This is a genomic window from Nocardiopsis eucommiae, from assembly GCF_965344335.1.
GTDB lineage: Bacteria > Actinomycetota > Actinomycetes > Streptosporangiales > Streptosporangiaceae > Nocardiopsis > Nocardiopsis eucommiae.
In genome coordinates, this window is sequence record NZ_CBDRIY010000018.1 from 1 (window position 1) to 57,087 (window position 57,087).

Sequence of the window (57,087 nt, forward strand, 5' to 3'; positions counted from 1 at the left end):
GCGCCAAGGGGTCGCGCGCGGCTCACTCGGCCTGCGGGGGCAGCTTGGCGACGATCGGGTGGTCGCGGTCGATCTTGCCGACCTTGGAGGCGCCGCCGGGGGAGCCCAGGTCGTCGAAGAAGTCGACGTTGGCCTTGTAGAACTCCGACCACTGCTCGGGCAGGTCGTCCTCGTAGTAGATGGCCTCCACCGGGCAGACCGGCTCGCACGCGCCGCAGTCCACACACTCGTCCGGGTGGATGTAGAGCATGCGGTCACCCTCGTAGATGCAGTCCACGGGGCACTCGTCAATGCACGCCTTGTCCAGCACATCAACACAGGGCTGCGCGATGACGTAGGTCACGTCGTACTCCTTGTCTCACCCCCGCTAACCCGCGGGGAGGCGGGGACCTTCAGAGGGCACCGGCACCGGTTCCGACGTGCGGGCGTCGTTCGTGGTCCGGGCTCTGTAAAGCGATTGGCACAGATGTCGTTCTCCTAGTATGGCGTCGGAGAACACCCATCGCACACTCGGGGGTTGGAAATCATGCACTTGGGCGGAAGGCTCGTCCACAGGATCACCCCGGAGGACCTCGGAGCCAGGGTCTCCGTGCGAATCACCCGCGCCGAGGGCGGCTTCACCGATATCGTCGGCGTGGTGGAGTCCTGGGCCGACGGCGTGCTCACGCTGCGCAGGAGGGACGACTCGACGGTGGAGGTCGCCGAGGCCGACGTCGTCGCGAGCCGTGTCGTTCCCCCGGTACCCCCGCGTCGACCCCGGTAGGGTCCCAGGCGCCCACAAGCTGGAATTCTTCGGCCTTTCCGGGGTAGGACAGGCACAGCCCGACACGGTGAACCCCCAACCGTGACCTCGGGCCGACAACGAAGCACCGTACCCGGCCGTCCCACCCCCGGACGGGCCGGGCACGAGGTACGCGGGGAGGTGGCGCCCATCATGAGGGAGGCAGTCGCGTCCGCACTCGCCGAACTGGCCCGGCGGGACGAGCGGGCCGCCGACCTGGCACGACTGGCTCTGGACACGCTCGCCCCCGAGCAGGAGATCCAACGGCTCAACCAGCACGCGGTACAGCGGTTCTGCTGGTACGAACTCCCCCTGCGCTTCCAGGACTCGGCCGACGACCGGCTGTTCGCCGTGCGATCCCTCGGCCACCTCTTCCAGCTCCTGAAGCTGAACCGGTACGCGGACGTGTGCCGGGCCTCGGAGACCGCCACCCTGCTGGCCCTGTACGACGCCGACCACACGGCGGGCCTGGCGATGTACGAACGCCTCATGTGGGAGTCGGGGGTAGAACCTCCCGACCTCCCCGAACTCACCTGGGGCACCAGCGTGGGCGACGTGGAGCTGCACGCCCGGGGGGAGACGGCCGCCGCGCTCGAACTCGCCATCACACTCGGGGACATCCGCCCGGGGAAGAGCGGGTGGCGGCCCGCCCAGGAACGGTTCGCGCGCTCCTTCCTCACCCAGCCCGACCAGCGGGGGCTCAGTCACCTCGACCGGGTCCGCGAGGAGCGGGTCCGGGCCTGGATCTCCTCCTCCGCGCACCCGCACCGGCAACGCCTGTGGCCGCTGGTGGGGCAGATCATCGCCGGGGCGGACGTGCCGCGCGGTTCGACCGCCGCGATGGCGCCGCTGCAACGCATGCTGGACCTGGCCGCTGACGGGATCGCGCTCACACAGATCGGGTACATCTCCCCCGGCGTGGTCCGGCAGCTGTGCGAGGACTTCGGCTGGTCCACCACCCCGGAGCCGCCGCGCAGCGAGACCGACGCCACCCAGATCATCGCCCTGCACCAGGTGCTGCGCACGATGCGCGCCGTGCGCCGCTCCGGGCGCCGTCTCGAACTCACCCGACGCGGGCAGCAGCTGCGCGAGGACCCCGAGGCGCTGTGGGAGGCCGCCACCGAGACGCTGTGCCGGACCGGCGGCATCCAGCAGGCCGCCGCCGAGACGCTGCTCGGGATGCTGCTGGGCCGCTCGCCCCAGGGCCTGGGCTCACACGCCAGACCGGCCACCTCCGACGCGGAGGCGGCCGAGCGCACCCTGACCGAGTCCGGGTGGCGCCCGGTCGACCCGCCGGTGGCCGCCGGACGACACGCCGCCGCGCACCGCCGCACCGCCGAGACCGCCTCGGACCGCGTGCGCGCCATGGTGATGGCGGTGGGCTGGCTGCTGGAGGCGCTCGGGCTGGTCACCGGGGACGACCACGACGGCCGCCGGGAGCTCACCACGGCGGGGCGCGCGTTCGCGGTGGCGTGCCTGCACAAGTCCGCGGTCGCGCCCCGCGCGGTGGTCTGAGGCGCAGCCCCCCGACCGCCCCCACCTCGGCGAGCCGTGACCACCCTGGTGGGACGGTGGAGTCCGGCGTCCGCGGTGCGGAACCCCACTGGCATACTTCCCCCACCAGGCTCCCGGAGAGGGGCACCGGCCGGATCGGGAGGCACCTCATGTCGCGTCAGGTCACCGTCGTCACGGGAGGGAGCCGGGGCATCGGTGCGGCGACCTGTGTCCGCCTGGCCCGGGACGGCCACGACGTGGTCCTCGGATACGCCCGTGACGAGGCCGCCGCGCGAGGGGTCGCCGAACGGGTGCGCTCCGTCGGGAGCCGCTGCGTGGCCGTGCGCGCCGACACCTCGGAGGAAGCGGGGGCGGAGCGGATCTTCGACACGGCCCTCGAGGAGTTCGGCCGGGTGAGCGGGCTGGTCAACAACGCCGGGGTGACCGGGCCGCTCGGCGCCTTCGCGGACGTGTCCACCGAGGACCTGCGGCGCGTCGTCGACGTGAACCTGCTGGGTTACCTGCTGTGCTGTCGCCGCGCGGTGCGGGAGATGCGGGGGTCCGGGGGCGCGATCGTGAACGTCTCCTCGGCGGCGGCGACCCTCGGCAGCCCGGGTGAGTACGTGCACTACGCCGCGACCAAGGCCGCCGTCGACACCCTCACCGTGGGCCTGGCCAAGGAGCTGGGGCCGGTCGGCGTACGGGTCAACGCGGTGTCACCCGGCATCACCGAGACCGACATGCACGCCGCGATGGGCGATCCCGACCGTCCCGTCAGGGCCGCCTCACGCATCCCGCTCGGCCGGGCCGGGCGTCCCGAGGAGATCTCCGGGGCGATCAGCTGGCTGCTGTCCGCGGACGCCTCGTACACGACGGGCACCGTTCTGAGGGTCGCCGGAGGGATGTAGGGGGAGGTCGGCGCGGGGGCGCGGCCGGTGCGGCACCCGCTGCGAGGAGGTGCGCGCCAGGGCCTAATCTGGAGCACGAACCACCCGCGACCAGCAGGAGCATCATGCCCACGCCCGAGCCGCCGCAACCGGCGGAGCCCGACGCCATGACCGTTCCCGACAGCGGGACGGACCCGGGCGAGCGGGAGCGCGCCGCCGACCCGTGGGCGCGGATGCCCGACGACGCCCTGAACGCCTCGGGTGTCGGTGCCGACCACGCGGACGGTGGGGACGAGCCGGGGGGCACCGCTCCCGAGCGCGGAGACGGGGCGGACGGCGGCGCCGAGACGGAGGAGGCCGGGACCGAGCGCGCGGAGAGCTGGGCGGACTTCCTGCCGAGCCCGGTGTTCCTGCTGGTGCTCGGCCTGGCCGGGTTCGCGGGCTGGCTCTCCTGGACCCACGTCGAGCTGGACTGGGCCGAGGAGGGGACGTCGGTCACCCCGCTCATCCCGCCGCTGCTGATCCTGTTCGGATGGATCGTCTCCGTGGCGGTGCACGAGTTCGCGCACGCCCTGGCGGCCTACCTCGCGGGGGACCGGTCCCTGCGCGGCAGTGCCTACCTGCGGCTCAACCCGTTCGCCTACCGGGAGACCTTCGGCGGTCTGGTGCTGCCGGTCGTGTACCTGGGTGTGGGCGGATTCGGTCTGAACGGGCCGCCCACCTACGTGGACTGGGACCGCGTGCCGAGCCGGGGCCGTCGGGCCGTGGTGGCCCTGGCCGGGCCGCTGGCCAGCCTCGTGCTGTCGGGTCTGCTGGCCCTCACCGTCTCCCTGCTGGTGCCGGCCGGACAGGACACCACGAACTGGGCGATCTCCTCACTGGCCTTCCTGGCCATGGCCAACGCGACCAGCGCCGTGGTGAACCTGCTGCCGATCCCCGGACTGGACGGGTACCACGTGCTGGCCGCCTTCCGAGGTGCCGGGTGGACGGAGTTCGTCCGGGTCAACGGCCTGTTCTGCTCGATCGCCGTGTTCGCGGTCCTGTGGCTGCCGGTGGTCCGGGACGTGTTCGAGAAGTCGGCGTACGCGCTGTTCGACCTGATCCTGCCCAACCCGACCATCCCCGGGATGATGTTCCACGGGAAGCTGCTGCTCCAGTTCTGGGCCTAGGGGGCACCCCCGAGGTTCCGGGACTAGAGGGCGCCGGTGACCGTGGGGGTGGGGCGCGGCGGCAGGACGAGGCTGCGCATCACCCCGACGGCCAGGGCGATCATCGACCCGAACAGGAAGACGTAGTTCACCAGCTTGGCGGAGAACACGATGTTCCCGCCGGTCAGGTAGCCGAGCATCACCAGCATGACCGCGACGTAGCCGACCGCGAAGCCCACGGCGCCGGACTGGCGGCGGCTCCCCCACCCGGCCAGGCGGCACAGCGTGTACAGCACGACCAGTTGGGCGACCACCGCCGCCAGCCCCACGGCCTGCTGGGTGAGGCCGAGGTCCCAGAAGTGGGAGACCCAGCCCATCGCGAAGCCGGAGAGCACCCCCACGCCCAGGCCCGCGACCGACAGCACCGCGAAGGAGAGCACGGTCAGCGCGGACGACGCGAGCGGGTGGGGGTCGCCGTGCGGGGCCGGGGTCGGCCCGGGGTTCTCGGGAGTCTCAGGAGTGGTCACGGAAGACGAGGGTAGGCGCTCCCGGGCGGGAAGGTGGCACGATCACCGCACCGCCCCTCCTCACAGCCCGGCGAACAGGTCCGTCTCGTAGCCGTCCGCGCCCGGCTTGGGCGGCGCCCCCAACAACAGGGTGAAGTACTCGACGGCGTCGATCTCCTGGGCGATGTCGTTGGACAGCGCGAACCGTCCCCCGTCCACGGTGATCTGGGTGGCGTGCGCCCGCATGGCCAGGGCCTTGGCCGCCCAGTGGTCGGAGGCGTCGATCCGGGTGGTGACGATCGCGTCGGGGGTGCCCCGGGCGATGTCCGACACCTGCTTGGGCGGGGTGAAGGGGCCCGCCTCCTCGTTGAGCCGCGCGATGGACTCCTCGATGCGGGACACCGGCTGGGCGATCGCGTAGAGCTTGCCGACCCGCCACGGTGTGCCGGGCATGGCCCGCTCGTTGGCCTTGGCGCAGGCGCGGCGGGTGATCCGGTGGGCCTGGACGTGGTCCGGGTGGCCGTAGCCCCCGTGTTCGTCGTAGCTGACCAGCACGTGCGGGCGGACCTCGCGGATGATCTCGGCCAGCATGCGGGCCGCCTCCTCGACGTCGGCGCCCCAGAAGGCCCGGGGGTGGTCGTTGGTGGGGCCGCCCATCATCCCGGAGTCCCGGTAGTGGCCCGGCCCGCCGAGGAACCGGTGGTCGCGCACTCCCAACGCCACACAGGCCCTGTCGAGCTCCCCGATCCGGTACTCGCCCAGGGTGTCGTCGCGGTCGGAGGTCAGGTGGGCGAGATCGGCGGGGATGACCTCGCCCTCCTCGCCCAGCGAGCAGGTCACGAGGGTGACCCCGGCCCCCTCAGCCGCGTACTTCGCCAGGGTGGCCCCGGTGACGATGCTCTCGTCGTCCGGGTGCGCGTGCACCATCATCAGTCGCCTGTCCATCACGCAGGGAACAATACCGGGCGGATGCGTGCGTCCCGTCCCAAACTCCACAGTCCGCCCGCGAGGTGGCGGACCTCGTACGACGGGCGAGGGCCGGGGGCGGCCGGGGCGTGCCATGGGACACAATCGGCGTATGAGCTTTCCTCGCCAACAGGCCAGAACCCAGCGCTTCACCATCGGAGTCCCGCGCGCGTTCCAGATCTCCCCGGACGGGGAACGCGTCCTCTTCCTGCGCGGACGCGACGGTACCGACCGGGCGACCTGCCTGTGGTCGTTCTCCGTCGAGACCGGCGCCGAATCGGTGCTGGCGGACCCCAGGGAGCTGGGCGCCGACGACGAGAACCTCCCCCCGGAGGAGCGCGCCCGCCGCGAGCGGATGCGCGAGCACGGCGGCGGCATCGTGTCGTACACGGTGGACGACGCGTTCACGCGCGCCGTCTTCACGCTGTCCGGCCGGGTGTTCTACGTGGACCTCGTCGGGGACGACGGCGCCCCGCGTGAGCTCCCCGTGGCCAGCCCGGCCGTCGACCCCCGGGTCTCCCCCGCGGGCGACCGGGTGGCCTACGTGCACCGGGGCGCGGTCCGCGTGGTCGACGTCGCCGACGACGGCGACCCGGACCGGGACCGCGTCCTCGTGGAACCGGACGGCGAGCACGTCACGTGGGGTCTGGCCGACCTGGTCTCCGCCGAGGAGATGAGCCGGGTGCGCGGCTTCTGGTGGGCCCCGGACGGGGGGTCGCTGGCGGTCAGCCGGGTGGACGAGGCCGAGGTCAACCGCTGGTTCGTCGGCGACCCGAACCAGCCCGGCCAGGAGCCGCGGCCGCTCCGCTACCCGGCCGCCGGAACCGCCAACCCGGACGTGCGGCTGGCGGTGCTCGCGGTGCCGTCCGCGACCGCGTACCGGCGCGACGGACTCCCCGAGCCCACGCCGATCGAGTGGGACCGCGAGGCGCTGCCGTACCTGCCCACCGTGGGGTGGACCACCGGTCCGGACGGCAACCCCGTCCTGGTGTTCACCGCGCAGAGCCGCGACCAGCGCACCCTCACCCTGTTCAGCTCCGACCCCGCCACCGGCCTCGTCTCGGCGGTGCGCACCGAGAGCGACGACGTGTGGGTGGAGATCATGCCGGGCGTGCCCGCGTTCACCGCGTCGGGCGACCTGGTGTGGATCGGCCGCGACGGCGCCCGGGGCGAGCGCCGGGTGTACGTGGGCGAGGACGCGGTCAGCGCCGAGGGCGTGTACGTGCGCGGTGTGGTGGACGTCGACGGCGACCGGGTGCTCTTCACCGGTTCGCCCGAGGGACGACCGGGCGACGTGTCGCTGTGGCTGGCCGACACCCGGCTGGGCACCTGCGCCCCGCTGGAGCTGCCGGGCGGCTCGGACGACGGCCACGGCGGGGTGCGCTCCGGTCGACTGCGCGGGGACACCCTCGTGGCGCAGCACCGTTCGATGGACTTCACCGGGGTCCGGACCCTGGTGGTGCGTGACGCCAGCAGGGAGACCCGGCGCGCCCACGGTGAGGTCCGGAGCCTGGCCGAGACCCCCGAGCTGCCGGAGGTCCGGGTGCACACCTGGGTGGCCGGGGACGGGATTCCCAGCGCGCTGGTCCTGCCGTCCTGGTACCGCGACGGCGAGGACCCGCTGCCGGTGCTGGTCGCCCCCTACGGCGGTCCGCACGCGCAGCGGGTGCTCAACGCGCGCGGCGCGTACCTGGCCTCGCAGTGGTTCGCGGAGCAGGGCTTCGCGGTGCTCATCGCGGACGGTCGCGGGACGCCCGGAGTCGGCCTGGACTACGAGCAGGCGGTCCACCACGACCTCGCGGAGCCGGTCCTGGAGGACCAGGTGACGGCGCTGGAGGACGCGGCGGAGCGGTTCGGCTGCCTGGACCTGACCCGGGTGGGCGTCCATGGGTGGTCGTTCGGCGGGTACCTGGCCGCGCTGGCCGTGCTGCGGCGTCCGGACGTGTTCCACGCGGCCGTGGCGGGCGCCCCGGTGATCGACTGGGCGCTCTACGACACGCACTACACCGAGCGCTACCTGGGCACCCCCCAGGAGCAGCCCGAGGTGTACGAGCGGACGTCGCTGATGGCGGACGCCGCGAAGCTGGAGCGCCCGCTGATGCTCGTCCACGGCCTGATCGACGACAACGTGGTGTTCGCGCACACGCAGCGGATGTCCGAGGCGCTGCTGGCCGCTGGTCGCCCGCACACGGTGCTGCCGCTCGCGGGCGTGACCCACAGCCCGGCGGACCCGGTCACCGCGGAGAACCTGCTGCTGTTGCAGGTGGACTTCCTGAAGCAGAACCTGACGGGCGCGTAGGCCCGGTGCGCCGCCCCGGCCCCGCTCCCTCGTGGGGCCGGGGACCGGGGCCGCGCCGTGTCGGCTCGGGGTCGGACCGGAGAGGGGTCAGGGGCGGGTCGCCTGGATCTCGGTCGGTTCGGGGACCTCGACGTCCACCGGGAGGTCGAACCGCATGAAGTCCAGGTGCTGCGTGTACGACCTCGGTTCACCGTTCTCGGCCAACGCGCCGGGCTCGGGCACCCCCACCGCGACGAAGCGCACCGGGTGGCCCTCCTCGGAGATCCAGAGGTCGAACTCCACCTCCACGGGGCCGTGCGAGAGCCCCACGAACCGGTGGTCGAACGTCCCGGTGTAGTGGTGGCCGCCGCGCTCCAGCGGGTCCACGTCGCCCAGGAGTTCCTCGGGGATCTCCACGTCGCCGATCGTGCTCCGGCCCTCGTAGGTGACCTGTGCCCCCTCGGCGGTGAGCCCCTCCAGGGTGCGGAGCTTCTCCTCCCAGAGGACCCGGGGCGCCTCGGTCTCGGGGCTTCCGGGGCCCGGGTCCCGGAAGTACCGGCGCTCGCCGCCGCCGATCACCCCCGTGTTCTCCGGGGCGAAGTGCACGAGCTCGGCCAGGTCCTCCCCGAACGACAGCTCACCGTTGGTGCTGGGTCCGAAGTGGACCGTCCGGGACATGGCGGGCTGCGGTTCCTCCGTGTACCGGTAGTGGGTCTGCGTCTGGTCCCCGATGTCGTTCGTGTAGAGCCGGTCGTAGGTGGTGAAGCTGGACGCCGCCAGGGCGAGCTCCACCGCGTCGGCCACGACCGCGTCCACGTCCTCGGGCACCTCGGCCACGGCGGGGCCGGTGCGCTCCTCCTCGACGACCTCCCCGGCCGCCTCCGCCGCCGCGTCGTCGGTGTCCGGGCCTCCGGCCCCGACCGGGCTCCCCACGGTACTGACCAGTGCCCCGCCGCCGATCAGGGCCCCGACCAGCACGGCGGCGGTTCCGGCGAGCAGGAAGGGCGCGACGGTGCGGCGCGGGCGGCCCACGTGGCGGAGCCGGGGAGTGCTCACCCCGGTCCACTCGGCGGCCACCAGTCCGGAGACCGCCGTGGCCGGGTCCTCTCCCATCGTGAGCTCCCGAAGGACCTCCAGCACCGTGGGCCGCTCCTCGGGCACCTGCGCCAGGGCCCGGCCGACGAGCGGGGCCAGGTGCGCCGGGACGGAACCCGTGGGTTTCCCGGAGGGCACCGTGCCGGTGGCGGCGAAGTGGACCAGCGCACCCCAGGCGTACACGTCGGCGTACCCGGTGACCCCGGCGGGGTCGCCCGAGCGCTGCTCGGGCGCGGCCCACCGCGCGGGGGAGAGCGGCTGCCCGGTGGCGCGCACGGTGCCGAGGTCCACCACCCGGGGACCCTCAGGCGACATGATCACCCTGCTCGGGTCCAGTGCCAGGTGGAGCGCTCCGGCGGCGTGCCCGGCCGCCAGGGCCTCGGCGACTCCGGCGGCGAGCGCGGAGAGCATGCCTCCGGTCAGCGGGCCGTGTTCGGCCACGTGCGCGGCGAGGGTGAGCCCGGGGGCGTGGGCGGAGGCCAGCCAGGGTTCGGCGGCCCGGACGTCCGCGCCCCGGTACGCGACGGCACAGAGGGAGCGCACCCGGGACAGGCGGTCGACCTCCGCCTCCAGCCGGGCCCGTGCCTCGGGAGCGTCCGCCAGCCGGGCCGGGACCACGCGGATCACGGAGGCCGCACCGGCGGTGTCCGTCCCGAGCAGGACCGTGCCCGCCGCGTCCCGGGAGACGCGGCCGATGACGCGGTGGTCGCCCAGCACCGCCGGGTCGCCCTTGGCCGGACGCTCCACGCCCGGCGGCAGGTGGTCACGGTCGGGGGTCGGTGCGGCGGCGGACGGGCCAGCAGAAGGGTTCATGGGGGAAGCGCTTCCGGTCGAAGGAGGACACCAGGGGAGGGAACCAGTATGGGCCCGGCGGATCTGATGCGGTCGGTGCCGGGGTGGTTCACTCCGTCACCCTCGGTTCGCGGCGGAGCTCCGCGCCCCCCGGCCGAGGGGGTGCCCGGAGCGGGGCCAGCACGTGTTTTTGTGGATGCTTTCGCCGGTGGCGGCGGAGCCGCCATCGATGCGAGCGGCCGTCTCCCCTACTGTGCCCTGCTTCGCAAGCTCCGCAGTGTCGCACAGCGGGGGCCCGGCAATCTCTCGCAAGACGATGAGTGAAGCTGCCCCTACTGTGCGCTGCTACGCAAGCTCCGCAGCTTCGCACAGCGGGGGCCCGCCCGGGTTTGGCTGTCCGAGCTTCATCGGCGTAGTGAGAGGCAGCCTGGTGGTCGCGAGCGCGGAATGATCCAAAAAACACGGGCTAGCCTGGGGGTATGCGCTCGTACACCCCGTTCCTGGCCCTGGTGGCCGACCTGATCTGCGTGCTGGTGTTCGTCGTGGTGGGCAAGACCGACCACGCGACCGGCCTGGGCCCGGCCGAGGTGGCCGCGACCGCGTGGCCGTTCCTGGCCGCCCTGGCCCTGGGATGGGTCGTCACCCTGGCGTGGCGCTCCCCTGGCCGGATCTGGCCGACCGGTGTCCTGGTGTGGGCCGTGACGGTCGCGGGCGCCATGCCGTTGCGCCTGCTCAGCGGCGAGGGAGCGCCCGCGTCCTTCGTCGTGGTGACCGCGCTGTTCCTGGCCGCGACCATGCTCGGCTGGCGCGCCGTGGCCCTGCTGGTCTCCCGGAGGAAGCGACAGACGACGGTCTGAGGGGGAAGACTGGGGGTGGACGTCCGCCCCGCCCCAAGGAGCCCCCATGGCCGATCCCGTCACCACCGCCATCGTCGCCGCCCTCGCCACCGCCTCGGCCACCAAACTGGGTGACGGCCTCGGGGAGGGCGTGGTCACCACCTTCAAGTCCCTGTACAGGGCCGTGACCAAGCGGTTCCGATCCGAGCCCGAGGCGCAGGAGGCGCTGGACGACCTCCGCCTGGAACAGGACGACGCCGGGGCCGTGGAGGCCGTCTCCACGCACCTGGAGCGGGCGGCCCGGGAGGACCCGGAGATCGGACGGCTGCTGGCGGAGCTCCGCTCGGAGGTGCGGGAGATCAACCAGGCGGGCGAGGGCTCCGTGGTCAACCAGATCCACGGCGACGTGAGCGGGTCCGCGCGCGTCATCCAGGGTCGCGACTTCCACGGGGGCATCCACCTGTAGGGGTCCCTGCCCGGTCGGGGCGGGTGCGACCGGCTCGGGCGGCCGCAGGCGGTTCGTAAGCTGGAGACGATGAACGAGCACCCCGCCACCGAGGCCACCACCGTGATCCCCGTCGAGCACCCCTCCGGGGAGGACGAGGCCCGCGAGGTGGGCGTCGGACCGTGGGAGGGCCCTTGGCCCGAGGGCGACCACTACGACCCGGAGCTGCTGGCCGGAGGCGACCGCCGCAACGTGGTGGACCACTACCGCTACTGGCGGCGCGAGGCGATCGTGGCCGACCTCGACACGGTCCGGCACGAGTTCCACGTGGCGGTGGAGAACTGGTCCCACGACTTCAACATCGGTTCGGTCGTGCGCACCGCCAACGCGTTCGGCTGCGCGGCGGTCCACATCGTCGGCAAGCGGCGCTGGAACCGTCGGGGCGCGATGGTGACCGACCGCTACCAGCACGTCCACCACCACCCGGACACGGAGTCGCTGGTGGCCTGGGCGGCCGAGCGCGACCTCGTCCTGGTCGGGGTGGACAACCTGCCCGGGGCGGTCCCCCTGGAGACCCACCCGCTGCCAAGGAACGCCGTGCTGGTGTTCGGCCAGGAGGGGCCGGGCCTGTCCGAGGAGGTCCGCGAGGTCTGCTCGGCGGTGCTGTCGATCGCCCAGTTCGGGTCGACCCGGTCCATCAACGCGGGTGCGGCCGCCGCCGTGGCCATGCACGCCTGGGTGCGGGCGCACGTGTTCGACCAACCGGTGACCGGGGGCGCGACCACCCCTCGTCCGTGATTGTCCCGTGATCTAACATGAGCGAGTCGCCCCCTACCAGGAAGTAGCCAGGATGAGTCCGATCGTCACCTCCACCGCCCGCTCCGCCACCCTCGACGACGTGCCCGGGGCGGCCCGGGTGCTGAGCCGCTCGCTGCACGACGATCCCCTCTTCCGGTGGCTGTTCCCCGACGACGAGCAGCGCATGGCCAGGGTGCGCCGGTTCTTCGCCCTGACCACCGGCTACGGCTACGTGCCCGCGGGCGACACCCGGGTCACCGAGCTGGCGGAGGAGTCCGGGGCCGCGCCGGTCATCCGCGGCGCCGCGCTCTGGGCCCAGCCGACCAGCAACCCGGAGGGCCCGCTGGTGTCCGTGCGCACCTGGCCGCACTGGGGCCCGCTCATCGGGCGCGCCCGCCTGGCCGCGTTCGTCCGGATCTTCGCCGAGTGGAAGATGGCCGCCCCGCAGGAGTCTCACCTGTACCTGGCCGCGTTGGGCGTCGACCCGAGCGCGGCGGGCACCGGGCTGGCCGGCGGGCTGCTGACCGCCGGGCTGGATCAGGCCGACTCCCATCAGCTGCCGGTCTTCACCCAGACCCTCAACGACAAGAGCGTCGGCTTCTACGAGAACTTCGGCTTCCGCTGCGTGCACCAGGTTCCGCACGAGGGAGTCGGCACCAGCTACTTCCTGCTGCGCCCCGCCTCCTGACCGCCCTCCGGCAGACTCGGCGACGCGGAACGGGCCGCACCCCGAGGGGTACGGCCCGTTCTGACAACCGAGGGTCCCGCCTAGCCGATGCCCTTGCTGAGCGAGCCCAGCAGGTCGCGGTTGAGCTGCGAGATGGTGTCCAGCGGGATGCCCTTGGGGCAGACCGCCGCGCACTCACCGATGTTGGTGCAGCCGCCGAAGTCCTCGTGGTCGTGCTGGTTGATCATCTTCACCACGCGCGAGGCCCGCTCCGGCTGCCCCTGCGGGAGCATGCCGAGGTGGGTGACCTTCGCGGCGGTGAACAGCATGCCGGAGGCGTTCGGGCAGGCCGCCACGCAGGCGCCGCAGCCGATGCAGGTCGCGGCGTCGAACGCGCGGTCGGCGTCCGGCTTCGGGATCGGGTTGGCGTGGGCGTCCGGCGCGGTACCCGTGGGGGCGCTGATGAAGCCGCCCGCCTGGATGATGCGGTCGAACGAACCACGGTCCACGACCAGGTCCTTCACGACCGGGAAGGCCTTGGCCCGCCACGGCTCCACCGTGATGGTGTCGCCGTCGTTGAAGCTGCGCATGTGCAGCTGGCAGGTGGTGGTGACCTCCGGGCCGTGGGCCTCGCCGTCGATCACGACGCCACAGGCACCACAGATACCCTCACGGCAGTCGTGGTCGAACGCGACCGGGTCCTCGTTCTCGAGAGTGAGCTTCTCGTTGAGGACGTCGAGCATCTCCAAGAAGGACATGTCCGGCGAGACGTCCGTGAGCTTGTACGTGACCATCCGGCCTTCGTCGTCACGGCCCTTCTGGCGCCACACGCGCAGGGTGATGTTCACTTGTAGCTCCGCTGCTTCATCTCGACGTACTCGTACTCCAGGGCTTCCTTGTGGAGCACGGGCTTGCTGTCAACGCCACCGAACTCCCACGCGGCGACGTAGGCGAACTCGTCGTCGTGGCGCAGGGCCTCGCCGTCCTCGGTCTGGCTCTCGGCGCGGAAGTGGCCGCCGCAGGACTCGCGGCGGTGCAGGGCGTCGATGCACATGAGCTCGCCCAGTTCGAGGAAGTCGGCCACGCGGTTGGCCTTCTCCAGAGCCTGGTTGAGCTCCTCGTTCGTGCCCAGCACCTTGACGTCGCGCCAGAACTCGGCGCGCAGCTCACGGATGAGCTCGATCGCCTTGCGCAGGCCCTCCTCGTTGCGCTCCATGCCGCAGTAGTCCCACATGATGTGGCCGAGCTCCTTGTGGAAGGAGTCGACGGTGCGGGAACCGTTGATGGAGAGCAGCTTGTCGATGCGGGAGGTGACCTCCTCCTTGGCCTTGACGGCCTCGGGGTGGCTCTCGTCCAGCTTCTCGAACGGGCCGCTGGCCAGGTAGTCGTTGATGGTGTTCGGCAGGACGAAGTAGCCGTCCGCCAGACCCTGCATCAGCGCACTGGCGCCCAGGCGGTTGGCGCCGTGGTCGGAGAAGTTGGCCTCACCGGTCACGAACAGGCCCGGGATGGTGCTCTGGAGGTCGTAGTCGACCCACAGGCCACCCATGGTGTAGTGCACCGCGGGGTAGATGCGCATCGGAACCTCGTACGGGTTCTCGCCGGTGATGCGCTGGTACATGTCGAAGAGGTTGCCGTACTTGGCCTCGACGGCGTCGCGGCCCAGGCGGGCGATCGCGTCGGCGAAGTCCAGGTAGACGCCCAGGCCGCCGGGGCCGACGCCGCGACCCTCGTCGCAGACGTTCTTGGCGGCGCGGGAGGCGATGTCACGCGGCACCAGGTTGCCGAAGGCCGGGTAGATGCGCTCCAGGTAGTAGTCGCGCTCGCCCTCGGGGATCTGACGCGGGTCGCGTGTGTCGCCACCCTCCTTGGGCACCCAGATCCGGCCGTCGTTGCGCAGCGACTCGCTCATCAGGGTCAGCTTGGACTGGTAGTCGCCGCTGACCGGGATGCAGGTCGGGTGGATCTGCGTGTAACAGGGGTTCGCGAAGTGCGCGCCCTTGCGGTGGGCGCGCCACGCGGCGGTGACGTTGGAGCCCATGGCGTTGGTCGACAGGAAGAACACGTTGCCGTACCCGCCAGTGGCCAGGACCACGGCGTCGGCGAAGTGCGTCTCGATCTCGCCGGTGACCATGTCGCGCGCGATGATGCCGCGCGCCTTGCCGTCCACGACGATGACCTCGAGCATCTCGTGGCGGGTGTTCATCTGGACGGTGCCCGCCGCGATCTGCCGCTCCTGCGCCTGGTAGGCGCCGATCAGCAGCTGCTGACCCGTCTGGCCGCGCGCGTAGAAGGTACGGGAGACCTGCACGCCGCCGAAGGAACGGTTGTCGAGCAGACCGCCGTACTCGCGGGCGAACGGCACGCCCTGGGCCACGCACTGGTCGATGATCTCGACACTGGTCTGGGCCAGGCGGTAGACGTTCGACTCGCGGGAGCGGAAGTCACCGCCCTTGACCGTGTCGTAGAACAGGCGGTGGATGCTGTCGCCGTCGTTGCGGTAGTTCTTCGCGGCGTTGATGCCGCCCTGCGCGGCGATGGAGTGCGCGCGGCGGGGGCTGTCCTGGTAACAGAACGAGATGACGTTGTAGCCCGCCTCGCCCATCGTGGCCGCGGCGGCCGCACCGGCCAGGCCGGTGCCGACGATGATGACGGAGAGCTTGCGCCGGTTCGCGGGGTTGACCAGCTTGGCCGAGAAACGGCGCTGGTCCCAGCGCTCGTTGATCGGTCCCTCGGGCGCCTTCTCGTCGCGGATCGGGGCGCCCTCGATGTAGAGGTCGTTCTCAGGCATTTACTTCACCAGTCCAAAGGTGACCGCCAGGGGCGGAAGCAGGAAGCCGACCGTCACGACCAGCGCGATCGCCACGGCGACGGCGTTGATCTTGCTCTGGCGGCTGGCCTTGTTGACGCCGAGGGTGGCCAGGCCACTCCAGATGCCGTGCCGCAGGTGGAAGCCCACCGCGATGACGGCCAGGACGTAGAACAGGGTCACGAACCAGAACTCGGGCTGGAACCCGTTCACCAGGCGCTCGAAGGGGCTGTCGGACTTGCCGCCGGGAGCGATGACGTTCACCGTGAGGTGGAGGATGTGGAAGATCACGAAGAGCGCGATCAGCACACCGCCCCAGCGCATCGTGTAGGAGGAGTAGGTCCGCTGGACCCGCTTCTGCACCACGTAGCGCTGCTCACGGGCACCGCGCGCGCGGATCGTCAGAACCGCGGCGGAGTAGATGTGGATCAGGATGCTCGCGAGGAGCACGATCCGGAAGATCCAGAGGAACCCGCTCTCGGGAAGGAGCGGGTACCCGATCTCCCGTAGGGAGTGCGCATAGCCGTCGAAGGCCTCCTGGCCCGCGAAGACCTTCAGGTTGCCGTACATGTGCGCGATCAAATACAGCACGAGGATCGCACCGGAGGCCGCCATTGCTGACTTGAGCGCCACCGTGGACCCGTAGGCCGTAGACCGCTTCTTGGTCAAGGTACTGTTCGCCACAGCCTGCCACTTTAAATTCGAGTTAAGTCTGACGTCCAAGTCATGGGGACCCTGGTGTCCATAGCCATAGGCTATGGAGCATGCAGTTCCAACAGCTGGCCTACTTCGTCGCTGTCGCCCGCACGCGTCATTTCACCCGCGCAGCCGAGCTTTCTCGTGTCGCCCAGCCGAGTTTGAGCAAACAGATCCGCAGCCTTGAGCGCGAGTTGGGTGCGCCGTTATTCAGTCGTGCTCGGGGAAACATCACACTCACACCCGCAGGTGAGGCCCTGCTTCCGCTGGCCCAGCGCATCCTCACCGACCTGGAGACGGCCCGCCGGGAGGTGGCCGAACTGGCCGGGGTGCGGCGGGGCCGCGTCCGGCTGGGAGCGACGCCGTCACTGTGCGCCGGGCTGCTGGCCGACGTGCTCTCGGACTTCCACCGGCGCTTCCCCGGGATCGAGCTGCACGTGGAGGAGAGCGGCTCCCGCGACCTCATCCGGGACCTGGGGCGGGGGGAACTGGACCTGGCCCTCATCATCCTGCCACTCCACAGCAGCGACCCGGACTTCTCGACCACCCCGATCCTGAGGGAGAACCTGGTGGTGGCGAGCCCGACCTCGCGCCCCTCCCCCAACGGGCGGGCGTCGATCCGCATCACGGAGCTGGAGCACCGCCCGCTCGTGATGTTCCGGCGGGGTTACGACGTCCGCGAGGCCACCCTGCGCGCGTGCCGGGCCGCCGGGTTCGAGCCGGACCTGGCCGTGGAGGGCGGCGAGATGGACGCCGTGCTGCGGTTCGTGGAGGCCGGGTTGGGGCTGGCGGTGGTGCCGAGCATGGTGCTGCGCAACCGCCCGGGACTGAGGGGCACGCCGCTGGCCCGGCCGCGGCTGCTGCGCACGGTGGCCCTGGCCAGGCGCAAGGACGTGGAGCCGTCCCACTCGGCGGAGGCCTTCCGCCGCCACCTGAACGAGTACCTGTTGGCGATGTCGCCGGAGGACCTCGGCCCGGACCTGGAGGTGCTGATCTCGGCGGCCGACGCCGGCGATCCCGACCACGACCGCCGGTGGGCGGGAGAGGGCGGCGGCACGGGGGCCGACGCGGGTCCCACGGACTGACGGGAGGCTCGCGTAGGGACGCGGTCGCAGGGAGCACCGCGAACCGACGAACCCCCTGACCTGCTGATCCTGGGTCCGGCCCACTCCGGTATCGACCGCTTCGGGCCGCTCTGTCACCGACCCTCCTCCGAACCGGTGTTCCTTCGTCACGCGGGTCCCCTGGGCGACCCTTGGTGGCACCCGCCGCTCCACCGGCCTCCCCCACCGGATCCGCGCGGGAGACAGACATCCCCTATGCGGAACGTGGTCGTCGTCATGAGTCTCAGTTCGATTTCCCTGAAGCAGGTCGTCTCGGTCGCGGTCGTCGCGGTCACGGCGGCGGTGGCCCTCAGCCCGCCGAGGCTGGCCCTGGCGCTGGTCTTCGCCGGGCTCTCCGTCCTCGCGCTCGCGGTCGCCTTCGCCGTGGACAGAGAACGCAGAACCCTCGCGGAGAAGATGGAGGAGGTGCGCGTCCAGCTCGACGAGATGGCGTACGACCGCCGTGACGAGGTCGGCGCGGCGCGCGACCGTGACGTGCGGGTGCGCCAGGCCATCCAGGAGGCCGCCGACGCCTGCGCGGACCGGGCCGTGGAGGGCTGGGCCCGGTACGAGCGACAGGCCAGGAGGTCCGCGCACGGCACCTCGGAGGCGGGGGCGGACGGACGTCCGGGCGAGCGTTCGAGCCGAGGATCGCACCGGAGCGCGGGCCGGGGATCGGACACGGAGGCCACGCGGACCCCCGCCGAACGGCACCTGTCCGAGGCCCAGGACCTGCTCTGGAACGGGTACAGCTCCCTGGGACTGGAGCGGCTGCGCGGTCTCGGCGCGGACCACGAGGCCACCCCGGCCGTGCGCGCCGAGGCGCACAAGACGCTCTCCAACTGGCACCGCGCGACGGGTCAGCCCGACAGCGCCCGCGACCACGCCCACCTGGCCGACCTCGCCGCCCCACGCGCCGCCCGGGGGGCCTCCGGGGTCCCCTCGCTGCTGACGGCGCGCATCCGGGCGCCGCGCGCGGCCCGGCACTTCGACGTGGTGCTGATGTCGGACTTCCGCCTGCCCGGCGGCAGCACCGGCAGCAACCTCCAGGAGATCACCGCGCAGCGTGACGCGGGGCTGACCACCGGCCTCGTGCACCACCCGGTGCTGCGCGCCGACCAGTCCCGGGGTGTGAACCCCAGGATCCTGGCCACCGTGGACAACGACCGGGTCCGCTTCGTGGCCCCGGACGAACGCGTCACCTGCGACCTGCTGGTGGTGCGGTTCCCGCTGATCGGCCAGCACCCGATGGACGTCCTTCCGTCGGTGGAGGCCGCGCGGCGGATCGTGGTCCTCAATCAGACACCGAACCGCCGGTACGGGGTCGGGGCGGACGGGGCCGGGCGCGGGGTGCGCGAGGACGCCGCCCCGAACGAGGCGTGGAACGTCGCCCGCTGTGTGGAGGGGTTCACCAGCATGCTCGGGGAGCACACCTGGTACCCGATCAGTCCGAGGGTGCGTGAGGCGATGGTGCTGCACCACGCCTCGGAGATGGCGGGGGTCCCGCTGGCGGACGAGGACTGGACCAACATCATCGACCTCGACGCGTGGCGGCGCGGCGGACGACGGAACCCGGACGGCCGGGTGCTGCTCGGCCGCCACTCACGGGACGACCGGGACAAGTGGCCGGAGGACCCGGCGGTGCTGGCCGCCGCGTACCCGGCGCTGCCCGGCTGGGAGACGCACGTGCTGGGTGGGACGACCCACGCCGAGCGGACGCTGGGCGGGTTGCCCGAGCACTGGACCGGGCACCCGTTCGACTCGGTGGGCGTCCGCGAGTTCCTGCACGGGCTGGACGCGTACGTGTACTTCACGGGTCAGGGCTACCTGGAGTCGTTCGGCCGTGCCCCGCTGGAGGCCGTCGCGGTCGGTCTGCCGACCGTCCTCCCGCACTCGTTCGCGCCGGTCTTCGGGGACGCGGCGCTCTACGCGGAGCCTGAGGGCGTCAGCGCCGAGGTCGAGGCGCTGATGGGGGACGAGGAACGGTACGCCCGGCAGGTGCGGACCGGCCACGAGGTGCTGCGTGAACGGTTCAGCCGTCAGACGCACCTGCGGAGGCTGGCCGAGCTCGGGGTGCGGGTACCGGCGGAGCTCGTGGAGTCCCCGAGGGCGCTGCTGGTTCCCTGATCCCGTGCGGGACCGGGCGGGGCGATCCGGGTGGAGGGGGTGGGGGGGAACTTTCACCCCCTCCGCTCCTTTAACACGGGAATCCTGAAAACCGAAAAGGTCATGGAGTACATAAAGGATTTCCGACCACAAGTTACAACAAAAGACAATGTCATAGTGGCGCACATCACACCATTTCCTGGGGGTTGTGCCCGGCCTGGAACGTGACCGTGATCACAGCGACCTAACGTTGAGTGGCAGACCGGTTCGCTACTGCTTCCCCCGCAGCACTGCTCGCCCACAGCGATCCAGCATCCGGGAGCGGTCACGGCCACCTGAGGCACGGGTCCGCGCCCCGTCCCCGGGTCCGACCGCTCTCCACAGGAGGTGGAGACCACGGTGACCCCCACTCACGACGCGCGCCCCGGCGGCGGCCGGGCACGCCTGAGCCAGCGAACACTGCGCACCGACCGATGGTGGCTGGGCCCGACCCTGACGACGTTGGGGCTGGCCACCTTCCTCGTCTACGGGGCGGCCCGGGTGTTCCAACAGGACCACTACTGGGTCCAGGAGCACCACTACCTGACCCCCTTCTACTCCCCCTGCCTCGCCCAGCAGTGCGTCCCCGACGCGTCGCTCCTCGGCCGACTGCCGTGGGAGTTCCCCCCGATCCTCCCCTACGCCCTGCTCAGCCTGCCGATCCTGCTGCTGTTCCGGGTGACCTGCTACTACTACCGCAAGGCCTACTACCGCTCGGTCTGGCAGGCGCCGACCGCCTGCGCCGTGCGTGAGCCGCACCGGACCTACACGGGCGAGACCCGGCCGCTGATGCTCCCCCAGAACGGGCACCGGTACTTCTTCTACTTCGCCGGGGCCATCGTCCTGGTCAACACCTGGGACATGATCGTCCCCTTCTTCCACGGCACGGACGGCGGGTTCGGCGTCGGGGTCGGCAACCTCGTCATGCTCACCAACGTGGTGCTGCTGTGGTGCTACACGTTCGGCTGCCACTCGTGTCGGCACATCATGGGCGGCCGGCTGCGCAGCTTCGGCGGGCGACCGGTCCGCTACTGGCTCTGGTCCCGCGCCTCCGCGCTGAACGACCGGCACATGCTGTTCGGCTGGCTCAGCATCGCCTCGCTGATCGCCACGGACGCCTACGTCGCGTTGGTCGCCAGCGGCACCATCACGGACCCGCGCATCCTCAACTGACCGGTGAAGGAGTACACGCGCCCCATGCCCCCCACGCCCGGCCCTTCCTCCAGGCTCTCCCCGACGTCCGGGAACTCCCCGACCTCACCGGAGCCACCGTCACCGCCCCCGCCCCCGCCCCCGCCGACAGGACACCCGCCGCCCTCCCCGGGGCGTGCCTCAGCCGAGCCCTCGCCGCGGTCGCGCCACCGCGAGGGGAACGGGATCACCCGACACCGCTACGACGTCGTGGTGGTCGGGGCGGGCGGCGCCGGGCTCCGCGCCGCGATCGCCGCCCGGGAACAGGGCAAACGCACCGCGATCGTGTCGAAGTCGCTCTTCGGGAAGGCACACACGGTGATGGCGGAGGGCGGCGCCGCGGCCGCCCTCGGCAACACCAACGCGGCCGACAGCTGGAAGGTGCACTTCCGCGACACCCTGCGCGGCGGGAAGTTCCTGAACGACCCCCGCATGGCGGAACTCCACGCCAGGGAGGCGCCCGAACGCATCCTGGAACTGGAGTACTGGGGCGCGCTGTTCGACCGCACAGAGGACGGGCGGATCAGCCAGCGCAACTTCGGCGGACACGAGTACCCGCGCCTGGCCCACGTGGGCGACCGCACCGGGCTGGAGCTCATCCGCACCCTCCAGCAGCGGATCGTGGCCCTCCAACAGGCGGACGCGGCGGAGTTCGGTGACCCGGACGAGCGGCTGGCGGTGTTCGCCGAGACCGCCGTGACCAGCCTGGTCAGGGAGGGAGGAGACGACGGTCGGATCGTCGGGGCGTTCGGCTACCGCAGGGTGGACGGCGGGTTCGTGCTGTTCGAGGCCCCCACCGTCATCCTCGCCACCGGCGGCATCGGCAAGGCCTTCCGCACCACGTCCAACTCCTGGGAGTACACCGGGGACGGGCACGCCCTGGCCCTGCGCGCGGGTGCCTCGCTGATCAACATGGAGTTCGTCCAGTTCCACCCCACCGGGATGGTCTGGCCCCCGTCGGTCAAGGGCATCCTCGTCACCGAGTCCGTACGGGGTGACGGTGGCGTGCTGCGCAACTCCCGGGGCGAACGGTTCATGTTCGACTACGTGCCCGACGTCTTCCGGTCGCAGTACGCCGAGACCGAGGAGGAGGCGGACGGCTGGTACGACGATCCGACGCGCCATCGCAGACCGCCGGAGCTGCTGCCCCGGGACGAGGTGGCCCGGGCGATCAACAGCGAGGTCAAGGAGGGGCGGGGCTCCCCGCACGGCGGTGTGTTCCTGGACGTGTCCTCGCGGCTTCCCGCCGAGGAGATCAGGCGTCGGCTGCCGTCCATGCACCACCAGTTCAGGGAGCTGGCGGACGTGGACATCACCGCCGAGCCGATGGAGGTGGGTCCCACCTGCCACTACGTGATGGGCGGGGTGCGGGTGGACGCCGACACCGCCGCGTCGGACGTTCCCGGTCTGTTCGCCGCCGGGGAGGTGGCGGGCGGGATGCACGGTTCCAACCGTCTGGGCGGCAACTCGCTGTCCGACCTGCTGGTGTTCGGTCGCCGGGCGGGGCTGGGCGCCGCCGCGTACGTGGACGCGTTGGAGGCGGGCGAGGGGGACTCGACCCCGGCGACCGGCGTGTTGGAGCGGGCGGCGGCGGAGGCCGTCGCCTCGTCGCTGGCGCCGCTCAAACAGGGCGCCGGGGAGAACCCGTACGCCATCCACTCCGAGCTCCAGGACACCATGAACGACCTGGTCGGGATCATCCGCAGGGGACCGGAGGTGGAACGGGCCCTGGAGCGGTTGGCGGCGCTGGCCGAGCGGGTGGACGTGCTCAGCGCCCCGGGAGACCGGGTGTACAACCCCGGATGGCACCTGGCGCTGGCCCTGCCCAACATGCTGCTGGTGTCCGAGGCGGTGGCGCGGGCGGCACTGGAGCGCACGGAGTCGCGGGGCGGCCACACACGGGACGACTGTCCGGAGATGTCGGCCGAGTGGCGTCGGGTGAACCTGTCCGTGCGCGCGGTCGACGGGCGCGTGGAGCTGGAGCGGACCCCCCTCGCGGACATCCCCGGTGAGCTGCTCGCACTCTTCGACCGGGACGAGCTGGCCAAGTACCTGACCAAGGAGGAGCTGCCCGACGACGCCCAGGGCCGGGACGGTCCGGGCGACGCGGCCGGGGCTGGCGGTGCCGACGGTGCGGACGAGACGAACGGTGGGAACGGAGCAGGGGCGAGCGAGGAGGACACGTCATGAGCGAGCGGACGTTCCGCGTGTGGCGCGGCGGTCCGGACGGAGAACTCACCGAGTACCGGGTGGAGGTGAACGAGGGCGAGGTCGTCCTGGACGTGCTGCACCGGCTCCAGGCCACCCAGGCCCCGGACATGGCGGTGCGGTGGAACTGCAAGGCGGGCAAGTGCGGTTCCTGTTCCGTGGAGATCAACGGTCGGCCCCGTCTGTCCTGTATGACCAGGATGAGCGTTTTCGAGGACGACGAGGTCGTCACCGTGACCCCGATGCGCACCTTCCCCGTGGTCCGTGACCTCGTGTGCGACGTCTCCTTCAACTACGCCAAGGCCAGGGAGATCCCGTCGTTCACCCCCGCGCCGGGGACGGAGCCGGGCGACTTCCGGATGCGGCAGGCGGACGTGGAGCGTTCGCAGGAGTTCCGCAAGTGCATCGAGTGCTTCCTGTGCAACGACGTGTGCCACGTGATCCGTGACCACGAGGAGAACAAGGAGCACTTCTCGGGCCCGAGGTTCCTGATGCGGGTCGCGGAGTTGGAGATGCACCCCGAGGACACGGCGGACCGGCGCCGCACGGCGCAGGAGGAGTTCGGGCTCGGGTACTGCAACATCACCAAGTGCTGCACGGAGGTGTGCCCCGAGGGGATCCACATCACGGACAACGCCCTGATCCCGTTGAAGGAACGCGTGGTGGACCGGAAGTACGACCCGTTGGTGTGGCTGGGGTCGAAGATCGGCCGTCGGCCGAAGGACACCCCCATCGCCCCGAACGTCCGCCGCCCGGAGGAGGGCCGGGGAACGGCCTAGAGCGTGCGCCGTGGATGCTTTCGGTTGACTCGGCGCTCGCGCCGATCGATGCGACCGGCCGTCTCCCCTGCTGTGCGCCGCTACGCAGGCTCCGCAGCCTCGCACAGCGGGGGGCCCGCACCGGTTCGGCTGTGCGAGCTTCGGAGGCGTTGCGGGAACGAGGTCCGGGGAGCGGGAGGAGGGCGGGGGGCTGGCGGGGCGGCGGCGGTCCGGTCGCCCGGCCCCTCCCGCCGCGGGGCCGCGGCGCCGGGGGTCAGAAGCCCCGGGCGGACCACTCCTCCAGGTGGTGGGCGGCCTCCGCGATCGTGGTGGACTCGCCGTGGCCCGGGTGGACGATGGTGTCGCCCGGGAGGGTGGTCAGCTGGTCGCGGATGGACGCGATGATCGTGGGGAAGTCCGAGGAGGGCTGGCCGGTGGCGCCGGGGCCGTCGGGGAAGAGGGTGTCGCCGCTGAAGACCACGCCGAGTTCCGGGGAGTGGAAGGAGACCCCGCCGGGCGTGTGACCCGGGGTGTGCAGCACGGTGAGCTCCACGTCGCCCGCGCGCAGGACCTCGCCGTGCAGGAGGGGCGCGTCCGGTTCACGGTAGGGGTGGACCTGGTGCCACAGCTCGGAGTCGTCCGGGTGGAGGAGGATCGGGCAGTCCGTGAGGTCGGCCAGGGCGACGGCCGCGTTGATGTGGTCCGGGTGGCCGTGGGTGCACACGATGGCCATGAGTTCGCGGTCGCCCAGGCCCCGGGCGATGCGCTCGTGGTCGTGGGCGGCGTCGATCACCACCGCGCTCTCGTCGTTGCCGACGATCCACACGTTGTTCTCGATGTCGGACTCGGCGCCCTCGACGCTGAAGACACCCGAGGTACGCAGCTGCTGGATGGGGGTCACACTCTCACCGCCTCACGTTGGGATTTCGAGCCTATCCCTCCGGGGGCGTCGACACGTGCGGTTGCGCGTCGAAGTCCCGGCGTAGCGCGTAGGGCTGAATGAGTCCCAGACCGTGGGCGTGTCGGGCCCGGACCTGCACCACCTGGAGGCCCTCCTCGTCGGTGAGGCTCTCGGCCAGGGCCTCGTCGATGAGGACCGTGCCGGGCCGGGCGAAGGAGGTGAGTCTGCTGGACCGGTTGACGGTGGTGCCGAAGACGTCCCCGTGCAGGGTGAGGACCGGGCCGTAGGCGACACCCACCCGGACGTCGGGGACCTCCACGTGGGTCTTCACACCGGAGGCCAGGCGCAGGGCGATGTCCGCTGCCTGGAGGGGTGAGTCCGCGACGTAGAGCACCTCGTCCCCGAGGGTCTTGACCACGCGCCCGCCACCGGAGGCGACGATGTCGGCGGCGGTGGCCTCGAAGCCCTCCACCACGCCCGCGAGTTCGACCTCGTCGAGCTCCCGGCTCAGGGTGGTGAAGGAGACCAGGTCCGCGAAGCCCACGATCAGCGGGTAGTAGTTCGGGACGATGTCGTTGTTGTTGGACATCACCGCGAGGGTGCGCGCCGTGGAGGCGGCGAGCTGGCGGCGCCAGATGTGCAGGAGGAGGCGCTCCACGTCCGGCAGGAGCTCCTTGACCTGGTTCATCAGGGGGCTGGCGGAGTCCTCGTTCTGGAAGATGAGGGTGCTCAGGATGCTGGTCTGCCAGTCCGCGAGTCTGGCCATGGTCTGACCCATGGCACGGGCGAAGCGGACCACGCCCTCCTCGTCGAGGAGCCCCTCCTTCAGGAGGGAGTTGGTGATGCGGAGCGCCTCGACGTCGCTCTCGGCGAAGATCACCGAGTCGTCGCCCAGCGTGGGGAAGCCCAGGGCACGCCAGACGCGTCCGGCCAGTTCGGGGTCGGCTTCGGCGAGCTCGACCGCCTGTTCCCTGGTGTAGACCGCTTCACCACCGAGCAGGACGGACTCGATCGCTTTCGGGTCAGGACGCGACGGCATACGTTCTCTTTCACGGCCTTACCGCACGGGGGCGGTGTGGGATGCACCTCCAGCTTACGCCGATGGTGCGCCAGGGTCAGGTTCCCGACGGGTACTCGGGCCGCTGGGCCGCGTTGACCTGGCGGTAGATCTCCGACTGGAACCACTGGGGTCTGGGCACGCGCTGGAGGACCATGCCCTCCTGCTCGGACGCCGACTGAATGGACAACGTTCCGTACCGCATGATCCGTTCCCAGAGGGAGATGTTGAAGGAGACATCGTTGACCCTGGTGAGCGGCATGTCCCGGCCCTGTTTGGAGATGATGCCGTCACGCATCATCAGGCGCCGGTTGGTGAGGATGTAGACCGTGGTCGCCCACTTGAGCATGGGGACGAACCAGAAGGCCAGGGCCGCGACGACCCCGACGGCCACCACGACGCCCGCGGCGATCAGGCTCCAGTCCTCGGACCAGGGGATGAAGAAGAGGGCGGTGCCGACGACACCGATGATGAGGAACAGGGCGACGAACTCCCCGGCGAGGAGGGTCCAGTGCTGCCGTGCGACGTGGACGAGTTCCTCGTCGTCGGAGAGATAGCGGTCCGCGATAGCCATGAAAGTGATGATGGCACACGATTCATCGGCCTGGCCGGACGTGTACGACGTCTCCGGCGCTGAGGGCCCGCCCCTCCACGAGCAGGCGCGCCTGGTCGTCCACGCCCGTGGCGGTGCCGTCCAGGTAGGTGTCCCCAGGCAGGTGGACGCGGACCCGGCGGCCGATGGTCACGCAGACGTCCCGGTACTCGTCGGCGGGCTCCCAGGCGGAGTAGCGCCGCTCGAACTCCTCCAGGACCGCAACGAGGAGGGTCTCCCGGAGGGTGTCGGCGCCCTCGGCGCGCAGGGACGTGGCGGTCTCCACCGGGAGTTCGTCGCGCGTCTGGGAGACGTTCAGCCCCATGCCGACCACGATCCCGGGGCGGTCGGGGTCGGAGAAGTCGGCCTCCGCGAGGATCCCGGCGAGCTTCCGCTCACCGAGGAGCAGGTCGTTGGGCCACTTGAGCCGCGTCTCCAGGCCCGTCGTCCGCCGGACGGCGGCGACGGCCGCCAGGCCCATCAGCGGGGACACCCAGCCGAGTTCCTCCGAGGGCACCCCGGGGCGGACGAGGAGCGAGAAGGTGAGCGCGACCCGTGGCGGGGTCGTGAACCCGCGCCCGAGCCTTCCCTTCCCGGCGGTCTGGTGCTCGGTGACCAGCACCGTGCCCTCGGGGGCGCCCTCTTTGGACCTCGCGACCAGTTCGGTGTTGGTGGACCCGGCTTCGGGGACCACGTCGACGCGTCGCCAGAGCCCGCCGGGCCGGATCACCGCCGAGGTGATCGCGGCCCGGTCCAGGGACGGGATCTCGTTCATCCCACCATTACAGCAGTCAGCCGGTGTTCTGGAGACCGGCGGCCACGCCGTTGACGGAGAGCAGGAGCAGTCGCTCCAGGTGCTCGCTGTCCTCCTCGGACAGGGAGTCCGCCTCCTCGCCGCGCAGCGCCTCCAGAGCACGGAGCTGGAGGTGGCTGAGCGCGTCCACGTAGGGGTTGCGCAGGTCCACGGCGCGGGACAGGACCGCGCGGTTCTCCAGCAGGCGGCTGTGGCCGGTCACCCTGAGGACGAGCTCGCGGGTCAGGTCGTACTCCCGCAGGACCGTCTCGCTGAGTTCGGGCCGGTCGCCCAGCGCGAGGTAGCGCTCCGCGATGGTGCGGTCGGTCTTGGCCAGGCTCATCTCGGCGTTGTCCAGCAGCGACGCGAACAGGGGCCACTCGCGGTAGGCCGCCTGGAGGACGGGCAGGTCCGCCACGGCGGCCAGGCCGGTGCCGAGACCGAACCAGCCGGGCAGGTTCACCCGGGTCTGGGTCCACGCGAACACCCACGGGATCGCCCGCAGGTCGCCCAGCCCCCGGGCGGCGCCGCGCCGGGAGGGGCGCGACCCCAGGCGGAGCTCACCGAGCTCCTCCAGCGGGCTGACCTGGGAGAACCACACCGCGAAGTCCTCGGTGCCGATCAGCGACAGGTACGCCTCCTGGGCGGCCTCCGCGATGGTGTCGGCGTGGCGCCGGTAGAGCTCGGCGGCGGTGCGCTCGTGCTCCTGGACGGCGTCGGTGGAGGCCATCAGGACGGCGTGGCCGACCTGTTCGATGTGGCGGCGGCCGATCGCGGCCTGTCCGTAGCGGGCGAAGATGACCTCGCCCTGTTCGGTGACCTTGAACCGCCCGTCGACCGAGCCCGGCGCCTGGGCGAGCAGGGCGCGGCTGGCCGGGCCGCCGCCACGGCCCAGGGAACCGCCCCGGCCGTGGAACAGGGTCAGGCGCACGTCGTGTTCGCGGGCCCAGGCGGACAGCCGGGCCTGGGCGTCGTACAGGCGCAGGGTGGCGCTGACCGGGCCCACGTCCTTGGCGGAGTCGCTGTAGCCGAGCATCACCTCCAGGCGCCGGTCGTTGTCGGCCAGGCGCTGGCGGACCGGCGGGAGGTCGAGCATCCCGGCCAGCACCCCGGGCGAGGCCTCCAGGTCGGCACCGGTCTCGAAGAGCGGGATGACGTCCAGGACCGGCACGCGCTTGGGCGGCAGGGCGTAGGTGGCCAGCTTGTGGACGGCCTCGATGTCCCCGGCCGAGCGGGTGAAGCTGACGATGTAGCGGCGGCAGGCCTCCACTCCGAAGCGCTCCTGGATCCAGGAGACGGTCCGGATGGTGTCGAGGACCTCCTCGGTGCGCTCCGAGAGCGCGCCGCCGGACTCCAGTTCGGCCAGGGCCGCGGCGTGGACCTCGCTGTGCTGGCGGATCTCCAGTTCGGCCAGGTGGAAGCCGAAGGTCTCGGCCTGCCAGACGAGGTGCTGGAGGTCGCCGTAGGCCTGGCGGACCGCTCCTGCTGCGGCGAGGGACTCCTGGACCAGGCGCAGGTCCGCGAGGAACTCCTCGGCGTCGGTGTAGGCGAGGTCGGCGTCGCGTTCGCGGGTGGCGCGCAGGCGGGTGGTGGCCAGGAGCAGGAGCTGGCGGTGGGGTTCGTTGGGTGAGCGCTGGGTGATCTCGCCCATGAGCGTGGGCTGGCCCGCCCTCGCCTCGGAGATCGCGTCCAGGAGCGCGGGACTGGCCGGGGTCAGGTTGGAGTAGACGGTCAGGGCCCGGGCGATCCGGCCGCAGGCGGTTTCGAGGCCGCGCAGGATGTGCTCGGACTGGATGGTCATCGCCTCGCGGGTCACCTCGTGGGTGACGAAGGGGTTGCCGTCCCGGTCGCCGCCGATCCAGCTGCCGTAGCGCACGAAGGGCGTGGCACGGGGCGGGCGGGTGCCGGTGCCCTCGGGGTCGATGGCGGTGTCGAGGGTCCGGTAGACCTCCGGCACGATCGCGAAGATCGTCTCGTCGAAGGCGGCGAGGGCGGTGCGCACCTCGTCGAGGGGGTCCAGCTTCGTGTAGCGCAGCTGGGAGGTGCGCCAGAGGAGGTCGATCTCCTCCAGCAGGCGGCGGTGCGCCTCCGCGGCGGCGGCACTGCCCTCGTGCGCGGTGTGCAGGTCGTCCAGCTGGGCGCTGATGCGCAGGATGGAGGTGGAGACGGCGCGGCGCCGGGCCTCGGTGGGGTGGGCGGTGAGCACCGGGTGGAACTCCATGCCCTCGATCAGCGCGCTCAGGCGCTCCTCGCCGCCCTCTCCCTCGCGGACGGCGCGCACGGCGGCGGCCAGCGACTCGCGGGGCGGGTTGTGGGCGTCGTCGCGTTCGCGCAGGGCGCGCATGCGCTGGTGTTCCTCGGCCAGGTTGGCCAGGTGGAAGTAGACCGTGAAGGCACGGGCGACCTGCTTGGCGCGTTCCAGGGGCCAGGCCGCGACCAGGCGGGTGATCTCCTCGGTGGTGACGGTGCCGTCGCGGGCACCGATCACCGCGTGTCGGAGTTTCTCGACATCCGCGAGCAGGTCCGCGCCGCCGCTTTCGGCGAGGACCGTTCCGAGCATCTCACCGAGCAGCTTGACGTCATTCCTGAGCTGTTCGGGGACTTCCTGGCGGGCACTGTCGCGTTCTGCGCTAACCGCTGTCATAGGGCCGACCCTACAGAGATCACGCCTGGCGGCATGCGCGCGGGGCCGGTTTCTCGCGGTTTTGCCCAGGAGTTAACCGGTGTTCCGTAAACGGTCGCAATTCACAATTACTCACTTTTCTCGGGCATCCTTTACACACCGCGTTTCCCAGCGGTCACCCCTCGACACTCGGACCCCGGGGGGCTGGACCTACTGACGAGTAACCTGGACCGCGTGAAGGGAACCGGACCCTCGCGGCTAACCTGGGCTGTTATGGCCACAGAAGCCCCTGAACCGCTGTCCGCGGCTGAGATCGACATCCACACGACCGCGGGAAAGCTCGCGGACCTGCGACGACGTAGGTACGAAGCCGTCCACGCCGGCTCGGCGCGGGCTGTCGAGAAGCAGCACGCCAAAGGCAAGATGACCGCCCGCGAGCGGATCGACGCACTGGTCGATCCGGGCTCGTTCGTCGAGTTCGACGCACTGGCCCGGCACCGCTCGACCAACTTCGGCCTCGACGCCAACCGCCCCTACGGGGACGGTGTGGTCACCGGCCACGGAACCGTCGACGGCCGCCCCGTCGCGGTCTTCAGCCAGGACGTCACCGTCTTCGGCGGATCACTGGGCGAGGTCTACGGCGAGAAGATCTGCAAGGTCCTCGACCACGCCCTCACCAACGGGTGTCCCGTCGTGGGCATCAACGAGGGCGGCGGCGCGCGCATCCAGGAGGGCGTCGTCGCGCTCGGCCTGTACGCGGAGATCTTCAAGCGCAACACGCACGCCTCCGGCGTCGTCCCGCAGATCTCCCTGATCATGGGCGCCACGGCCGGCGGGCACGTCTACTCCCCCGCCCTCACCGACTTCGTCGTGATGGTCGACGAGACCTCCCAGATGTTCATCACCGGTCCCGACGTCATCAAGACCGTCACCGGCGAGGACGTCTCCATGGAGGACCTGGGCGGCGCCACCGCGCACTCGACCAGGTCGGGGGTCTCCCACTACCAGGGGGCCGACGAGCAGGACGCCATCGACTACGTGAAGTCGCTGTTGTCGCACCTGCCCGACAACAACCTGGAGGAGGCCCCGCGGCTGGCCCCCGAGGACGACCCGGGCGACGAGACCACCGACACCGACCTGGCCCTGGACACCTTCGTCCCGGACTCGGCCAACCAGCCGTACGACATGAAGCGGGTCATCGAGTCGGTCCTGGACGACGGCGAGTTCCTGGAGGCGCACGCCCAGTTCGCCACCAACATCGTGGTGGGCTTCGGGCGGGTCGACGGCCAGTCCGTCGGCATCGTCGCCAACCAGCCCATGAGCCTCGCGGGCTGCCTGGACATCCACGCCTCCGAGAAGGCCGCGCGGTTCGTGCGCACCTGCGACGCGTTCAACGTGCCCGTCCTCACCTTCGTGGACGTGCCCGGCTTCCTGCCCGGCACCGACCAGGAGTGGGACGGCATCATCCGCCGGGGCGCCAAGCTGCTGTACGCCTACGCCGAGGCCACCGTCCCGCTGATCACCGTGATCACCCGCAAGGCGTTCGGCGGTGCCTACGACGTCATGGGCTCCAAGCACCTGGGGGCCGACGTCAACCTGGCCTGGCCGACCGCCCAGATCGCGGTCATGGGCGCGCAGGGCGCGGTCAACATCCTGCACCGGCGCACGCTCGCCGCCGCCGACGACGTCGAGGCCGAGCGGACCCGTCTGGTCGGGGAGTACGAGGACACCCTGCTGAACCCGTACTCCGCCGCCGAACGCGGCTACGTGGACGGCGTCATCCTGCCCTCGGAGACCCGGGTGCAGGTCACCAAGGCGCTGAGGGCGCTGCGCAACAAGCGCAGGCAGCTCCCGCCCAAGAAGCACGGGAACATCCCGCTGTGAGCGCGCCCGAGAAGCCGTCCCCGCACCTGGTGGTGGTCAGGGGCGAGCCCACCGAGGAGGAGCTCGCCGCGCTGACCGCCGTGCTCGCCGCCCGCGCGGCGGCGGCCCGGGCCGCCGCCGAGGCCCCCGAGCCCGAGCGGCCCGTCTCCGGCTGGCGGGACCGCGCGCGGGGCGTGCGCACCCCGCCGCGCCCCGGCCCCGGCGCCTGGCGCCTGAGCACCAGGTGACGCCTGACGTGCTCCCCCGATACCCAGACCCTTCGTCGAGCGGTCGGCGTGTGACCCGCTCCGTGCTCCAGCTGGAGGATTTCCACCGTGCGTAAAGTTCTGATCGCCAACCGGGGCGAGATCGCCGTGCGCATCGCCCGCGCCTGCCGCGACGCCGGGATCGCCAGCGTCGCGGTCTACGCCGAACCCGACCTGGACGCCCTGCACGTCAAGGTCTCCGACGAGGCGCACAGCCTGGGCGGCTCCACCCCCGCCGACTCCTACCTGGACATCGGCAAACTCCTCGCCGTCGCCGCCACCTCCGGCGCGGACGCCGTCCACCCCGGCTACGGGTTCCTGGCCGAGAACGCCGACTTCGCCCAGGCCGTGATCGACGCCGGTCTGACCTGGATCGGCCCGCCCCCGTCCGCGATCACCGCCCTGGGCGACAAGGTCCAGGCCCGCCACATCGCCCAGAAGGTCGGCGCCCCGCTCGTCGCGGGCACCCCCGACCCGGTGGAGTCCGCCGAGGAGGTCGTGGCCTTCGCCGAAGAGCACGGTCTGCCGATCGCGATCAAGGCCGCCTTCGGCGGCGGCGGCCGCGGCCTCAAGGTCGCCTACACCCTGGACGAGGTCGCCGACGCCTACGAGTCGGCGGTGCGCGAGGCGGTGACCGCGTTCGGTCGAGGCGAGTGCTTCGTGGAGCGCTACCTGGACAAGCCGCGCCACGTGGAGACCCAGTGCCTGGCCGACACCCACGGCAACGTCGTGGTGGTCTCCACCCGTGACTGCTCCCTCCAGCGCCGCCACCAGAAGCTCGTGGAGGAGGCGCCCGCCCCGTTCCTGTCCCCCGACCAGATGGAGCGGCTGTACTCCGCCTCCAAGGCCATCCTCGCCGAGGCCGGCTACGTGGGCGCGGGCACCTGCGAGTTCCTCGTCGGGGTGGACGGCACCATCTCCTTCCTGGAGGTCAACACCCGGCTCCAGGTCGAGCACCCGGTCACCGAGGAGGTCACCGGTATCGACCTGGTCCGCGAGATGTTCCGCGTCGCGGACGGCGAGGAGCTCGGCTACGGCGACCCCGAGGTCCGCGGCCACTCCTTCGAGTTCCGGATCAACGCCGAGGACCCGGGCCGCGGCTTCATGCCCGCCCCCGGCACCATCACCGCCCTGAACCTGCCCGGCGGTCCCGGGGTGCGGGTGGACACCGGCTGCGAGGCCGGGTTCACCGTCCCGCAGGCCTTCGACTCGATGGTCGCCAAGCTGATCGTCACCGGGCGCACCCGCTCCGAGGCGCTCCAGCGCTCCCGGCGGGCGCTGGCGGAGTTCGCGGTGGGCGGCATGCCCACGGTGATCCCGTTCCACCAGGCCGTCGTGTCCGACCCGGCGTTCGCCCCGGCCGACCCCGACCAGCCGTTCGGTGTGTACACCCGGTGGATCGAGACCGAGTTCGAGAACACCATCGCCCCCTGGGACGGCGCACCGGGCGAGGCCGAGGAGAACGCCCGCGAGACCGTGACGGTCGAAGTGGGCGGCCGACGGGTCGAGGTCGTCCTGCCCGCGTCACTGGGTGTGGCGGCGGCCCCGGCGGCCGAGAACGGCGCGAAGCGCAGGCGCGCCTCCCGCAAGGGCGGCGCCGCTACGGCGGCGGGTGGTGACTCCCTGGTCTCCCCGATGCAGGGCACCGTGGTCAAGCTCGTGGCCGAGGAGGGCCAGACGGTGGCCGAGGGAGACACCGTGGTGGTCATCGAGGCCATGAAGATGGAGCAGCCGCTCACCGCCCACCGGGCCGGCACCGTGACCGGCCTCAAGGTCACCCCCGGCGAGACCGTGGGCAACGGCGCCGTGGTCTGCGAGATCAAGGACGCGTAGAAGGCGCGGACCAGGGGTCCGCGAAGGGGAGGCACCGCTCCGGTGCCTCCCCTTCGGCGTCCGGCGGGCGTGATCCTCGTCGCGTCGACCGCCGGGAAGACCCAGCCCAGTAAGGGCTCCAGAGGGTGCCTTCGAGAGGAACGCCCGTTTGTGTATGGAAAAGGTAAGTAATCCGGGTTAGTGTTCTCGACTGTGACGAACATCTGGGGACTGACGCGAAGGTGGCACATCGACCTGTGCCGCTTCAGCAGCCACGCGTGTAGCTAGGTCCACGCGCGCCCGCGCCTTCCGCCGGGCAGCGCGCCGCTCACCCTTCCCAGGTCACCCATCCCGGTGATGCCCGACCGATCCCCTGCGCCGAGCTCCCGCGGCCCGCCACGCCGACCCGTGACGTCGCACGTGTGCGCCCGGCCACCCATCCCTGGAGTCATCCTTCCGTGTCTGAGCAGACCACAGTTCCCAGACGTCAACCGCGTTTTCCCTTCGCCGCACAGGTCCTCGCCGGTGTCGTCCTCGGCATCGTGCTCGGTGTCGTGGCCCTCCAGATCGGCCCCGTCGGTGACGGTGAGCCGAACTGGCTGGCCGTCACCCTGGAGACCGTCGGCTCGACCTTCGTGGCGCTGCTGCGCACGATCGTGCCGCCGCTGATCGTCCTCGCCGTCATCTCCTCCATCGCCAACCTGCGCAACGTCGCCAACGCCGCGCGCCTGGCCTGGAAGACCCTGCTCTGGTTCGCCATCACCGCGCTGGTCTCCGTGGCCATCGCGATCGCGATCGGCCTGAGCCTGCGCCCCGGCCTGAACAGCGCCGTGGACGCGGGCACCGCCGCCGAGCCCTCCAACACCGGTTCGTGGCTGGCCTTCATCGAGAGCATCGTCCCGGCCAACTTCCTGGGCCTGGCCGCGAGCACCTCCGCCGCCGACGACGGCTCGCTGAGCACGTCGCTGTCGTTCAACGTGCTCCAGCTGATCGTGATCGCCGTGGTCCTGGGCATCGCGGCCGTGAAGGTCGGCAAGCCCGCCGAGCCCTTCATCGCCTTCACCACCTCCACCCTGGAGGTCGTGCTCAAGGCTCTGTGGTGGGTCATCCGCCTCGCCCCGATCGGCACCGTGGGTCTGCTGGGCAACGCCGTCTACAGCTACGGCTGGACCACCATCGGCGCCCTCGGGCAGTTCACCGTGGCGATCTACCTCGGCCTGGCCCTGGTGCTGTTCGTCGTCTACCCGCTGGTCGCTCGGCTCAACGGCCTCTCCCCGGTCAAGTACTTCACCGGTGTGTGGCCCGCCGTCCAGCTCGGTTTCGTGTCGCGCTCCTCGCTGGGCACCCTGCCCGTCACCCAGCGCGTCGCCGAGCAGAACTTCGGCGTGCCGCGCCACTACTCCGCCTTCGCGGTGCCGTTCGGCGCCACCACGAAGATGGACGGCTGCGCCGCGATCTACCCGGCGATCTCCGCGATCTTCGTCGCCCAGTTCTTCGGCGTCGACCTCGGCGTCACCGACTACCTGCTGATCGTGTTCGTCTCGGTGATCGGCTCCGCCGCCACGGCGGGCACCACCGGCGCGACCGTCATGCTCACCCTGACCCTGTCCACGCTGGGTCTGCCCCTGGAGGGCGTGGGTCTGCTGCTGGCCGTCGACCCGATCCTGGACATGGGCCGCACCGCCACGAACGTGGCCGGTCAGGCGCTGATCCCCGCGATCGTCGCCAAGCGCGAGGGCATCCTCGACGTGGTCCGCTACCACGCCCCGCGCGGCGCCACCGGCTTCGTCCCGGAGGACGAGCCCGGCACCGCCACGGGTGACGCGATCGCCGCCGAGCGCGCGGAGGCGGAACGCACAGCCTCCGAGGCCTCGGAGGACGCTCCGTCCCCGGAGCAGGACTCCGACCTCGCTGAGTCGACCGCACGAAGCTAGCCACACCACGCGACGAGGCCCGCCGGATTCCGCCCGGCGGGCCTCGTCGTCTCTCCGGCTCTCGCGAACAGGGGGGATCCGGAGACGGCGGTCGATCTCGGGAACTGTGGCGGTCTCCTGTTCGTCCCTGTGGTTGAGGGAGGCGAGAGGATCGACATGTTGCGCCGCTTGGTAACACCCACAGTGCTGACCGCCGGACTCGCGGCGGCGATGGTGACGTCCGGGGCGGCGTCCGCCACCGCCGACACCGGGACCGAACCCCCGCAGACGCAGGACATCGTCGCGGAGCTGGAGAACGACGGGGTCTTCGTCGACCCGTCGATCGAGGGCTTCCCCAGCGGTGACGAGGCGGCCCTGGAGGCCGCCGTCGCGAACGCGGACACCCCCGTCTACTACGTGCTCCTGCCGAGGGAGGTCGCCACCTCCGAGGCCGGGGTGAACGCCGTGCTGGAGCCGGTCATGGCCGAGGTCGGTGACGGCGCGTACGGAGTCCTCGGCGGGAGTGAACACTTCTACGTCACCTCCCCCAACCTGGAGGACACCGACGCGATCAGGGAGGTCGCGCTCTCCGAGGGCGGCAGCAACCCGACGGACACCCTCGCGGCGGTCCCCGGCGCCGTCCAGACCACCGAGACCGCCGAGGAGGCCCCGGCCGGGGGCGGGGGCTCCGGGCTGGTGCTGCTCACCGTCCTCGTCCTCGTGGCCGCCGCGGGCGGCTGGTACGTCTACAACGCCCGCAAGAAGCGCGAGGCCGAGAAGGCCAAGCAGCTCCAGGAGATCAAGCAGATGGCCACCGAGGACGTCGTCCGCCTCGGTGAGGACGTCGCCCGCCTGGAGATCGACCTGTCCCGGGTGGACGACGCGACCCGCGAGGACTACTCGCGGGCCATGGACTCCTACGACCAGGCCAAGGCCCAGCTGGACACCATCCAGGAGCCCGACCAGGTCCGGCAGGTGACCAGCGCCCTGGAGGACGGCCGCTACTACATGTCCGCCACCCGGGCCCGGATGAACGGCGACCCGGTGCCCGCGCGGCGCGGCCCCTGCTTCTTCAACCCGCAGCACGGCCCCTCCGCCGAGGACGTCACCTGGGCACCGCCCGGGGGCTCCCCCCGGTCGGTCACCGCGTGCGCGGCCTGCGCCCAGGCGGTGCGTACCGGCGGGCAGCCGGACGTGCGCATGGTCGAGGTGGACGGTGAACGGCGTCCGTACTACGACGCCGGTCCCGCGTACTCGCCCTACGCCGGCGGCTACTTCGGCATGAACATGATGATGGGCATGTTCACCGGCATGATGATGGGCTCCATGATGGGGTCGATGATGGGCGGCGGCATGATGGACGCCGGCGGGGACATGGGCGGCGACGCCGGAGGCGACTTCGACGGCGGCGGCGACTTCGGGGACTTCGGCGGCTTCGACTTCTAGCCACCGACGCCGCACGTGAAGGGGCCCCGGGGGGTGAACTCCCCCGGGGCCCCTTCAGCGTCTCCCGCTCCCGCCCTACTCCCGGCCTGCGGGCGTCGACGCGCCCTGGTGGACGCCCTCCACCCAGCGTAGGACTGCCTCGGCGGTCTCCACCGGTGTGGACTCGGTGGTGTCGAGCAGCGTGACGGGCGGCCGCAGCCTCCCGGCCTCCTCCGTCAGCCAGTCCTGGTGGTCCAGCGTCTCGGCGATCCTGGCCTCGTCCCAGCCGCGCCAGTCGGGACGTCTCCTCAGCCTCGTGGCGAGCGCCCGGGGGTCACAGGTGAGCGCGAGGTAGTGGACTCCGGAGAACAGGGCGCGCTCGGGCAGGTGTTCGAGCTCGGGCGGGGCCACGGTCCCGCACAGCACGACGGGTCGCCCGCTCTGCTGGACCATGGCGGCGGTGCGCAGCCAGGTCGAGCGGAACAGGCGGTGGTCGTCGGCCGGGTCGCGCAGGCCGCCCACCCAGAGCAGGTCCTGTTCGAGGACGACGAAGTGCTCGGACAGGCGGGCCAGGAGCTCCCGGGCGACGGTGGACTTCCCCGTGCCGCTGGGTCCCGTGACGCAGAGGAGGGGCAGCCTCAGGAAGGGACGGGTCAGGCCGCAGAAGGAGCAGCGGAGCAGGTGCTCCCCCGCTCCCGTGTCGGGTTCCCCGTCCCATTCCCCGCAGTGTGTACAGATCAGCGGGTGCACGGCCGTCACCTTCTGCGGCTAGTCGAAGAGCTGTTCCAGGAACCCCTTGCGGCGACGGCGGTAGGGGCGTGGGGAGTCGTTGTAGCCGCCGCCCCGGTAGGCGGACGGGGAGTCGGCGTAGCCGCCGCCGTAGCCGCGCGGGGAGTCGGGGTAGCCGCGCCGCTGGCCGGGGTGCTGGCCCGGGTAGGGCTGGGGCGAGTGCGGGTCGGGCGGGACGGCGCCGTAGTGGCGCTGCTCGGCGGAGACCACGCGCTCCAGCTCACCACGGTCCAGGAAGATCCCCTGGCAGCCGTCGCACCGGTCGATGTGGACGCCCTGACGGTCGTAGGTACGCATCTGGCTTTGGCACTTCGGACAGATCACCTGGAAAAGGTAGGCCCGGCCGTGTCAAGGGGATGTAAGGAAACCGGGCCCGCCGTGTGTCCTGCACGTGCCCACACGGCGGGCGGGGCCGGTACCGGGAAGGTTCCCCTCCCCTACTCCGGGGAGGCCAGCATGAGCGAGCGGGCGGCCTCGGTGACGCTGCCCGACAGCGACGGGTACACGGAGAAGGTGTGCGCGATGTCGTCCACGGTCAGGCGCTGCTGCACCGCGATGGACACGCCCAGGATGAGCTCGCTGGCCCGCGGGCCGACGATGACGCCGCCGAGGACGATCCCGGTGTGCTGACGGCAGATGAGCTTGACGAAACCGTCCTTGACCTGGTTCATCTTGGCGCGCGGGTTGGTGTTCAGCGGCAGGGTGACGGTGCGGCCGTCGATCCGCCCGCTGCGCACGTCGTCCTCGCTGGCGCCGACCGCGGCCAGCTCGGGGTGGGTGAACACGGTGGAGGCGACGGTGGAGAGCTGGAGCGGGGACACGGCCTCGCCCAGCGCGTGCCACATGGCGATGCGTCCCTGCATGGCCGCCACCGAGGCCAGCATGTTCACGCCCGTGCAGTCACCGGCGGCGTACACGCCCGGGACGGTGGTGCGGGAGACCCGGTCGACCTCGACGAAACCGCCCCGGCCCAGGCGCACCCCGGCCTCCTCCAGGCCCAGGCCCTCGGTGTTGGGGATCATGCCGACGGTCATCAGGCAGTGGCTGCCGTCCACGGTGCGACCGTCGGAGAGGGTCACCCGGACCCCTTCCTCAGTGCGCACGACCGACTCGGCGCGGGTCTGGCTGAGGACGGTCATGCCGCGTCGCATGAAGACCTCCTCCAGCACCTCGGCCGCGTCGGAGTCCTGCGTGGGCATCACCAGCTCACGGGAGGACACGAGGGTGACGTCGGAGCCCAGGGCCTGGTACGCGCTGGCGAACTCGGCGCCGGTGACGCCGGAGCCGACCACGATCAGCTTCTCCGGAAGCTCCTCCAGGTCGTAGAGGTGGCGCCAGGTGAGGATGCGCTCGCCGTCCGGCTTGGCGGTGGGCAGCTCGCGCGGGTGGGCGCCGGTCGCGATGAGCACGACGTCGGCGCGGATACGGCGGTCTCCGACGGCCACGATGTGCGGGTCGACCAGCCGGGCCTCCCCGATGACCACCTCGACGCCCTCCTTGACGAGGCGGGCGCGGGTGTCGTCGGACTGCGCCTGCGCCAGGCGCTTGATCCGCGAGTTGATCTGGTCGATGTCGACCTCGACCGGCTCCTTGTGCTCCTCGGCCGCCGGGATGTGGATGCCCAGGCTGCCCGACTCGCGCACGTACGTGGTGCGGGTGGACGTGGCGATGAGGCTCTTGGAGGGGACGCAGTCGGTGAGGACGCAGGAACCGCCGATTCCGTCGCGCTCCACCACGGTCACGTCCGCGCCCAACTGCGCGGCGACCAACGCCGGCTCATAGCCCCCGGGCCCGCCACCGATGATCACGACCTTCGTCACGCTGCTTCACTCCCTCTGCGGGCGATGCGGCCTACCCGTTCCCGGTCCGGGGCGATGTTCGGGCATGGCAGGGCACCACCTGGTTGTCTCGCTTCCCTCCATTGTCGGCCATGCCGGGTGTCGATGACCGCAGCCACCCCCGGTCAGCGCACGGTGCGGGGCGGAGACCGGCCCGTCGGACCCCCTCCGGAGCTCGGAGAATGCGACGAAGGACACGTGGACCGGGCCACCCGCCTCACGCGGGGTGACACGCACATTCCGCCCTTCGGACACCCTGCGTTGCGCTCCGGTGTCAACTGACTACAGAGCGGTAGTATCCGACTTGTGAGCGAATCAGAGCAGCCGCCCCGAACCACGGGCGAGGCGAAGCAACTGGCGGACTCCGCGGCGAAGGAGCTGTTGGCCCGGGCCGGCGCCGACAGCTTCGACGCCCTGGTGGTGCTCGGCTCCGGCTGGGCTGGCGCGGTGGACACGCTGGGCACGCCCGACATCGACATCGACGCGACCGAACTGCCCGGGTTCGTGCGGCCCACGGCGGAGGGGCACAGCGGCAGGGTCCGCAGCATGTGGGTGGGCGACAAGCGCGTGGTCGTGTTCGTGGGACGCGTCCACCTCTATGAGGGTTTCGGCCCGATGGTGGCCACGCACGCCGTGCGGACGGGGATCGCCGCGGGCGCCCGGGTCGCGGTCCTGACCGGCTCCGCCGGTTCCCTGCGCACCGACTTCCAGCCCGGCCAGCCGATCGTCCTCCGGGACCACGTGAACCTCACCGCGACCTCGCCGCTGGCCGGCCCCGACTTCGTGGACCTGACCCATGCCTACAGCGAGCGGCTGCGGGGTGTCATCCACGAGGTGGACGCGTCCCTGGCCGAGGGTGTGTACGTGTCGACGACGGGCCCGCAGCTCCAGACGCAGACCGAGTTGAAGGTCCTGCGCCAGGCGGGCGCGGACGTGGTGGGGCGCTCGATCGCCCTGGAGACCATCGCCGCCGTCGAGATGGGGGCCGAGGTCCTGGGTCTGTCGATGGTCAGCAACGACGCGCTGGGGGCGGTGCTGGAACCGTTCGAGCAGGAGCGCGCCCTGGAGGTCGTCACCCAGCGGGCGCGGCGTCTCGGTGAGCTGCTGAACCGGGTACTGGAGGCGGCCTGAGGCACGGCGGCCCCCGCCCGGGGGCCGGACACGGACAGCACGAAGCCCGGCCGAGGCCGGGCTTCGTCGTGCTGGGTGTCCACGGCCCCGTGGGGCCGTGCCGGGACGAGGCTGGGGCACCTTCGACCGGACCCGGGACGTCCGGTACCGGCGTGGCGAGCGTACATCCCGAGGCCATGGGATGGACGGTACCGACCGTGGGTCCGGTCGAAGGCGGTGCTTTCCCCGGTGCCGCCCAGCGCCCAGGATCCCCGCAGACCCCGTTGGACTGGCGCTGACAGCACCTTCTCTTCCCGATATTCAGTTGAACCGCGCGCGTTGCCCTGGGAGGAGGATCCGGGTGAGTGGCCATCCGCGCGAAGCCCGCCCACCCGGAACGTTCTCCCTTAGGCATGCCTAACCTAACCAGAACTTCGGGGGTTGCGTCAACCCCGGGTCCGGCACGTCCGCGCGGCGACCGTCCCACGCCCAGGGGCGGCCCCGACGAACGACGGACCCGGCCCCTCGCTCCATGCGGGGGGCCGGGTCGGATCCGGGACGCACACCTGGTCAGGCGATGAACAGCACGGCCACGAACAGCACCAGCGGCACGCCCAGGACGACGATGACCTCGACCGGCACCATCGTCTGCGGGCGGTCCTCGGCGCCCAGCGCGGCCGGACCCTCCTCGTCGATCTCCCTGATCGGGCCGCGCAGCGGACGGGCCCGGTACCTCTCCGCGTCACGGCGGAGCTCGCGGGCGACCAGGTCCACCGGGCGCATCGTGGTGGGGTCCCGGTCGTCGTCGTGGTCGAGGTAGCCCGACTCACGGCGCATGTTCTCCCGCACCCTGGCCCGCTTGGTCTCGCGCAGCGGCCAGGACCGGTAGACCCGCTCCGGGGTGTGCACCCGCAGGACGTCCACCACGTCCACCCACTGCACGGCGGCCCACGGCACGAAGGTCTCGCGCAGCGGGTTGACCATCCGGATCCCGCGCTCGGTGGACACCACCCGGGGGCGCAGCCACGTGGCGTAGACGGCGGCGACGCTGAACACCAGGACGGCCCCGGCGATCCAGGCCGTCCGGTCCTGTCCGCGCAGCACCAGGTCCAGCAGCAGCAGGACCGCGACGACGATCCAGGCGATCGCCAGCACCCGGGACGAGGTCGAGTAGTGCGTGGTGACCCCCTCGGCGGATCGGGCCATCAGTGCGTCGCCCACTTCAGCTGCGCGAACCCGGGCTTGATGGTGCCGTTGATCAGTGCCAGCCGCTCGTCGAACGGCAGGAAGGCCGACTTCATGGCGTTGACCGTGAACCACTGGAGGTCGTCCCAGTCGTAGCCGAAGGCCTCGCTCAGCTTGGCGAACTCCTCCGACAGGGTCACCCCGCTCTGGAGGCGGTTGTCCGTGTTGACCGTGACCCGGAAGCGCAGGTCCCGCAGGAGGCGGATCGGGTGGTCCGCGATGGACTCGGCGGCGCCGGTCTGCACGTTGGAGCTGGGGCACATCTCCAGCGGCACGCGCTTGTCCCGCACGTACTGCGCGAGGCGTCCCAGCACCGGCACGCCGTTCTCGTTCGCGCCGATGTCGTCGATGATGCGCACGCCGTGGCCGAGCCGGTCGCAGCCGCACCACTGGAGCGCCTCCCAGATGGAGGGCAGCCCGAACGCCTCACCGGCGTGGATGGTGAAGTGGAAGTTCTCCCGGCGCAGGTACTCGAAGGCGTCCAGGTGGCGGGTGGGCGGGTTGCCCGCCTCCGCGCCCGCGATGTCGAAGCCGCTGACCCCGGCGTCGCGGTAGCGCACCGCCAGCTCCGCGATCTCCGACGAGCGGGCCGCGTGGCGCATGGCGGTGACCAGCTGACCGGTGCGGATGCCGCGGCCCGCGTCGGCGGCGCGCTTCTCCCCCAGTTCGAGCCCCTCCTGGACGGCCTCCACGACCTCCTCCAGGGTGAGTCCGCCCTCCAGGTGCTGCTCGGGGGCGTACCGCTGCTCCGCGTAGACGACGCCGTCGGCGGCCAGGTCCTCCGCCGCCTCGGCGGCCACGCGCACGAGGGCGTCACGGCTCTGCATGACCGCCGTGGTGTGCGCGAAGGTCTCCAGGTAGCGCTCCAGCGACCCGGAGTCCGACGCGTCGCGGAACCAACGCCCCAGCTCGGCCGGGTCGTAGGTGGGCAGGTCGCGGTAGCCCGCCTCCTGCGCGAGCTCCACCACCGTGGACGGGCGCAGGCCGCCGTCGAGGTGGTCGTGCAGGAGCACCTTGGGCGCCCGGCGGATCTGTTCGACTGTGAGTGGCTGGTTCATCCATTCAGGATGCCACCAGGCGGCGAGGGCACCCGACACGGCGACACGAAGTTACCGACGATCCGGCAGAAGCCGCCCGGTGGCTCCGTTGGCGGAGGTCCGGGCACCGCCCGGAGGGGCGGAGGGCGGGAGGACGGTCAGGCCAGGGCCTCGGTGTCCACGCGCACTCCCTCGGGGGCGTCCTCCCACAGGGACGTGAGCGCCGTGGTCACCATCAGGCGGGTGCCCACACCGATCGCCCGTTCGTCGGCGTCGAAGGTGCCCCGGTGGAGGTCCAGCATGTCGCCGTTCCAGTCCGGGGAGTGGGTGCCCAGCCGGGCCAGCGCGCCCGGCGCGTGCTCCAGGTACCAGGCGAAGTCCTCGCCGCCCAGGCTCTGCGGGGTCGGCGTGACCGCGTCGGCGCCCAGGGCCGTGGTGGTGGCCTCGCGCATGATCTCCACGCTGCGGGCCTCGTTGATGGTCGGCGGGACGCCCCGGCGGTAGGTGACCTCGGCGTCGGCGCCGTAGGCCGAGGCGACCGACTCCACCAGGCCCTTGAGGATGTCCGGGGCGGCGTGCCAGGCCTCGTCGTCCAGGCACCGGACGGTGCCCTCCGCGACGGCGTCGTCGGGGATGACGTTGGGCGCCGAGCCCGCGCTGATCCGGCCCCACACCAGGCTGAACCCGGCGCGGGGGTCGACGCGGCGGGACAGTGCGGCGGGGAGTTCGGTGACGATCTTGCCGAGCGCGTACACGAGGTCGGAGGTCAGGTGCGGTCGTGCGGTGTGCCCGCCCGGCCCGGACAGGCGGACCATGATCTGGTCGCAGGCGGCCGTGATGCCGCCCGTACGCAGACCCACCTTGCCGACCATCTGGCGGGGGTCGCAGTGCAGGGCGAAGACCCGGTCCACGCCCTCCATGCCACCGGCCCTGACCACCTCGACCGCACCGCCGGGGAGCTCCTCGGCGGGCTGGAAGAGGAGCCGGACGCGGCCGGGCAGCGCGCCCGCACGGTCCTGCTGGGCGAGGAAGATGCCCGTGGCCAGCAGGACCGTGGTGTGCACGTCGTGTCCGCAGGCGTGGGCGACGCCGGGGACGGTGGAGCGGTAGGGGACGTCCTTCTCGTCGGTGAGGGGAAGCGCGTCGATGTCGGCGCGCAGCGCGACCATGGGGCCGGGGCCGTCTCCGACGTCGCAGATCAGTCCGGTTCCCTGGGGGAGGGTCCGGGGGGCGAGTCCCGCCTGGCGCAGGCGTTCGGCCAGGCGGCCCGTGGTGCGGTGTTCCGCGAAGGCCAGCTCCGGGTGCATGTGCAGGTCCCGGCGGAATCCCGTGAGCTCCCGCTCATGGCGCGCCAGAAAAGCCGTCAACTGCTCCGGCAGGTCACGTCCCTGCATGCGAGGGTCCCCATTTCGTTACTTCTATCGCGCGCCGACAAATGCCGCGCGGGCGGTGTCCCCCTCGAACTCGGCTGAGAGCAGGTCCACGACGTCTTCGAGCGAACCGCCGTCGGCGACCACCGCCCGTTGGCGCTCGTAGGAGGCACCCTTGTCCAGGATCTCGGAGATCAGGTCCAGGTCCTCCGCGCAGCCCAGGCGGGCGGCGACCGGCGCCAGTTCGCGGACCAGCTCATAGAGGTCGTCGCGGATCGGAACGGTGGTTCCGTGTGAGTCCGTGATGACACGAGCGTCGAGTCCGTAGCGGGTGGCCCGCCACTTGTTGTCCTTCACCACCCAGGACGGCGGGCTGGGCAAGCTGTACCCGCGGTCGAGCTGGTGATCGAACAGCTCCACCAGACACTGGGAGAGAGCGGCGGCCATTCCCACCTCGCGCAAGGTGGGAATCCCGTCGAACATCCGGATCTCGATGGTGCCGAAATCCGGGTGCGGACGGATGTCCCACCAGACTTCCTTGATAGAGGCGATGGTACCCGCATTGAGAAGGGTTTCGAGGTAATCCTCGAAAGCGGGCCACCCGGCGAGGTTCGGCGGGGGCCCCGAGGTGGGGAGCGCACCGAAGACAATCGAGCGTGCGGAGGCCAAGCCCGTGTCATGACCACCCCAAAACGGGCTAGAAGCACTCAAAGCAAGAAAATGTGGGAGATACTTCGCAAGTGCGTTCACAATGGGAATAGCCTTCTCCTGGCCGCGCACCCCCACGTGGACGTGGACGCCGCAGGTCAGGATCCTGCGGGCCAGCCACTGCATCTGCTCGACCAGCTCCCCGTACCGCTTGCCGGGACTCAGCTGCTGGTCCCGCCAGTGGTCGATCGGGTGCGTGCCGGAACAGGTCAGCGTGGCACCACGGGGTTCCAGCACCTCCCGCATCCGCGCCACGTTGCGACCGAGGTCACCCTTGGCCTCCTCGACCGTCTCGCAGATCCCCGTGACGACCTCCACCTGGGACTGCATCAACTCGTGCCGCAACGGGGGCACCGCGGCCTCACTGCTGAGGTCCGGGAGTTCGGCGAGGAGCTGCCCGGCCTCCTGTCGCAGATGGCGACTGTTCCGGTCGACGAGTTGGAGTTCCCACTCGACCCCGAGTGTCGCGCGCTCGGACGATTTGAATGCGATTCCCATCTGACCTCCTGGTGTGGGACAGCCCTTGTGACCGACGCACCGCTGGCCCCGGAGAACCGGTCATCCGGGACAGAGGAGGACTACCCGTCTCACACCGCGCGCATACGGAATCAACCCACAGTAAAAAAGGACTTCTTTCCGGTCCCTTGACGTTTCCGTGGTCAACCGCGCCGCATGCGTACCGCCACCGCCGCGACACCCGCCGCGAACACCGCGCCGGCCAGCGACAACCCGAGGGCGAGCCACCGCTGCGCGCTTCGTCGCTCGGCCAGCGCCTCCGGACTCGGCCGCAGGACCGGGCGCGGACGCGTCCAGTCCATGCCGTTCTCCTCCGGCAGCGGGAAGGACCCGGTGTAGGGCGGCGGCACCGGCAGCCAGGTGGCCGTCCAGGCCGCGCTGAACAGGACCACGCGCATCACCAGGTTGATCCACACCAACAGGCCGACCAGCACGGCGAAGGACGCGTACACCGGGTTGCCGAGCGTCCCCGCCAGCAGCTGCGTGGCGACGTTCTTGAGGATCTCGAACCCCACCGCGCCCAACAGGGCTCCACGCCACATCACGGCGCTGGGCCGCCCCACCCCCGACAGCAGGGCGAAGATCAGCACGAACAGGCACATGTTCACAGCGACCGCGATGACCAGCGCCAACCCCCGCAGGGACAGGTTGGCCACCAGCGACCCGTCCAGACCCACCAGGGACAGCATCCAGACCGTGGCCGTCTGCATGAACCCGGTGAAGGCCACCGTGAACACCAGCGCGGCGCCCAGGGCGACCATCACCAGCAGGTCCACCAGCTTGCGCACCACGTAGTTGGGGCCCTGCCGGAGACTGTTCAGCCAGATCGAGTGCAGGGCCTCACGGAGGGACCACACCGAGTTCAGCCCCGCGTACAGCAGGCCCAGCAGGCCCAGCACACCCGCGCCCACCCGGGCCCGGGCGATCTCCTCCATCGGCAGCTGCTGGGACAGCCCCGGCAGGACGTCGTCCAGGGCCCGCTCCAGGTAGGCGGTCACCTCCACCTGCTGCGAGGCCAGGAAGCCGACCACGGCGAAGGCCAGCGCCAGCAGCGGGAAGAACGAGAGGAAGGCGAAGTAGGTGACCGCCCCCGCCAGCTGGGTGCCGTTGCGGTCCGAGTACCGCTCGTACGCGCGCACCAGGTGGTCGATCGACGGGTACAGGCGCCGCAGGCCCCAGTAGCCGTCCATCGCCGCGTTCTGGTAGCGCTGGGCGGTCTCCTTCGCGCGTGTCCTCTTCGGGCCTCCGCTTCGCTTCCGCCCGGAGTCCGGCGCCTTTGCAGAGGAACCTTCGGCACCTCCGGTGTGATGGCTCCTTCCTCGCGATCCCACCTGCGGCACCTCCAGAACCCTCTCCGGCGCTCTCACTTTCCTTGGGCCTCCGCTTCGCTTCCGCCCGGGGTCCGGCGCCTTTGCAGAGGAACCTTCGGCACCTCCGGTGTGATGGCTCGTTCCTCGCGATCCCACCTGCGGCACCTCCAGAACCCTCTCCGGCGCCGAACGGGCACCCCCCAGCGGCCGGGGTGAACGGGCGGCCCTCACGCGTGGGTCCAGGGTGAACGGGCAGCACTCACGGTTGTTCCTGAGGTGGCGGGTCGGCCGTCCGACTGTGGCTGAGACACCCGTGGCCGGGGCATGTGGGGAGAGGCGACGGTCGTGGCTGGGGTCCGCAATCGGGGCTCCTCCTGTGGCTGGGGTCGGGTGGCAGACGGCTGGGAGTCGTCGGGTCGGCAACCCTAGCGTCGGGGACCTCTCGGGAGGAAAGCCCCACGCCCGTCCGGTACCGAGGTGGGGGCAGACTTGGACCCGGTGTTCACCGAGGAGAGCGGGGGCGGGACGTGGGGATCACCGGGGCGCGGGTGCGCGCGGTGTTGGGGGCACGGACCTCGGGGCCGGTCGGCGACTGGCCCGAGGGACACGACGAGGGGTTCCTGCGGGCGGAGTACGCGCGGCGGTTCGGGACGGAGCCCGCCGGACTGTGGCACGCGCCCGGTCGGCTCGCCCTCATGGGCGAACACACGGCCGCCAGTGGCGGGGCCGCCCTCCACGTGGCCCTGCCCTGGGGCGTGACCGTCGCCGTCGGCACCAGCGCCGACGGCTCCACGCGTGTGGCGACCCCCAGCGGCCCGCTGGGCGGCCGGACCCCCTCGGCCCGAGCGGTGGCCCGCGCCGAGGACGAAGCGCGCGCGAGCGGCCTTCTGGGCGCCGACCGGGGCATACGGGTACTGATCGGGTCGGACCTGCCCGAACACGCCTCCCTGGGACACGCCTCGGCGGTCGGGGCGGCGGTGGCCCTGGCCCTGGCCGAGCTCACCGGAGCCGAGCGGCCCACCGGCGTGGCCCTGGACGCGCGGGCCGGGCACGCGGTGCGGGTGAACCTGACCAGCGGTCGCACCACGGTGCTGCCGTTCGACCTCGCGGAGGCAGGGCTGCGGCTGGTGGTGCTGGAGACCGGGGCGCTGCCGAGGCGGGACCCGCGACCGGTGCGCGCCGCCGAGCTGGCGCGGGCCCAGGACGCCCTCGGCCCGCTGCGCTCCGTCCAGGACCTGCCCGGGGCGCTCCGTCGGCTCCAGAACCCCGTGCTGCGCCACCGGGTGGAGTACGCCGTCACCGAGGTGCACCGGCTCAACGCGGCGGTGGGGCTGCTGCGCGCGGGCCGCGCGGCGGAGACCGGGCCGATCCTGTCCGCCTCCCACCTGTCCCTGCGCGGGTTCGACCTGCCTCTGCCCGCCGTGGAGCTCGCGGTGGAGACCGCCGCGCGGGCCGGGGCCCGGGGGGCCCGCATGTCGGGGTGGGCGGGGACCGCGTTCGCCCTGGTCGCGGAGGAGCGAGTGGCGGGCCTGGAGTCGGCGGTCCGGGACGCGTTCACGGAGAAGGGGTGGCCTCCGCCGCGCGTCCGTGCGGCGCTGCCCTCGGACGGGGCCTCGCGGAGGGGCTGACCTCGGGCACCCGGAGGCCCTGCCCCGTGGGCGTTCCGGACGCGAGCCAACGGGCGCCGGACGACATCGGATCGAACCGGACTACTCTGTCAGCGATCACAAGGGACGTACGACACACCCGAGCGACACATGGCACGGAGCGGATAGGCGATTCGATGGCTGACCGACGGCACCGGGAAGGGCCGGACTCGACCGGTGGACACGACGACGCGGGCGTGTTCCGGCGCGGGGGCGACTCCGGGAGGCCGGACGAGTTCGAGAGGCTGTACCGCCCCCGTGAGTCCGAACAGCGCGCGGTGGGCGACACCCGACGGCTCCCCCCGGCCGACCAGGTCCCCCCGCACCGTCCGCGGAAGCGCCGCACGCACAGCGCCGGGCGCGAGTACGACGGGCGCGGGCACCAGCGGCGCGCGCGGGAGCGCCGCAAGAGGACGGCGCGGAACACGGCGGTCCTGGTCCTGGTCCTGCTGCTGGTGGTCCCCGCGGCGTTCTACCTGTGGGCCGACTCCCGGTTGCAGCGGGTGGAGGCCCTCCAGGACTACGAGGGGCGCCCGGACCGCCAGCCCGGGACCACGTACATGATCGTCGGGTCCGACAGCCGGGACGGTCTGGACGACGACCAGATCCGCGACCTGGCCACCGGCCGCGCCGAGGGGCGCCGCACGGACACGATCATGGTGCTCTACATGCCGCGTGACGGCGAGCCGACCATCGTCAGCGTGCCGCGTGACTCCTACGTCCCTATGGCGATCCCCGGCTACGCGGACAACAAGATCAACACCGCCTTCGCGGACTCCGTGTGCGGGACCGGCGAGGACGGCGAGGAGGTCTGCGGCGGCCCGGCCCCGCTGGTGCAGAGCTTCGAGCAGGCCTCGGGCGTGCGGATCGACCACTACGTGGAGATCGGCATGGGCGGCTTCGTGGACCTGGTCGACGCGGTCGGCGGCGTGGAGCTGTGCCCCGAGGAGCCGATGGCGGACCCGAAGGCGGGCCTGGACATCGCGGCGGGCTGCCAGGAGATGGACGGCGGCACCGCGCTGGGCTACGTGCGCACCCGTGCCACGCCCCGCGCCGACCTGGACCGCATCCAGCGCCAGCGCGAGTTCTTCTCCGCGCTGATCCAGGAGGCCAGCGCCCCCTCCACCCTCTTCAACCCCTTCAAGTCGGTGCCGCTGGTGCTGGCGGGCACGGACACGTTCATGGTGGACGAGGGCGACAAGCTGCGTCACCTGGCGAGCATGCTGCTGGCGATGCGCGGCGGCACGCAGACCACGGCGGTTCCGGTGGGCGACACCCCCACGCTGGACGGCGTGGGCTCGGTGGTGCTCTGGGACGAGGCGCGGTCCGAGCAGATGTTCGAGGCGATGCGCACCGGGGAGGCGATCCCCGAGGAGGCCATGGAGGACTGACCCGGAACGAGCGAAGGGCCCGTCACCGGAGTGACGGGCCCTTCTTCGTGACGTTCCGTACTGTGCGCGCCTACCCCCCAGCGGGCGCACGGCCGGCACGTCGGCTCGTGGTGGCCGGAGGGCGAAAACCCCCTCTGGCCTGCCGGTTCTCACCGGCGTGTCTCCACAATAGGTCAAAGTTCGCGAAAGGGGCGAATCGCGCTCACGTGTCCTACGTCGCACACGGCGCCCGAGGAGCCCCTCCGACCCCGTCATCCTTCCACCTCCCAGGCTCGGATGTGGGCCGAACACGGGAAACACACCCGGGAACTTCGGGGTCCCGCGCGCCCCGAACCCCCACGAACACCGTGTTCCGCGCTTCTCGCCCCGCGCCGGAGACCCCCGGAGACGACGAGGCCCGGACGCCCCCTCACGGGGACGCCCGGGCGTGGTCAAGGTCTCACCGCGCCGGTCGGCTCAGGACCGCCGCGTCGAGCCCTGTCCTAGGCGAGGCGCTTGCTCAGGTTCTCGTCCAGAGCGGCGAGGAACTGCTCGGTGGTCAGCCACTCCTGCTCGGAACCGACCAGCAGGGCCAGGTCCTTCGTCATCTGGCCGCCCTCGACGGTCTTGATGACGACGTCCTCGAGGGTGTTCGCGAACTCGACGACCTTCGGGGTGTTGTCCAGCTTGCCCCGGTGCTCCAGACCGCGGGTCCACGCGAAGATGGAGGCGATCGGGTTGGTCGAGGTGGGCTTGCCCTGCTGGTGCTGGCGGTAGTGACGGGTCACGGTGCCGTGGGCGGCCTCGGCCTCGACGGCGCTGCCGTCGGCGGTGCGCAGGACCGAGGTCATGAGGCCGAGCGAGCCGTAGCCCTGCGCGACGGTGTCGGACTGGACGTCACCGTCGTAGTTCTTGCAGGCCCAGACGTAGCCGCCCTCCCACTTGAGCGCGGCGGCGACCATGTCGTCGATGAGACGGTGCTCGTAGGTGATGCCCGCGGCGGCGAACTTGTCCTTGAACTCGGTCTCGAAGATCTCCTCGAACACGTCCTTGAACATGCCGTCGTAGGCCTTGAGGATGGTGTTCTTGGTGGACATGTAGACCGGGTAGTTCCGGTCCAGGCCGTAGTTGAGGCTCGCCCGCGCGAAGTCCTCGATGGACTTGCGGTAGTTGTACATGCCCATCGCGACCCCGCCCTCCTCGGGGAAGTTCGCGACGTCGAACTCGACCGGCTGGCTGCCGTCGGCCGGGGTGTAGGTCATGGTGACCGTGCCGGGGCCGGGCACCTTGAAGTCGGTGGCCTTGTACTGGTCGCCGTGGGCGTGGCGGCCGATGATGACGGGCTTGGTCCAGCCCGGCACCAGACGCGGCACGTTCTCACAGATGATGGGCTCGCGGAAGACGACGCCGCCGAGGATGTTGCGGATGGTGCCGTTGGGCGACCGCCACATCTTCTTGAGGCCGAACTCCTCGACGCGGGCCTCGTCGGGGGTGATCGTGGCGCACTTGACGCCGACGCCGTACTTCTTGATGGCGTGGGCCGCGTCGATGGTGATCTGGTCGTCGGTGCGGTCACGCTCCTCGATACCGAGGTCGTAGTACTTGAGGTCGATGTCGAGGTACGGCAGGATCAGGCGGTCCTTGATGAAGGACCAGATGATCCGGGTCATCTCGTCGCCGTCGAGCTCGACTACGGGGTTTTCGACCTTGATCTTGGCCATGGCTGTGTGGCTGTCCCTTCAGTCCTCGCTACCGCCTCGTGCGGCGGAGAGCCGGGGCCGGTTCGTGGCCGGTCCCGGTCCGCGCGCGCGGCAATCCCTGATCCCGCCCGGTGTCCGTGCTGACCGGGAGGCGGAGCTTGTCAGTGTCGCGGTATCTCGACATCAAGCTTATTCGACGCCTAAGAGGAGAGTTGCGGCGCCACCCAGGCCAACACGATCAGCAGGACCGCGAGCGCCACCAGCGTGAGCAGATCGACCCATCTCCGGCGTACCGCGAGGAGCCCGATCCAGTCCTTGGGCAGCAGCAACCTGAAGGTGGCCGCGAGCAGCAGTGCGGCGGCGATGATCGCCGGGCCGCGCTTGAAGTAGGCGGCGGCCACCACGACGATCCCCGCCGCCAGTGCCGACAGCACCAGCGCGTAGGGAACCTGGGAGAGCCAGTACGGCACCTTCGGGCGGCCGCCGCCCTCCGCCGCCCCGCCGCCCGGGGTGCCCCCGTCCGACCGCGCCACCTGCGTCTGCTCAGCGTCGTCCACCGCGTCCCGACCCGTTCGCTTCCGAATTGCCTGGCCGCCGTGCGGCTCGTACCCACGGCCCCTCCCCGGTCGGCTGGCACAGACCGGCCACACGTCGAGGAGGAGCCGTCCGAAACCGAACGGCACTCCAGTGTGGCTCATGTTCCTGGCGGCGCGGGACGCCCCGCGCGAACAGGGGCGCCGTCCTACCGGAGGGGCCGCGTACATACTAGTGAACCGCACGGCCGGAGCCCCAGGGCTCACGGAAACGGACTTGTCTCCCTTGCGGGTCTCCCGTGACCGTTTCCTGCTTCCGGTTCGGTCACAGAGCCGTATTTCCCCGTCTTGTCCGCCTAACTCCGAAGTAAGCGCGTAGAACACGTACCAGCCGGGTAACCCAGGTGGAGACGAGCGCACCGGTGAGCGAGGACCACCCCCATGAAGCCCACGCGACGTGTAGACCGATCGGCCACCCCCCGACAGCCGCCTCTCCACCACCGTAGGCCGCACCCCCACCGACCGCGCCCCAGCAGCCCGGGAGGAGTCACCGTGGACGGTCCCTACCTTCGGTTGGAGGAGACCGGGGACATCCGACCCCTCCCCCACGAGGTCACCACGGTCGGCCGCGGTGAGGGAGCCGACATCAGGCTGACCGACCCCAGCGTGTCCCAGCTCCACGCCGAGCTGGTCCGGCGTGGGCCCTACGTCTACGTGGTCGATCTGGGCCTGTCCCGCAACGGCACCCGGGTCAACGGGCGGCCCATCGCGCGCCGTGTGCTGGAGGAGGGCGACGTCGTGAGCTTCGGTGGCGCCCGCTGCCGGATCGGCGGGTTGCCCGCCGAGCAGCTCAGCCCCGACATCGAGCTCCGCAGGGGGGCGGCTCCCGAGCTCACCCGCCGCGAACTGGACGTGCTCACCGCCCTGTGCCAGCCCGCGCTGTCCGAGGAGGCCTTCGTGGCTCCGGCCACCGCCCGCGACATCGCGGAGGCCCTGGTGGTGACCGAGGCGGCGGTCAAGCAGCACCTGCTGCGGCTCTACCAGAAGTTCCGCATCCCGGAGGGGCAGAACCGGCGCACGCGGTTGGCGAACGAGGTCGTCGCCCTGGGCCTGGTCCGCCCGATGCCCGTGGGAGGACGCACCCGCCGCGCCAGCTGAGGCAGACGGAGGCTCGTGGGTGGGACCGGTCCCACCCGCGAGCCCGGGATTCACCGGCGGGCGGCCCGCACCGTCTCGGACAGGGCGCTGAACTCGGCACGCACCCGCGCGATGTCGGTCGCGTTCGCGGGATCGAGAGCCTCACGGCGGCGGACGCACGCGCGTCGGCCTTCAGTTGCCTCAGCGATCACCCGCTCATCGGGGGCGTCCTTGGCCTCTTCGTGAGCGATCAGGGCGCTGTAGGCGCCCATCGCGCCGTGGATCGCCTCCAGCGCGGCCTCGTAGCTGGCGAGCTCGGTTCCGGACCATGACTCGTTCGGGGGGTTCTCACTCATGACGTCCACCTTGCCTTGGGGAGGGGCGGATTTCCGGGGTCGAGCCGCTGTGCGTCGCGAGTTCGCCGGACGGGGTGAGGATACGCGGTCGGTCGTGACGGAGCCGGTCCCGAGTAGCCCGTAGGACCGGCCAGGTCATCCCCGCACGCGCGGGGAGTCAGGTCGAAAAGGGCCACAAAGAAGCCACACCCGCGGGTCCATCCCTGCGTGCGCGGGAAGCAGATGACCACCCAGATCAACGGAACCCCTGACCCGGGTCCATCCCCGCGTGCGCGGGGAGCAGCACCCGGACGGCATCTGGGCAGGGCTCACCTGGGGTCCATCTCCGCGTGCGCGGGGAGCAGAACCGGTCCACGTCACCGGTCAACCCAGGCGAGGGACCATCCCCGCGTGCGCGGGGAGCAGCGCTGCTGCGCCTGGAGGACGACCACCCGGGTGGGACCATCCCCGCGTGCGCGGGGAGCAGCCCCGGACCTTCGGTCCGAGTGACTGGGAGTAGGGACCATCCCCGCGTGCGCGGGGAGCAGTCCCGCGCGGGCAGGAGCGCCCGGGCGACTTGGGGACCATCCCCGCGTGCGCGGGGAGCAGGTCAGCAACCACCAGGGCGACGCCCCCTCCGTGGGACCATCCCCGCGTGCGCGGGGAGCAGCACCTCGTGGCGCGCGGCTTCACGCGCGTCTCGGGACCATCCCCGCGTGCGCGGGGAGCAGACTCTTTGACCTAGCAACTTACCAGCGGCAAGTGGCCGTTTTTCCAACTTCTCGAAATACGGACACTGGGAACATACGGACAGCAATCTCCATAGGGCTCAGCGCTTTCCGAACCTGCGTGGGTTGGATGTCTTGCTCCGGCCGAACCGGGACTCCTTGGGACGCTACATCAGGACCAACCTTCCCAGCGTGCCGATTTCACCACTGGTCGGCGTTCGGCCACCCCACCGACAGCTGGTCGCGGACCTCGACCGCGGCGACGGACGCTGCACACAGCGCATGGACCTGTCCCAGCACACATGATCGTGGGGCCCGGTGGCGTTGTTGCCTCCGAGCCCCCGTCCTTCTTGTGTTGGGCTAAGTCAGGATGCCGATGTTGTGGGCGGCCAGAGCCGGGCCGACGGTGTCCAGGACGTGCAGACCGTAGAGCAGGGACGCTCCCATGGCTGTGGCGGGCCACCCCCACCAAGAGCGCGGCGCCCGGTGGCGACCTCGGGGAAGTTCGGTATTCGGCTTCCTCCGGGCAGCGGCCGCTTCCCGGGCGTTCTGTTCGCGCTGTTTGCGAGCCACCTTCACCCAGTGCGGAACCGGTCCGTGCTGGAGCATGTACGCCACCCTGGGGTTACCGTCCATCTGGCGCAGCAGCCGTTCCCGCCTGGCCTGGTAGGTCTCCTCCCAGGGCATCTCCGACCGAGGCGATCCCGGCCGGGGTGCGTCCACCTTGGCCGGAACACTCCGGGGAGGGGACATCCGAGAGGCGGTGACCGGAGGGACGGACTTCCTCGGCGGGCGTTCTCCGGGTCGGGGGAAGCGGTGGCCTCGGGGAGCGGTCAGGATCGACCGGATCTCCTCCCGGACCTGAGGCCCGGTCATCGCACACCCCCACAAGAGTTCCCGCCAGCGGACAGGGTGGTCAGGGCGGGGTGGGTGAACTCGGCCCAGATCACGGTGCCCAGCCCGGCACAGAACGGGAAGTCCAACACCGGCCGGAACCCCCAACGGGTGGCCAGGTGACCAAGCAGCAGCAGACCCCGGCCGCGCTCAGCCTGATCCCATTCCCTCCTTGTGCGCCTGCGCGGAACCCTCGGAGAAGAGTCCGAGGTGTTGGTGCGGATGCCGTCATCGATGATCGAGACCCGCACCGTGCCCGGCCGGGGCAGGTCCAGGGTGCGCACCACCCGGCCCTCGGGGTCTTCTCCGGAGCGGGAGTGTTCACAGGCGTTGGCGAACATCTCGCTCACGCACAACACCATGTCTTCCCGCACCTCGACCGGAAGACGGGTCGTCCGCTCCAGGTCGCAGGTGAGGTCGGTGCGTACCTGGCTGGTCTGGGAGAACTGGCCCGGGTAGACGCGGCACTCCCACCGAGACTCGTTCTCGGGCGGGCTGTTCGTGTGGTCCAGGGCAGGGGGGTGCGGCACAATAGCCATGTCGGCAATCTCTTTCTCTTCAACGGGGTTGGGGTGTCGGCCTGCTCTGGGGGTGTTGCTGCACCCGCCAGAGCTTTTTCATGGACTGGCTTCGGGGCTCAGGCTGCGGGCGGAGGTTCCGGATCGCTCCTGTGGACTCCGAGGTGGCGGTGGGCGAGCAGCCGTAGGAGTTCGGTGCGGTTGGGTGCGGTGATGCGCTCGTAGGGGTCACCATCCCCGGTCCACCCGAGGGGACGGCGGGCCACGAAGGTCTCGTGGGGAACCTGGCCCTCCACGGTCATGTTCCAGTGCTTGTGGAGCAGGGTGCAGAGCACGTGTTCGGGGATCGGCAGCGACTCCGTGTGCGGGTTGTTCTGCTTCGGAACCTGCCCTGATTCGGGCCTGTTGCCGGGCACCCGAGTGGGTGCGGGATGGTCGTGGATCGCCTGGTCGATGAGCTGCATCGCCTGTTCGGCGTTGCCCCCCTCGCGGGCGATGCGCAGGGCTTCCAGGACCAGGGGGAGGCGATTGCGCAGGGTGTGGTTGTGCCACACGTCCACCTGCGCGGGAGTCAGATGAGCGGGGGCGGCCAACGCGTCCTCTGCGGTCGCGAGCAGGTCCCGGGTGCCGATGTCCAACATCAGCAATCCACCTCGCCCTCTTCGGTGTTGATCTGCGACCACGGGTTGTGGGTGAGGTCGTAGGAGAGGTGGAACCAGACCTGGCGGAACTTCGGGTTGCCGTTGTCGCCCCACCGGTCCGCCAACGCGTTGACCAACCCCAACCCGATCCCCTGCCCCATGCCCGCGCCCGTCTCGGTGGTGAGGACCGGAAGGTCGGTGGCGGTGAGCGGACCAGGGGCCATGGGGTGCCGGGTGCCCTGGTCTTGGCAGGTCAGCGTCATTCCCGTCGCGCCCCGGTCGACGGTGAGTGAGTAGGTCTGTCCGTGCTCACTCGACAGGGAGTGAGCGATGGCGTTGTTGGCCAATTCCGAGCCGAGCAGCGTGAACAGGAACCGGTAGTCGGGGGAGCGTTCGGCGGCGCTGGTGTCCAGGAACGCGCGGACCAGGGGCATGAGGGCGGGGAGTCCGGCGAAGGCGTACTTGCGCTTACGGAACGGCGTGCCCACCGTGCGGGAGAAGTAGTGGGCGTGGAAGGGCTTGATGAAGCTGGCCAGAGGGACTGTGGCCTCGCGGGTGGTCAGCTCTGGGGAGAACACGCTCACGTGGCCACCGCCAACCGCCGCAGCCCGGACAGGACAGCCTCCAGGACCAGCATGGGTGCGGAGTCGATCGGCCTTCGGGGCGAGGGGATCAACGGACCACGGGAACGAACACTGGTGCGGCGGGGGTTCGCGGCGAAGGCTCGCACGCGTGCGGCCTGCCTGGGACGACGGCGATGGAACGCCACGGACACGAGATGGCACACACATGCCAGCACCAGCGCAGAAAGATT

General features: G+C 71.2%; 50 protein-coding genes and 1 CRISPR repeat array. Of the genes, 23 read left to right on the forward strand and 27 right to left on the reverse strand.

The features are described 5' to 3' along the window. Window positions 1–22 precede the first annotated feature (22 nt). Entirely contained in the window at window positions 23–343 is a 321-nt protein-coding gene (gene fdxA, locus ACRWK8_RS13470; protein WP_014908468.1) for a ferredoxin, read from the reverse strand. Between the two features lie 183 nt (window positions 344–526). On the opposite strand from fdxA, the gene ACRWK8_RS13475 reads away from it, so the two are divergent. The 4 genes from ACRWK8_RS13475 to ACRWK8_RS13490 all read left to right on the forward strand — a co-directional run bounded on the left by ACRWK8_RS13475 (window position 527) and on the right by ACRWK8_RS13490 (window position 4,331). Continuing rightward, window positions 527–763 (forward strand): putative acetyltransferase, encoded by a 237-nt coding sequence (locus ACRWK8_RS13475; protein ID WP_378742469.1) that lies wholly within the window; start codon window positions 527–529, stop codon window positions 761–763. Between the two features lie 171 nt (window positions 764–934). Further along, entirely contained in the window at window positions 935–2,296 is a 1,362-nt protein-coding gene (locus tag ACRWK8_RS13480; RefSeq protein ID WP_378742339.1) for a hypothetical protein, read from the forward strand. Between the two features lie 149 nt (window positions 2,297–2,445). Beyond that, a complete protein-coding gene (locus ACRWK8_RS13485) occupies window positions 2,446–3,183 on the forward strand; it encodes an SDR family NAD(P)-dependent oxidoreductase (protein ID WP_378742337.1) in 738 nt (245 codons plus the stop codon). A 104-nt stretch (window positions 3,184–3,287) separates the two neighbouring features. Next, a complete protein-coding gene (locus tag ACRWK8_RS13490; RefSeq protein WP_431870570.1) occupies window positions 3,288–4,331 on the forward strand; it encodes a site-2 protease family protein in 1,044 nt (347 codons plus the stop codon). A 23-nt stretch (window positions 4,332–4,354) separates the two neighbouring features. Here the strand turns inward: ACRWK8_RS13490 and ACRWK8_RS13495 are convergent, their stop codons facing one another. Beyond that, window positions 4,355–4,837: a hypothetical protein gene (locus ACRWK8_RS13495; protein ID WP_431870572.1), complete on the reverse strand. Its 483-nt coding sequence runs from the start codon at window positions 4,835–4,837 to the stop codon at window positions 4,355–4,357. 60 nt (window positions 4,838–4,897) lie between these two features. Then, window positions 4,898–5,764 carry an N-acetyl-1-D-myo-inositol-2-amino-2-deoxy-alpha-D-glucopyranoside deacetylase gene (gene mshB / locus ACRWK8_RS13500; RefSeq protein WP_378742329.1) on the reverse strand — a complete coding sequence of 289 codons (867 nt, stop codon included), beginning with the start codon at window positions 5,762–5,764 and terminating at the stop codon, window positions 4,898–4,900. Window positions 5,765–5,894: 130 nt separating this feature from the next. Between mshB and ACRWK8_RS13505 the strand changes: the two genes are divergently transcribed. Further along, window positions 5,895–8,081 (forward strand): S9 family peptidase, encoded by a 2,187-nt coding sequence (locus ACRWK8_RS13505; protein ID WP_431870574.1) that lies wholly within the window; start codon window positions 5,895–5,897, stop codon window positions 8,079–8,081. A gap of 87 nt (window positions 8,082–8,168) precedes the next feature. Here ACRWK8_RS13505 and ACRWK8_RS13510 read toward each other — a convergent pair whose 3' ends face one another. Beyond that, window positions 8,169–9,968 carry a serine/threonine-protein kinase gene (locus tag ACRWK8_RS13510; RefSeq protein WP_431870576.1) on the reverse strand — a complete coding sequence of 600 codons (1,800 nt, stop codon included), beginning with the start codon at window positions 9,966–9,968 and terminating at the stop codon, window positions 8,169–8,171. A 458-nt stretch (window positions 9,969–10,426) separates the two neighbouring features. On the opposite strand from ACRWK8_RS13510, the gene ACRWK8_RS13515 reads away from it, so the two are divergent. The 4 genes from ACRWK8_RS13515 to ACRWK8_RS13530 all read left to right on the forward strand — a co-directional run bounded on the left by ACRWK8_RS13515 (window position 10,427) and on the right by ACRWK8_RS13530 (window position 12,714). Continuing rightward, window positions 10,427–10,804, forward strand: coding sequence for a DUF3054 domain-containing protein (locus ACRWK8_RS13515; protein ID WP_431870578.1), 378 nt, complete (start codon window positions 10,427–10,429; stop codon window positions 10,802–10,804). A 46-nt stretch (window positions 10,805–10,850) separates the two neighbouring features. Beyond that, window positions 10,851–11,249: a hypothetical protein gene (locus ACRWK8_RS13520; RefSeq protein ID WP_431870580.1), complete on the forward strand. Its 399-nt coding sequence runs from the start codon at window positions 10,851–10,853 to the stop codon at window positions 11,247–11,249. 69 nt (window positions 11,250–11,318) lie between these two features. Next, window positions 11,319–12,026: a TrmH family RNA methyltransferase gene (locus ACRWK8_RS13525; protein ID WP_431870582.1), complete on the forward strand. Its 708-nt coding sequence runs from the start codon at window positions 11,319–11,321 to the stop codon at window positions 12,024–12,026. A 52-nt stretch (window positions 12,027–12,078) separates the two neighbouring features. Next, window positions 12,079–12,714, forward strand: coding sequence for a GNAT family N-acetyltransferase (locus tag ACRWK8_RS13530; RefSeq protein ID WP_378742313.1), 636 nt, complete (start codon window positions 12,079–12,081; stop codon window positions 12,712–12,714). An 80-nt stretch (window positions 12,715–12,794) separates the two neighbouring features. Here ACRWK8_RS13530 and ACRWK8_RS13535 read toward each other — a convergent pair whose 3' ends face one another. From ACRWK8_RS13535 to ACRWK8_RS13545, 3 genes are read right to left on the reverse strand one after another with little or no spacing between them, the layout of a single operon-like run. Next, window positions 12,795–13,541, reverse strand: coding sequence for a succinate dehydrogenase/fumarate reductase iron-sulfur subunit (locus ACRWK8_RS13535; RefSeq protein ID WP_378742306.1), 747 nt, complete (start codon window positions 13,539–13,541; stop codon window positions 12,795–12,797). Continuing rightward, on the reverse strand, window positions 13,538–15,484 hold the full coding sequence (locus ACRWK8_RS13540) for a fumarate reductase/succinate dehydrogenase flavoprotein subunit (RefSeq protein ID WP_378742304.1): 1,947 nt from the start codon (window positions 15,482–15,484) through the stop codon (window positions 13,538–13,540). The genes ACRWK8_RS13535 and ACRWK8_RS13540 overlap by 4 nt, the downstream gene beginning before the upstream one ends. Then, complete coding sequence (locus ACRWK8_RS13545) at window positions 15,485–16,135, reverse strand: succinate dehydrogenase cytochrome b subunit (RefSeq protein ID WP_378742467.1); 651 nt, start codon at window positions 16,133–16,135, stop codon at window positions 15,485–15,487. 131 nt (window positions 16,136–16,266) lie between these two features. Between ACRWK8_RS13545 and ACRWK8_RS13550 the strand changes: the two genes are divergently transcribed. The 5 genes from ACRWK8_RS13550 (at window position 16,267) to ACRWK8_RS13570 (ending at window position 23,624) form a co-directional block, all read left to right on the forward strand. Beyond that, window positions 16,267–17,283 carry a LysR family transcriptional regulator gene (locus tag ACRWK8_RS13550; protein ID WP_378742302.1) on the forward strand — a complete coding sequence of 339 codons (1,017 nt, stop codon included), beginning with the start codon at window positions 16,267–16,269 and terminating at the stop codon, window positions 17,281–17,283. Between the two features lie 234 nt (window positions 17,284–17,517). After that, window positions 17,518–19,428, forward strand: coding sequence for a glycosyltransferase family 1 protein (locus tag ACRWK8_RS13555; protein WP_431870585.1), 1,911 nt, complete (start codon window positions 17,518–17,520; stop codon window positions 19,426–19,428). Between the two features lie 378 nt (window positions 19,429–19,806). Next, window positions 19,807–20,619: a hypothetical protein gene (locus ACRWK8_RS13560; RefSeq protein ID WP_431870587.1), complete on the forward strand. Its 813-nt coding sequence runs from the start codon at window positions 19,807–19,809 to the stop codon at window positions 20,617–20,619. Window positions 20,620–20,850: 231 nt separating this feature from the next. After that, complete coding sequence (locus ACRWK8_RS13565) at window positions 20,851–22,827, forward strand: fumarate reductase/succinate dehydrogenase flavoprotein subunit (RefSeq protein WP_431870589.1); 1,977 nt, start codon at window positions 20,851–20,853, stop codon at window positions 22,825–22,827. Further along, window positions 22,824–23,624, forward strand: a complete 801-nt coding sequence (locus ACRWK8_RS13570) for a succinate dehydrogenase/fumarate reductase iron-sulfur subunit (protein ID WP_431870591.1) — start codon at window positions 22,824–22,826, stop codon at window positions 23,622–23,624. Before ACRWK8_RS13565 ends, ACRWK8_RS13570 begins: the two co-directional genes overlap by 4 nt. Window positions 23,625–23,877: 253 nt before the next feature. Here ACRWK8_RS13570 and ACRWK8_RS13575 read toward each other — a convergent pair whose 3' ends face one another. From ACRWK8_RS13575 to ACRWK8_RS13595, 5 genes are all read right to left on the reverse strand, one after another. Next, window positions 23,878–24,504 carry an MBL fold metallo-hydrolase gene (locus ACRWK8_RS13575; protein ID WP_378742292.1) on the reverse strand — a complete coding sequence of 209 codons (627 nt, stop codon included), beginning with the start codon at window positions 24,502–24,504 and terminating at the stop codon, window positions 23,878–23,880. Window positions 24,505–24,535: 31 nt separating this feature from the next. Next, window positions 24,536–25,543: an adenylate/guanylate cyclase domain-containing protein gene (locus ACRWK8_RS13580; protein WP_431870594.1), complete on the reverse strand. Its 1,008-nt coding sequence runs from the start codon at window positions 25,541–25,543 to the stop codon at window positions 24,536–24,538. Window positions 25,544–25,619: 76 nt separating this feature from the next. Further along, a complete protein-coding gene (locus ACRWK8_RS13585; RefSeq protein WP_378742287.1) occupies window positions 25,620–26,135 on the reverse strand; it encodes a PH domain-containing protein in 516 nt (171 codons plus the stop codon). Window positions 26,136–26,157: 22 nt separating this feature from the next. Continuing rightward, entirely contained in the window at window positions 26,158–26,928 is a 771-nt protein-coding gene (locus ACRWK8_RS13590; RefSeq protein ID WP_378742284.1) for a biotin--[acetyl-CoA-carboxylase] ligase, read from the reverse strand. Between the two features lie 16 nt (window positions 26,929–26,944). Next, window positions 26,945–29,506 carry a phosphoenolpyruvate carboxylase gene (locus ACRWK8_RS13595; protein ID WP_431870668.1) on the reverse strand — a complete coding sequence of 854 codons (2,562 nt, stop codon included), beginning with the start codon at window positions 29,504–29,506 and terminating at the stop codon, window positions 26,945–26,947. 336 nt (window positions 29,507–29,842) lie between these two features. Here ACRWK8_RS13595 and ACRWK8_RS13600 point away from each other — a divergent pair, with 336 nt between their 5' ends. The 5 genes from ACRWK8_RS13600 (at window position 29,843) to ACRWK8_RS13620 (ending at window position 36,869) form a co-directional block, all read left to right on the forward strand. After that, the gene (locus ACRWK8_RS13600) at window positions 29,843–31,453 is read left to right on the forward strand and encodes an acyl-CoA carboxylase subunit beta (RefSeq protein WP_378742282.1); all 1,611 of its coding nucleotides are present in this window, start codon (window positions 29,843–29,845) and stop codon (window positions 31,451–31,453) included. Further along, entirely contained in the window at window positions 31,450–31,680 is a 231-nt protein-coding gene (locus tag ACRWK8_RS13605) for an acyl-CoA carboxylase subunit epsilon (protein WP_431870597.1), read from the forward strand. The genes ACRWK8_RS13600 and ACRWK8_RS13605 overlap by 4 nt, the downstream gene beginning before the upstream one ends. Before the next feature lie 87 nt (window positions 31,681–31,767). Further along, window positions 31,768–33,531, forward strand: a complete 1,764-nt coding sequence (locus tag ACRWK8_RS13610) for an acetyl/propionyl/methylcrotonyl-CoA carboxylase subunit alpha (RefSeq protein ID WP_431870599.1) — start codon at window positions 31,768–31,770, stop codon at window positions 33,529–33,531. Window positions 33,532–33,968: 437 nt separating this feature from the next. Continuing rightward, window positions 33,969–35,444: a dicarboxylate/amino acid:cation symporter gene (locus ACRWK8_RS13615; RefSeq protein WP_431870601.1), complete on the forward strand. Its 1,476-nt coding sequence runs from the start codon at window positions 33,969–33,971 to the stop codon at window positions 35,442–35,444. A 183-nt stretch (window positions 35,445–35,627) separates the two neighbouring features. Then, entirely contained in the window at window positions 35,628–36,869 is a 1,242-nt protein-coding gene (locus tag ACRWK8_RS13620) for a chemotaxis protein CheA (RefSeq protein WP_378742463.1), read from the forward strand. Window positions 36,870–36,944: 75 nt separating this feature from the next. Here ACRWK8_RS13620 and ACRWK8_RS13625 read toward each other — a convergent pair whose 3' ends face one another. The 3 genes from ACRWK8_RS13625 to ACRWK8_RS13635 all read right to left on the reverse strand — a co-directional run bounded on the left by ACRWK8_RS13625 (window position 36,945) and on the right by ACRWK8_RS13635 (window position 39,457). Then, window positions 36,945–37,598 (reverse strand): AAA family ATPase, encoded by a 654-nt coding sequence (locus ACRWK8_RS13625; RefSeq protein WP_378742272.1) that lies wholly within the window; start codon window positions 37,596–37,598, stop codon window positions 36,945–36,947. Window positions 37,599–37,616: 18 nt separating this feature from the next. Beyond that, window positions 37,617–37,961, reverse strand: coding sequence for a TFIIB-type zinc ribbon-containing protein (locus ACRWK8_RS13630; RefSeq protein ID WP_378742269.1), 345 nt, complete (start codon window positions 37,959–37,961; stop codon window positions 37,617–37,619). A gap of 113 nt (window positions 37,962–38,074) precedes the next feature. Further along, window positions 38,075–39,457: an NAD(P)H-quinone dehydrogenase gene (locus ACRWK8_RS13635; protein ID WP_378742266.1), complete on the reverse strand. Its 1,383-nt coding sequence runs from the start codon at window positions 39,455–39,457 to the stop codon at window positions 38,075–38,077. A gap of 324 nt (window positions 39,458–39,781) precedes the next feature. On the opposite strand from ACRWK8_RS13635, the gene ACRWK8_RS13640 reads away from it, so the two are divergent. Continuing rightward, complete coding sequence (locus ACRWK8_RS13640; protein ID WP_431870604.1) at window positions 39,782–40,606, forward strand: purine-nucleoside phosphorylase; 825 nt, start codon at window positions 39,782–39,784, stop codon at window positions 40,604–40,606. A gap of 549 nt (window positions 40,607–41,155) precedes the next feature. On the opposite strand, the gene ACRWK8_RS13645 is transcribed toward ACRWK8_RS13640, so the two are convergent. The 5 genes from ACRWK8_RS13645 to ACRWK8_RS13665 all read right to left on the reverse strand — a co-directional run bounded on the left by ACRWK8_RS13645 (window position 41,156) and on the right by ACRWK8_RS13665 (window position 46,651). Beyond that, complete coding sequence (locus ACRWK8_RS13645; protein ID WP_431870606.1) at window positions 41,156–41,806, reverse strand: PH domain-containing protein; 651 nt, start codon at window positions 41,804–41,806, stop codon at window positions 41,156–41,158. After that, entirely contained in the window at window positions 41,791–42,888 is a 1,098-nt protein-coding gene (locus ACRWK8_RS13650) for an adenosine deaminase (RefSeq protein WP_378742260.1), read from the reverse strand. Before ACRWK8_RS13650 ends, ACRWK8_RS13645 begins: the two co-directional genes overlap by 16 nt. 137 nt (window positions 42,889–43,025) lie before the next feature. After that, window positions 43,026–44,261 carry a M20 family metallopeptidase gene (locus tag ACRWK8_RS13655; protein ID WP_378742257.1) on the reverse strand — a complete coding sequence of 412 codons (1,236 nt, stop codon included), beginning with the start codon at window positions 44,259–44,261 and terminating at the stop codon, window positions 43,026–43,028. Between the two features lie 24 nt (window positions 44,262–44,285). Next, a complete protein-coding gene (locus ACRWK8_RS13660; protein WP_378742255.1) occupies window positions 44,286–45,443 on the reverse strand; it encodes a glutamate--cysteine ligase in 1,158 nt (385 codons plus the stop codon). Window positions 45,444–45,604: 161 nt separating this feature from the next. Further along, the gene (locus ACRWK8_RS13665) at window positions 45,605–46,651 is read right to left on the reverse strand and encodes a YihY/virulence factor BrkB family protein (protein ID WP_378742253.1); all 1,047 of its coding nucleotides are present in this window, start codon (window positions 46,649–46,651) and stop codon (window positions 45,605–45,607) included. 647 nt (window positions 46,652–47,298) lie between these two features. On the opposite strand from ACRWK8_RS13665, the gene ACRWK8_RS13670 reads away from it, so the two are divergent. Together ACRWK8_RS13670 and ACRWK8_RS13675 are read left to right on the forward strand one after the other, a co-directional pair. Beyond that, entirely contained in the window at window positions 47,299–48,399 is a 1,101-nt protein-coding gene (locus tag ACRWK8_RS13670) for a galactokinase family protein (protein WP_431870609.1), read from the forward strand. Window positions 48,400–48,554: 155 nt separating this feature from the next. Next, the gene (locus tag ACRWK8_RS13675) at window positions 48,555–49,808 is read left to right on the forward strand and encodes an LCP family protein (protein ID WP_378742249.1); all 1,254 of its coding nucleotides are present in this window, start codon (window positions 48,555–48,557) and stop codon (window positions 49,806–49,808) included. A 482-nt stretch (window positions 49,809–50,290) separates the two neighbouring features. Here the strand turns inward: ACRWK8_RS13675 and ACRWK8_RS13680 are convergent, their stop codons facing one another. Both ACRWK8_RS13680 and ACRWK8_RS13685 read right to left on the reverse strand, forming a co-directional pair. Beyond that, window positions 50,291–51,508 carry an NADP-dependent isocitrate dehydrogenase gene (locus tag ACRWK8_RS13680; RefSeq protein ID WP_378742246.1) on the reverse strand — a complete coding sequence of 406 codons (1,218 nt, stop codon included), beginning with the start codon at window positions 51,506–51,508 and terminating at the stop codon, window positions 50,291–50,293. 179 nt (window positions 51,509–51,687) lie between these two features. Continuing rightward, window positions 51,688–52,044, reverse strand: coding sequence for a DUF3017 domain-containing protein (locus ACRWK8_RS13685; RefSeq protein ID WP_431870611.1), 357 nt, complete (start codon window positions 52,042–52,044; stop codon window positions 51,688–51,690). A gap of 528 nt (window positions 52,045–52,572) precedes the next feature. Between ACRWK8_RS13685 and ACRWK8_RS13690 the strand changes: the two genes are divergently transcribed. Next, a complete protein-coding gene (locus ACRWK8_RS13690) occupies window positions 52,573–53,178 on the forward strand; it encodes an FHA domain-containing protein (protein ID WP_431870613.1) in 606 nt (201 codons plus the stop codon). A 50-nt stretch (window positions 53,179–53,228) separates the two neighbouring features. On the opposite strand, the gene ACRWK8_RS13695 is transcribed toward ACRWK8_RS13690, so the two are convergent. The 5 genes from ACRWK8_RS13695 to ACRWK8_RS13715 all read right to left on the reverse strand — a co-directional run bounded on the left by ACRWK8_RS13695 (window position 53,229) and on the right by ACRWK8_RS13715 (window position 56,857). Then, window positions 53,229–53,513 (reverse strand): hypothetical protein, encoded by a 285-nt coding sequence (locus tag ACRWK8_RS13695; protein WP_431870615.1) that lies wholly within the window; start codon window positions 53,511–53,513, stop codon window positions 53,229–53,231. Window positions 53,514–53,706: 193 nt separating this feature from the next. Then, window positions 53,707–54,223: a CRISPR direct-repeat array (repeat unit 29 nt; unit sequence GGGACCATCCCCGCGTGCGCGGGGAGCAG). A gap of 357 nt (window positions 54,224–54,580) precedes the next feature. Beyond that, entirely contained in the window at window positions 54,581–54,907 is a 327-nt protein-coding gene (locus ACRWK8_RS13700) for a hypothetical protein (RefSeq protein WP_431870617.1), read from the reverse strand. Window positions 54,908–55,092: 185 nt separating this feature from the next. Next, window positions 55,093–55,653, reverse strand: a complete 561-nt coding sequence (locus ACRWK8_RS13705; protein ID WP_431870619.1) for an ATP-binding protein — start codon at window positions 55,651–55,653, stop codon at window positions 55,093–55,095. A 98-nt stretch (window positions 55,654–55,751) separates the two neighbouring features. Beyond that, window positions 55,752–56,273 carry a hypothetical protein gene (locus ACRWK8_RS13710; protein WP_431870621.1) on the reverse strand — a complete coding sequence of 174 codons (522 nt, stop codon included), beginning with the start codon at window positions 56,271–56,273 and terminating at the stop codon, window positions 55,752–55,754. Next, complete coding sequence (locus ACRWK8_RS13715; protein ID WP_431870623.1) at window positions 56,273–56,857, reverse strand: ATP-binding protein; 585 nt, start codon at window positions 56,855–56,857, stop codon at window positions 56,273–56,275. Before ACRWK8_RS13715 ends, ACRWK8_RS13710 begins: the two co-directional genes overlap by 1 nt. Between the last annotated feature and the right edge of the window lie 230 nt (window positions 56,858–57,087).

Bases quoted from the DNA above. Each gene is read 5' to 3' on its own strand.
- ACRWK8_RS13540 (WP_378742304.1), bottom strand. From the start codon at position 15,484: ATGCCTGAGAACGACCTCTACATCGAGGGCGCCCCGATCCGCGACGAG.
- ACRWK8_RS13485 (WP_378742337.1), top strand. From the start codon at position 2,446: ATGTCGCGTCAGGTCACCGTCGTCACGGGAGGGAGCCGGGGCATCGGT.
- ACRWK8_RS13530 (WP_378742313.1), top strand. From the start codon at position 12,079: ATGAGTCCGATCGTCACCTCCACCGCCCGCTCCGCCACCCTCGACGAC.
- ACRWK8_RS13660 (WP_378742255.1), bottom strand. From the start codon at position 45,443: ATGGGAATCGCATTCAAATCGTCCGAGCGCGCGACACTCGGGGTCGAG.
- ACRWK8_RS13585 (WP_378742287.1), bottom strand. From the start codon at position 26,135: ATGGCTATCGCGGACCGCTATCTCTCCGACGACGAGGAACTCGTCCAC.
- ACRWK8_RS13520 (WP_431870580.1), top strand. From the start codon at position 10,851: ATGGCCGATCCCGTCACCACCGCCATCGTCGCCGCCCTCGCCACCGCC.
- ACRWK8_RS13475 (WP_378742469.1), top strand. From the start codon at position 527: ATGCACTTGGGCGGAAGGCTCGTCCACAGGATCACCCCGGAGGACCTC.
- ACRWK8_RS13515 (WP_431870578.1), top strand. From the start codon at position 10,427: ATGCGCTCGTACACCCCGTTCCTGGCCCTGGTGGCCGACCTGATCTGC.
- ACRWK8_RS13550 (WP_378742302.1), top strand. From the start codon at position 16,267: ATGCAGTTCCAACAGCTGGCCTACTTCGTCGCTGTCGCCCGCACGCGT.
- ACRWK8_RS13490 (WP_431870570.1), top strand. From the start codon at position 3,288: ATGCCCACGCCCGAGCCGCCGCAACCGGCGGAGCCCGACGCCATGACC.
- ACRWK8_RS13675 (WP_378742249.1), top strand. From the start codon at position 48,555: ATGGCTGACCGACGGCACCGGGAAGGGCCGGACTCGACCGGTGGACAC.
- ACRWK8_RS13700 (WP_431870617.1), bottom strand. From the start codon at position 54,907: ATGCCCTGGGAGGAGACCTACCAGGCCAGGCGGGAACGGCTGCTGCGC.
- ACRWK8_RS13505 (WP_431870574.1), top strand. From the start codon at position 5,895: ATGAGCTTTCCTCGCCAACAGGCCAGAACCCAGCGCTTCACCATCGGA.
- ACRWK8_RS13650 (WP_378742260.1), bottom strand. From the start codon at position 42,888: ATGAACCAGCCACTCACAGTCGAACAGATCCGCCGGGCGCCCAAGGTG.
- ACRWK8_RS13510 (WP_431870576.1), bottom strand. From the start codon at position 9,968: ATGAACCCTTCTGCTGGCCCGTCCGCCGCCGCACCGACCCCCGACCGT.
- ACRWK8_RS13570 (WP_431870591.1), top strand. From the start codon at position 22,824: ATGAGCGAGCGGACGTTCCGCGTGTGGCGCGGCGGTCCGGACGGAGAA.
- ACRWK8_RS13680 (WP_378742246.1), bottom strand. From the start codon at position 51,508: ATGGCCAAGATCAAGGTCGAAAACCCCGTAGTCGAGCTCGACGGCGAC.
- ACRWK8_RS13480 (WP_378742339.1), top strand. From the start codon at position 935: ATGAGGGAGGCAGTCGCGTCCGCACTCGCCGAACTGGCCCGGCGGGAC.
- ACRWK8_RS13525 (WP_431870582.1), top strand. From the start codon at position 11,319: ATGAACGAGCACCCCGCCACCGAGGCCACCACCGTGATCCCCGTCGAG.
- ACRWK8_RS13655 (WP_378742257.1), bottom strand. From the start codon at position 44,261: ATGCAGGGACGTGACCTGCCGGAGCAGTTGACGGCTTTTCTGGCGCGC.
- ACRWK8_RS13595 (WP_431870668.1), bottom strand. From the start codon at position 29,506: ATGCTCGGAACGGTCCTCGCCGAAAGCGGCGGCGCGGACCTGCTCGCG.
- ACRWK8_RS13555 (WP_431870585.1), top strand. From the start codon at position 17,518: ATGCGGAACGTGGTCGTCGTCATGAGTCTCAGTTCGATTTCCCTGAAG.
- ACRWK8_RS13705 (WP_431870619.1), bottom strand. From the start codon at position 55,653: ATGGCTATTGTGCCGCACCCCCCTGCCCTGGACCACACGAACAGCCCG.
- ACRWK8_RS13665 (WP_378742253.1), bottom strand. From the start codon at position 46,651: ATGGACGGCTACTGGGGCCTGCGGCGCCTGTACCCGTCGATCGACCAC.
- ACRWK8_RS13600 (WP_378742282.1), top strand. From the start codon at position 29,843: ATGGCCACAGAAGCCCCTGAACCGCTGTCCGCGGCTGAGATCGACATC.
- ACRWK8_RS13580 (WP_431870594.1), bottom strand. From the start codon at position 25,543: ATGCCGTCGCGTCCTGACCCGAAAGCGATCGAGTCCGTCCTGCTCGGT.
- ACRWK8_RS13590 (WP_378742284.1), bottom strand. From the start codon at position 26,928: ATGAACGAGATCCCGTCCCTGGACCGGGCCGCGATCACCTCGGCGGTG.
- ACRWK8_RS13695 (WP_431870615.1), bottom strand. From the start codon at position 53,513: ATGAGTGAGAACCCCCCGAACGAGTCATGGTCCGGAACCGAGCTCGCC.
- ACRWK8_RS13710 (WP_431870621.1), bottom strand. From the start codon at position 56,273: ATGTTGGACATCGGCACCCGGGACCTGCTCGCGACCGCAGAGGACGCG.